The following is a 55,698-nucleotide window of genomic DNA, read 5'->3' on the forward strand; positions in this document are numbered from 1 at the left end:
CAGGTTCCGGCAAAGGCTTGAGCGGCGGCTCCGCCGCTTCCCGGGCGGGCTGCGCAGGTTCTGTTGGCGGTGCCGGCTTGGGCGGCGTTGCCGGCTGTGGTTTGGCCGCTTGCGGGTTCGGCACCAGCGCGACATTTATTGCCAAGGGGTCCTTATCCAGCGCGCTGCCGACCACATTGGTGCCGGACTGATCGCTGCCTTCCGCATGCATTGCGTCCTGGAAACTGGATGTCCCTGAGGGCGAGATCAGAAAAGCCGCTGCCACCGCGGCGTGGAGAGCGCAGGAGATGACAACCGCCGCCGTCCATTTGCGGTTCCAAACCGACAGGCGCGGTGGCGCAAGCGGCTCGGTTAGCGTTACCGCCAGCTCGGCGCTGGCTTCGGGGAGGGGACTGATATCCTGCATGTCTCCCCGCGAGACCTGCAGCGACAAGAGCGAAATTGTCAAATCAAGATCGCTTGGTCCAAAGGACAGCGCACGGAAGCCGGCCAGAGGCCACGCCACTGTGTTTCGCGTGAATGGGGGATGCAGTCCCACCTCACACGCCGAAAGCGATACCGGTCTTGGTGCCCGTCTTCAGCTTGCGCATGCAGGCATTCGGTTCGACGCCGGTACCGGTGCATTCGGTCGCGCTGTTGATCAGCACGCGGCTGACTTTCGAGCACTCGGTGCCGGCCAGATCGAAACGCGTCACCTTGGTCTTGCCCGCCGGCACTTCCTTGAAATCGAGCACGGTCAGCCGGTCGACGACGCCGGCCTCGTTGAACAAGGCGATCTCGAACGCCGCCTTGGACAGGTCGGCGCCGAGATTGTTGTTGACCACGAAAGTCAGGCGGCAACCCTTGTCGGAAGGTTGCGCACCGTTGAGTTCGAGGGTCAGCGCGGGGACCGGCGCGGACTCTTGTGCCCACGCCGGAACCATCGCAAGCGACATCGCCAGCGTCGAGGTCAGCAGACGAAGGGATGTCGTCAAGCTTGTCATTGTCGTCAGCCTCCAAACCGCATCGTTGCCGCCAGCTTCAACGTGATGCCGGGCTCATAGACCGCAACCGTCGTGCCGCCGTTGAGCGGGTTGGCGTATTTGACATCGAACAGATTGTCGGCGCGGAAATCGACCTTGAGATTGTCGGTCGCCTGATAGCTCGCGAAGGCATTGACCAGCGTGTAGTCCTTGGCCATCGCATTGCCCTTCGGCTTGCCATTGTACTGCACTTCGCCACCGACGGTCAGTTTGTCCTCCAGGAAGCGCAAGCCGAGCTGTGCCGTGACCTGGGAGGAGGGGATGGTGGCGAGATCTGCCCGGTCGCCCTCATATGAGATCGTGTGACCGTTGATGATGGAGGCCGAAAGTCCGGCATAGCCCCATGCCGCGTCGTAAACGCCTTCCATCTCGAAGCCGTTGATCTTGGCCTTGGCGAAATTCTGATACTGGAAGCAGATCGGGATGCCTGGGCCAAACGGGCAGCCGCTGGTCGGATCGAACGGCGACAGCGTCACGCCATCGATATAGTCATCGACATCGTTGTTGAAATACGCGGCCTTGAGACGAAACGCGTCGCCAGCGTCGATGATGTCGTTCTGCTTGTAGTTGATGCCGAATTCGGTCGTCTTGCCGGTCTCGGGCCGCAGATTGGGATTGGGCAGGAACGGGAAGCTGACGCCTGCCGGGTGATTGCCGCTGATCAGCGTCTCGGTGATCGACGGCGAGCGATAGCCTTCCGCATAGGTGCCATAGAACTGAAGGCCCGCGAGGCCTGCCGAATCGAACGGCGAAACACCGACGGTGATACGAGGCGACACCCTGTCACCGGATGTCTCGTGTGAAACGTCCTTCAGGCTGTAACTGTCGTAGCGCAGCCCGGCGATGACTTCGAGCCACTCCCAGGTGAGCTTGTCCTGGACATAGGCGCCTGACACGTTCCGCTTACCGGAGGGCGTGTAGAAACTGTCGCCGCCGGCCGCGCCGCCCGTCTTGACGTTGTCGCCGACCCAGTCGCCGCCATATGTCAGCTCATGCGCGATGCCGCCCGTTTCGAAGCGGGATGTGTTCCAGATGTCGATACCGGTCGTGCCGACGTCGAATGTCGACTTCGATCCTGCCGGCAAGACAACGGGTAGACCGGTGACCGGATCAAACCGGTTTTGCGGAACGAGGCTGGTCAGGTCGAGGTTGGTCTTGTTGTAGGAGGTGTTGACGTGGAGATCGAGCCAGCTCTTGTCCTCATCCGTGATGTTGTAGCGGGCCGTGAAGGTGTTCGACTTCAGGTCGACGTCATTGACCGGCACGCCGCCGCTGATCTCGTTCCAGCCGTCGCTTGAACCGACCCAGCCGAGCTTCACTTCGCTGTTGTCGGTCGGCCGGATGGTGGTCTTGAGCAGGCCGCTCAGCACATCGAAGCCGGTGCCCTTGACCGTGTCGCCACCGCCATCCTTGTAGTCATCGTAATTGCGGTAGACGATGTTGCCGAGCGCATCCCAGTTCTCGTTGAAGCGATAGGCGCCGGATGCGCTTGATGTCCAGCCCTTGCCGTTGCTCTCATAGCGTCCCGTGACGGAACCAGCCCATGTCTCGTCAGGCTTGAGGAAATCCTGGGCATCCTTGGTGTCGAAGAAGACGACGCCGCCAATGGCGCCCGAGCCATAGGTGTTGGCGACCGGACCGCGGATCACGTCGACGGATTTGACGAGCTCGGGGTCGATGTAGAAAGTCGACTGCGTGCCGTGGTCGGAGCGCTGGAAGTTCTGCCGTGCGCCGTCGACGATAACCGCGACGCGGCCGAAATCCTGCAAGCCGCGGATGTTGATGCTGGTGCTGACGCGCCTGGCGTCGGCCTGCGCCGCGACACCGGGCACCCCGAGCAGCATCTCGTTCGGCGTCGTCGCCATGCGGCGGTCGAGCTGTTCCTGATCGACGTGGCTGGCCGAAGCCAGCGATTCGATCGCCGTCTCGCCGGTGCGGCTGATGACGAGGATCTTGTCGAGCAGCGTTGCGCCCGCTGGTGCGGCTTCGTCAGCCTTCTTCATTTGATCTGTCTGCTGGTCCGCCGCCTGCTGGGCGTTGGCCAGTTGCGCCGACAAGGCGATCGCCGCCACGCTTGCCAGCAAAGCCGCCGCACCGTTCGCCGCCGACCGGCCGCGCCATTCCCAATTCACCAACCCCATGCCCCAACTCCAAAATCCAGGTTTCATGCTGGCTGGCCCGGGGCTGGCTGGCATTTTTGATCGTGTCCGGCGTCTTAAATCTTGACTCATTTAATCCGGTATTGCACTGACTAGTAAACATGATTATTCAAGTCAAGATATGAATCGGATTACGCAACGCCTAGCCAGACGCCCGGCACAGGAAAGGGATCCATCCAGATGAACACCCACAATCCCAACGATTTTCGCTATCGCGTCCGCCGTTCCGACGATGCCTCCGCCCGTTTCGACCGGGTTCCGCTGGCGGTGCGAACCCTGTCCAGCAACACCCTGTTCCAGGGCGAACACGAGATCGGGATCGAGCATCATGGCGCGCTCTACCGGCTGAAGATCACCCGGCAGGGCAAGCTCATTCTCAACAAGTAAGGCAAGGCAGTAGGGACGAGACATGGACCAGCGCGTAAAACCCGCCCCGCATGAAATCCGGCGGGCACGGACAGACAATCCGAAGGCGCGCGAGCGTGATCTGGCTGCCCAACTCGGCATTTCGGAGGCCGAGCTGGTCGCCGCGCATTGCGGCGACGGCGTCGTCCGCATCGAGCCGCGCGTCAACGACCTTTTAACCGGCCTCGAGGCCGTCGGCGAGGTGATGGCGCTGACCCGCAATGAAAGCGCGGTGCACGAAAAGATCGGCGTCTATGACAAAGTCGTCACCGGCAACCACAATGCCATGGTGCTTGGCGAAAACATCGACCTGCGCATCTTCCCGAAGGTGTGGGTGCATGGCTTTGCGGTGGAAAAGCGCGATGGCGACGAGATTCGCCGCAGCCTGCAGTTCTTCGACGCGGCAGGCGAGGCCGTGCACAAGGTGCATCTGCGGCCGGCCTCCAGCCTCTATGCGTATCAAAAATTGGTCGCCGCGCTCGAATCGTCCAATCAGGAGCCGACGGTCGATATTTCTGGGCCACTCCCCGATGACGAGATCCATGGCGACGAAACGACCGCCAATCTCGACGACCTGCGTGACCGCTGGAGCCGGCTGACCGACGTGCACCAGTTCTTCGGCATGCTGAAGACGTTGAAGCTCAGCCGCCGGCAGGCGGTGCGCATGGTCGGCCAGGACTATGCCTGGCTGCTCGACAATGACGCTGTCCGTGCCATGTTCCATCACGCCGCGGAAGGCGAGATACCGATCATGTGCTTTGTCGGAAACCGCGGCTGCATCCAGATCCATTCCGGCCCGGTCAAATCCATCAAGCCGATGGGACCATGGATCAACGTGCTGGACGAAACCTTCCATCTGCACCTGCGAACCGACCACATCCACGAGGTCTGGGCCGTGCGCAAGCCGACCAAGGACGGTCATGTCACCTCGCTCGAAGTCTATGACGCCGAGGGCAAGATGATCATCCAGTTCTTCGGCAAGCGTCATGAGGGCGAGAGCGAGCGTGACGATTGGCGGTTCCTGGCAGAAAACCTGCCGCGCATCCCAAGCCCGACCGCAGCCTGAGGATTACAGCCATGGTTTCCTTTTCCAGACTGGCGCCTGTCCTTGGCTTGGCGCCCGTTTTAAGATCGGCAATGGCACCGGCGATCGGTCTGTCCCTTGCTTTCGTCGCGCTGCAACCTGTCAGCGCCGCCGAAGGCACGGCCGTGTTTGCCGATCCCTCGAGGATAGCGGCCGTTGGCGGCTCGATCACCGAGATCGTCTATGCGCTCGGCGAGGAGAAGCATCTGGTGGCGCGCGATTCCACCAGCCGGTATCCGAAGGCGGCGCTCGCGCTGCCTGATGTCGGCTATATGCGCGCCCTTTCGCCGGAAGGCATCCTGTCGGTAAACCCGACCGGCATCCTGGCGCTGCACGGCAGCGGTCCCAAGGAAGCCGTCGATGTCTTGAAGAAGACGAGCATCCCGTTCATCGAAGTGCCCGAGCACTATAGCCACGAAGGCATCCTCGAGAAGGTCCGCATCGTCGGTGAGGCACTCGGCGTCGACGCCAAGGCCGAGGTGCTGGCCAAGGAGCTTGACGCCAAGCTCACGGCAGCCGAACAGCAGACGGCGTCGATCAAGGAGCGCAAGCGCATCCTTTTCGTGCTGTCGATACAGGGCGGCAAGATCCTGGCGGCCGGCAGCGAGACCGCCGCCGACGGCATGGTCAAACTGGCTGGCGGCGTCAACGCGGTCGAGGGCTTTTCCGGCTACAAGCAAATGTCCGACGAGGCTGTTGTCACCGCCAGGCCGGACGTGATCCTGATGATGAGCAATGCCGGGCCTCCGGTATCGGACGACGAATTGTTCGGCAATCCGTCGATCGCCTCGACGCCGGCCGGAACCGCGCGCAAGCTGATCCGCATCGATGGCGGCTATCTGCTCGGCTTCGGGCCACGCACGGCCGATGCCATCCACGACCTCGCTGTCTCGCTTTATGGCGGGCAGGTCACGGATTGAGCAGGCAGATCATGGTCGATCAATCGATCGCCGGTCCGGTGATGGCGAGCGAATCCGAAGGCGACCGGTCGGGCCGCGCCCGCATCGTCATTCTTCTGTTGTGCCTGGGGCTCGCGGCTGCCGTTTTTCTGTCGCTGACATCGGGGGCGTCGGACGCATCGGCCGTCAGCGTCATCGGCGGCTGGCTGTTCGGCACAGTGCCTGATAACGCCGCGCTGAGCGCCCGCGACAGCCTGATCGTCTACGACATCCGCCTGCCGCGTATTATCCTCGGCATGCTGGTTGGCGCGGCGCTCGCGGTCTCCGGCGCGGTCATGCAGGGGCTGTTCCGCAATCCGCTGGCCGACCCCGGCCTGATCGGCGTTTCGGCCGGCTCCAGCCTCGGCGCGGTTGCCGTCATCGTGCTCGGCGCTACGATATTGGCTCCGGTGACGGCCTTGCTCGGCACGCTTGCACTGCCGTTGGCGGCCTTCTGTGGCGGGCTCGCCACGACGCTGGTGCTCTATCAGGTTGCGACGCGACGGGGGCAAACCTCGGTCGCCACAATGCTGCTCGCCGGCATCGCGCTGGCAGCACTCGCCATGGCGCTGACCGGCATCCTCATCTTCATGGCAGACGATCGCCAGTTGCGCGACCTGACCTTCTGGCAGCTCGGATCGCTCGGCGGCGCGACCTGGGCAAAGATTGCTTCCGTCGGGCCGATCATAGTGCTGGCGCTGGCGGCGATGCCATTCCTGGCACGCGGCCTCAACGCGCTGGCGCTGGGCGAGGCGACCGCCGGCCATCTCGGCATTCCGGTGCAGCGGCTGAAATACACGGCCATCGTCGGCGTCTCGGCGGCGGTCGGCGCGTCCGTCGCCGTCAGCGGAGGCATCGGTTTCGTCGGCATCGTCGTGCCGCATCTGCTGCGCCTGCTGATCGGTCCGGACAATCGCTATCTGCTGCCGGCGTCGGCGCTGCTCGGCGCCTCATTGCTGCTTCTGGCAGATGCGGTCGCGCGTACCATCGTGGCGCCGGCCGAACTGCCGATCGGCATCGTCACCGCGATCGCCGGTGCGCCGTTCTTCCTTTGGATCCTGCTGCGCAAGCGCGGCGTGATTGATTTGTGAGAGTGGTTGATTTGCGAGAGTTGGGACCTGTGAGGCTTGGATGATCGAGGCAAGGGACGTTTCGGTTGATATCGCCGGCAAGCCTATCGTCAGCGGTGTCGATTTCCACGCGCGCGCCGGTGAGATCGCCGCCATTGTCGGTCCCAATGGCTCGGGAAAGACGACCTTCCTCAAGGCGCTTTCCGGCGAACTCGCCTACACCGGGCGCGTCGCCCTCAATGGCCGTGATCTCCGCGCGATGAAGCCGGTCGAGACCGCCGTCCAGCGCGCGGTGCTGCCGCAGGCGACGACGCTGTCGTTCCCGTTCACGGTGCGAGAAGTGGTCAAGCTTGGCCTTGTCGGCGGCCGCTCGGGCGTCCTGCCGGGCGAGGATGCGCGGCTGCCGGAGCGGGCGCTTACACGCGTCGATCTCGACGGCTTTGCCGGACGTTTCTACCAGGAGCTTTCCGGCGGCGAGCAGCAGCGCGTCCAGCTTGCGCGCGTGCTGTGCCAGGTCTGGGCGCCGGTGCTCGACGGCAAACCGCGCTATCTGTTCCTCGACGAGCCGGTTTCCAGTCTCGACATCAAGCACCAGCTGATCATCATGAACATTGCCCGCGACTTCGCCAGAAGGGGCGGCGGCGTGGTCGCCATCCTGCATGATCTCAATCTCACGGCCATGTATGCAGACCGGATCTTCGTCATGCATCGCGGCCGGCTGGCCGCCACCGGATCGCCTAAAGATGTGCTGAGCGATGACCTGATCGAAAAAGTGTTCGACTGCCGGCTCCGGGTCGGCGTGCTGCCGGCCGGGAACATGCCGTTCGTGCTGCCGCAATCGTCAGTCGGTTAGGCAGCCGGGGCTCGGCGCTCCATCAGCATGTCGATGCCGAGCAGGTTGCGCACATTCGGCCGCGCCGCCACGAGATCGGCGATCGTGTAGCGCTCCAGCACCGCGAAGAACGCGTTCAGTGCCTCGCGCAACGCCGAATTCAGCGCACAGCTGTCGACCAGCGGGCACTCTGCGGCGTCGTTCTCGAAGCATTCGGCCATGGCGAAGCTCTCTTCCGTCACGCGCACGACATCGAACAGGCTGATGGCTTCGGCCGCCCGGCCAAGCTTGACGCCTCCATTCCTGCCGCGCACGGTCTGGACAAGACCGTGCTCGACAAGTGGCTGCAGGATCTTGAACAGGAACAGTTCCGACACCGAATAAGCGGCGGCGATCTCGGGGATGCGGCTCAACCGGTCATCGTTTGCCGCGCAATACATCAGGATGCGCATGGCATAATTGGTCTGGCGCGTTAACCGCATTTTGTCCTCGCAAAGCAATAGGTTGAATCGAATATGGCCCATACCTTGGAATAATTCCAGACTAGCGCGCCATAATAGGTGAATATTCTCGTCAACTTATGTGCAAGACCGGAGAAAACCGTGACCGCGCGGGACAGGGCGGGCATTCGGGCAAACGAGATACTAGATTAGCCCGCAACCGACGAGGAGCAGCTCGACCATGGCACAATCGGCCCAGGCCATGACCCCTTCGCGAACCGGTAGCGACGCGAATGCCAAGCTTTCGGCCCTGCGGCGCACCAAATTCGCGGCAACAGCCGCACTGGCGCTGTGCGTTCTCGTCTTCGCCATAGCCAAGTCGTTCGAGCATGGCTATCCGTGGCTCGGGTTCGTCGCCGCCTTTGCCGAGGCCGCGACCATAGGCGGCCTGGCCGACTGGTATGCCGTGGTGGCGCTGTTCAGGCGACCGTTGGGGCTGCCGATCCCGCACACCGCCATCATCCCCGAGAACCAGAACCGCATCGCCGACAATCTCGGCCGCTTCATCGAGGTCAACTTCCTGGCGCCCGAGCCGGTGCGCGAAAAGCTTGCCGAGGTCGATTTTTCGGCGCTCGTCGCCGATTGGCTGGCCGATACCGAGCGCGCCGCCGACCTGTCGCGCTTCGTCGTGCGGCTGGTGCCGCAGACACTGGCCGCCGTCGAGCAATCCGGCCTGCGCGGCTTCGTCACCAGCCGCATGCTGGAGCAGATCGAGAAGGTGCCACTGGCGCCGCTGGCGGCCGAGCTGTTGTCGGCGCTCACCGACGATCGCCGCCACCAGAAACTGTTCGATGAATTCACCAAGGTGATCGGCCGTTTTCTCAACGACGAACAGGCGCTGGCGACGATGCGCGAGAAAATCCGCGAGGAATTGCCGTCGCTGTTCAACCTGTTTCGCGCCGACGCCTACCTCCTGAAGAAGATCGTCGCTTCGGCCGGTTCGCTGCTCGACGAGGTGAGGGCCGATCCCGACCACCCGATGCGCGCCGAATTCGACCGTTTCGCTCAAGGCTTCATCGAAAAGCTGAGGACATCGAAGCAATACGCCAAACGCGCCGAGAAGCTGAAGCGCGATTTCCTGGCACGGCCGGAGGTCAAGGGATTGGCCGGCGACATGTGGGCAAGACTCAGCCGGTTCATCGAGCAGGACGCCAAGGCGCCGAATTCGGTTATCCGCGCGCATCTTGCCAACATGTTCGTCGAGGTCGGGCGGCATCTGGCCAGCGATGCGCAGATCCGGGCCGACATGAACCAAGGATTCGTGGTGGCGCTCGCATCGTTCGTGGAGAGCCAGAAGAGCGGCGTGTCGACATTCATCGCCGACCAGGTCAAGCGCTGGGACCTTGCGCAGCTGACGCGGCTGATCGAGATGAACATCGGCAGGGATCTGCAATACATCCGCTTCAACGGCATGATCATCGGTGGGCTCGCGGGTGTCGTGCTCTACGTGGCCGAGCGGCTGTTCCTGGTGAATTGATGCGCGGTGAGGCTGGCGCTCATTCCACAGCGCCCGAATGGACTCGCGGCACGCGAGTGCTATTCTCTCCTTGAGGGCGCCCGCATCCGCGGCAAGGGCGAGCAAAGAGCATGGCAAAACAACCGGAATCCGATTCCTTCATGGACATGTTCGGCAGGTTCGGCCGCGACCTGAAGGTGTCCAATGTCGATGTCGAGGCGATCCTCGACCATCATCGCAAGAACCTCGACGCGCTGGAGAAATCGGCACGAGCCGGTGCCGCCGGCGCGTCCTCGCTGTTGTCCAGGCAACGCGAGATGTTGCAGGACACGCTGCGTGAGGTCACTGAGATGGCGCAAAGCTACAGGACGCCAGGCAATCCGCAGGAATTGATGGCCAAACAGACGGAGTTTGCCAGAAAGTCCTTTGAATCCGCGTTGAAGAGTGCCGGCGAAGTAGCTGAACTGGTCAGGAAATCCGGCACCGAATCGGTCGACATCCTGCGCACGCGGATCAAGGAGGCGATGGTGGAGATCCGCGCCGGCTACGAGAAGAAGTAGCAGATGTGGCCGGGGCCGGCTCGTTACTGCCGGATGCCCTGAAAACCGAGAAATCCCGATTTGACCTGCCGTTGCGCTGGGAGGATGCCACGATTGCTGCCGGATTCGGCGGAACGGATTCACGCAGGGCGAATTGACAGAGGCCGCCTGTTCGTGGTCGGAGGCTTTGGAAGCGATCGGGAAAGCAGGAATGACTGAAATACGGCCTAACACGCCGCCGACCTTCGACCAGTTGAGGACGATGGCCGGGCAAGAGCTCGGTGTGTCGGAATGGACGACGGTCGATCAGAACCGCATCAACCAGTTCGCCGAATGCACCGGCGACCATCAATGGATTCATGTCGATCCTGAGCGGGCACGGCGGCAAAGCCCGTTCCGCACGACGATCGCACATGGCTATCTGACGCTGTCGATCATCGGCGCGCTGGCGCTCGGCATGGGCATCGTGCCCGAGAATACGCAGGCCGCCTTCAATTATGGCTTCGACAAGGTGCGCTTCCTGGCACCGGTCAAGGTCGGCGCGCGCATCAGGCTGCGCACCACGCTGCTGTCGATGGAGGACAGGGGTCCCGGCCAGTATCTGATGAAGGCTGCCAACACGGTCGAGATCGAAGGCGAGGAAAAGCCCGCTCTGATGGCTGAAACCCTGGTCATGCTCTATGAGCGCCGCAAGCGGGCAGGCGCCTAGAGCGATCCGCTAGGAGCCGTCGGTTTGCGCAAAGTCAGAGGTTTCTGACCAGTCTCTGCCGCCTGAACTCGGCGCGGGCCGAGAGCAGTGCGAGGAACAGCGCGACCAGCACCAGCACCGTTGCCGTCTGAAATGTGACCTGCATTCCCCGGGTGGCGGCCTCGGAACTCAGAAGACCAATGCCTACGTGCCCTTCGGCCGATGCGATGGCGAATATGGCGCCCATCAACGATGCGCCGGTGATAAGACCGAGATTGCGCGAAAGGTTGAGCAGGCCGGAAACGACGCCGCGCTGGCCGGCACCGATACCAGTCATGACGGCTGCATTGTTGGATGTCTGGAACAGCGCGTAACCAATACAGGTGACGGTGATCGGGACGACATAGCCGGCAATGCCGAGTTTCGTCATGGCCAGCGACAGCAGGAGCGTTCCCGTGGCGAGGCTAAGCAGACCGGCGACCATCATCCTGTGGGCGCCGAAGCGATCAGTGAGGCGTCCGGCTACCAATGCCGACAGCGCCGAGACCAGCGGGCCGGTCGACAGCACGAGACCGACCATTGCCGCATCCAGGCCAAGCCCGCTGGACAGGTAGAACGGGGCCACCACCAGGGTCGCCATCATCACCGTGGCGACGACGAGGCTCATGGCGAGACTGGCGCTCAGTTGGAGGTCGCGGAAGCTGGCAAGCTGGATCAAGGGGTTTTTCACTTTCGCCTGGACGGCGGCGAAAAGAAAAAAGCCGATGCCGGCCGTGACCAGCAGGCTGATGTTGAGCGCGCCGAAATTGCCCCTGCCAAGCGTCATGGCCAGTGCATAGGCGGCCAATGTCAGGGCCAGCAGGGCCGTGCCAATGACATCGAACGTGCCTCCGTCGTCGCGCGCTGCCTTGCTACGCGCCGGCAAGGCACGCCAGGCGAGAGCGAAGGTGAGCACACCCATTGGGACATTGACGAGGAAGATCGCTCGCCAGCCGAAGCCGGCGATCAAAAGGCCGCCTAGCGAAGGGCCGAGTGTCGTCCCGATCGCGGACATGGCGCCGAGCAGGCCCATGGCGCTGCCGGTCCGTTCCTTGCTCACCGTTTCGGCGACAAAGGCCAGCGTTAGCGCCATCATCAGCGCCGCGCCAAGTCCCTGTACGGCCCGCGCGGCGATCAGCAGCCAGAGCGTCGGCGCCAGGCCGCAGAGCACCGATGCCGATGTGAACAGCGCGATGCCGCCAAGCAGCAACGGCCGGCGCCCGAACATGTCGGCCAGCCGTCCGGCGCTGACGATCAGGGTGGTAATGGCGAGCAGATAGGCCAGAACGACCCATTGCACGGACTGGAATGACGCGCCGAACGTTTGCATCAGCGACGGTAGGCCGACGCTGGCAATGCTGGTTCCCAGCGACGACAGCAGCGTTGCGAGCGACAGGCTTGCCAGCGCCCAGCGGGCGGATTGCATCTGTGGCAGCGCCGATGCGCGCCCGTCCCGATTTTGCTCAGCGATTGCCACGGCGAACTCCTTTCCATCAGCTCCAGTACCGGAGCTAGCGGAGATCTAGCCCCTTGGTTGATGTGGCGGAAGGCGCAGCGTTTGCATCTTATTCGTGCGTTTGGCGCCATATCATGCCATGATCCGCCGATGACATCACCCGATCTCAATCTGCTCTTTGCTCTCGACGTCCTGCTGGCGGAAGGCAGCGTGGCGCGTGCGGCCAGCCGTCTGCGGCTCAGCCCCTCGGCGATGAGCCGCACGCTGGCGCGGCTGCGCGAGGCAACGGGCGATCCGCTGCTGGTTCGCGCCGGTCGCGGCCTTGTGGCGACGCCGCGTGGGGAAGAACTGCGACGGCAGGTTGGTCGTGTCGTTCAGGACGCGGAAGCTTTGCTGCGTCCTGCCACCCTGCTTGATCTCTGGAGCCTGGACAGGATCTTCACGCTGCGCACCAATGAGAGTTTCGTCGAGGAATTCGCGCCTCGTCTCGTCGCCCGTATCCAGGCCGATGCGCCCGGCGTGCGGCTGCGCTTTGCACCGAAGTCCGACAAGGACGTGACGTCGCTGCGCGACGCGGCGATCGATCTGGACATAGGCGTCGCTGGCGAGACCGGACCGGAGGTGCGCATCCAGGCATTGCTTCGCGACCGCTTCATCGGCGCCGTGCGAGCGGGCCATCCCTTGTGTGAGGGCGCGGTGACGCCAGAGCGCTATGCGGCAGGCCGGCACATCAGCGTTTCACGGCGTGGCCGCGAGAAAGGGCCGATCGACGAGGCCCTGAACCTGCTCGGGCTGCGGCGGACAGTCGTGTGCATGGTTTCGGGCTTCTCGGCAGCCCTTGCCATGGCCCGCACATCAGACCTGATCGCCAGTGTGCCCGAGCGGCATACCGAGGGCGCACGCGCCGGCATGCATAGTTTTCCCCTGCCGGTTGCCATTGAGGAGGTCACCATCTCCATGCTGTGGCATCCGCGCCTCGATGCCGATCCGGTGCAACGCTGGCTGCGCGACTGCGTGCGGGAGGTCTGCGCGGCGCGGTGACCGGCAATCAACGCTCCATCGCCGCCTCGAGCGCCTTGAAAATCCGCTCGTCCGCGCATTGGGCAACGTTGAAGCGCAGGAAGCGGCTGGCCGTTCCGGACAGGCTGAACGCGTTGCCCGGCGCCAGCACGATGTTGTCGGCCAAAGCGCGGCGGGCCACTTCGGCCGCATCAACGCCATCCGGCAGGCGGCACCACAGGAACAGGCCAGCAGGCTGGTCGATCCAGGGCGTGATGCCGATCGCCTTCAGGCGGGCGCTCGTCTCGTCCATCGCGCGCGAAAGCCGTGCCCGCAGCAAATCCATGTGCTTGCGATAGCTGCCGTCCTTCAGCAGCGTCAGCACAAGTTCGGCCGCCAGCCGGCCGCCGCCGAAGGTGGTGGCGATCTTGAGGTCGGTCAGGGGCTCGATCCAGTCGCGGGGTGCCGCGATGAAGCCGCAGCGAACCGAGGCCGATAGTGTCTTGGAGAAGCTGCCGATATGGACGACGCGGCTCAGCCCATCGAACGCCGCCAGCCTGGGGGCAGGGGCATGTTCGAAATCGGCGAAGATATCATCCTCGACGATGGTCAGATCCGATTGGTCGGCGAGCTTGAGCAGGCGGTGCGCGGTGACCGGCGACAGGACCGCGCCGGTCGGATTGTGGATGGCGGAGTTGGTGATGTAGAGGCGCGGCCGATGCTCGGCCAACGCCTGCGCGAACAGGTCGATATCCGGCCCCGACGGCGTGTAGGGGATGCTGACGACCTTGGCCCTGTGGGCGCGCAGCAGAGCGTGGAAGTTGAAATAGCAGGGGTCGTCGACCAGCACCGTGTCGCCGGGTTCGATCAGGAAGCGGCACAGCAGGTCGATGGCCTGCGTGCCCGACTCCGTCAGCATGATCTGCTCGGGGGAGGCTTCGATGCCGTGCCCGGCAATGCGCCGCGCCAGCAATTGCCGCAGCGGCGGCAGGCCGAGCGGCGTGCCGTAGTCGGCCAGCGCGACATCGTCGGCACGCGCTACCGTGCGCAGTGCCCGGCGCAGTCCCGCCTGGGGCATCCACGAGGCCGGCAACCAGCCGCAGCCGGGCTTCAGCATGTGATCGCCTGCTTCCAGCGACTGGCGCGAAATCCAGAGCGGATCGACGGCGCGGTCGAGGCGAGGCCCAATCTCGGCCAGCGACAGCGGCGCCAGCGAGCCGGCGGCATAGAAGCCCGAGCCCGGCCGGGAGCGGATCGCGCCTTCGGCGGCGAGCCGCTCATAGGCTTCGACCACGGTGGATTTGGACACCTGCATCGATTTGGCGAAGGCGCGGATCGAGGGCAGTCGTGCTCCCGGCGTCAGGCTGCGCGCCGCGATCCGCTGGCGGATCGTCGCCATCACGCCTTCGACGAGCGTTCCGCTGCTCTCGCTTCCTGTGGTCTGTTTGTCCATCCGTACTGCTCGTCCGACCGTGACAGTTTTGCATAACTGTACCGCATTGTCTCTGGCAATGCCACGGGCTCCGCACGATACAGAGCCGACAAACGGAGCATAGGATGGACAAGACCGCGGGCGGCTGGATGAACGGATTCATCGGCGTGTTGATCTTCAGCGGTTCGCTGCCGGCGACGCGCGTGGCGGTGAAGGATTTCGATCCGACATTCCTGACGTCGGCCCGAGCGGCGATTGCCGGACTGCTTGGCCTCGCGCTGCTGCTCCTGTTCCGGCAGAAACGTCCAGAGCGCGGCGACCTGCCGTCGCTGGTGATCGTCGCGCTCGGCGTCGTCGTTGGTTTTCCCATGCTGACCGCCCTGGCGCTGAAGCACGTCACCACGGCCCATTCCATCATCTTCGTCGGCTTGCTGCCGCTGGCGACCGCGATCTTCGGCGTGCTGCGCGGTGGCGACCGTCCGCGCCCGGCATTCTGGCTGTTTTCATGCGTGGGCAGCGCTCTGGTCGCGGGTTTTGCCCTGACGCAGGGGGTGACCGCCTCGCCGGTCGGCGACGGTCTGATGATCGCCGCCATCGTCGCCTGCGGTCTGGGCTACGCCGAGGGTGCCGCGCTGTCCCGCAGGCTCGGCGGCTGGCAAGTGATCTGCTGGGCGCTCGTGCTGTCGCTGCCGATCATGCTGGTGCTGACTTTTGCGACGCAGCCGCCGTCCTTTGCCGGCGTCGGCTCCAGCGCCTGGATCGGTCTTGCCTATGTCTCGCTGTTCAGCATGCTGATCGGCTTCGTCTTCTGGTATCGCGGCCTGGCGCAAGGCGGCATCGCCGCCGTGGGGCAACTGCAGCTGCTGCAGCCCTTCTTCGGCCTCGCCCTGGCGGCGACGCTGCTGCACGAGCAGGTCAGCCCGCTGATGATTGTAGTCACGTTCGGCGTGGTGCTATGCGTGTTCGGCGCGAAGAAATTCGCGAGGTAGAGCGGACTCCGGCGACCGTACCGTTGCCGACTAAAACTTCGTCACAACCCCGATGCCGATGCCCTCGAAGCCGCCCATCGCCATCAAGGCCGCGGGCGCCTCGTCGAGGCTCATCTTCTTGCCGACCAGCAGCTCGGGCTTGAGCTTGCCGTTGCGGATCATGTCCATCATCGCCTGGTAGCGGTAGGCCTGCATGCCGTGGCTGCCGAGGATCTCGAGTTCGAAGGCGATCACCTTATCCATCGGTACCTGCGGCCGGGCATGCTCGCCCAGCATCAGGCCAACCTGCACATGGCGGCCGCGCCGGCGCAGATTGGAGATCGAGTTGAAGGAGGTGGTGGGGTGGCCGAGCGCATCCATCGACATGTGCGCGCCGCCATTGGTGATCTGCTTGACCACCTTGACCACATTCGGCGTCTTCGACGCATTGATGGTGGCGACGGCGCCGATCTTTTTGGCGAAATTGAGCTTCTCGTCGGTGAGATCGATGGCGATGACATTGGCGCCCATGGCGCTGGCGATCATAATCGCCGACAGGCCGACACCGCCGCAGCCATGCACCGCCACCCATTCGCCCGGTGTCACCCGGCCCTGATCGACAATGGCGCGAAACGAGGTGACGAACCGGCAGCCGAGGCTGGCGGCGGTGGCGAATTCCATCTCGTCGGGCAAGCGCACGAGATTGGTGTCGGCGTGCTCGATGGCGACATATTCGGCGAACGAGCCCCAGCCGGTGAAGCCAGGTTGCGTCTGGTGTTCGCAGACCTGATGGTTGCCCGAATTGCACTCGAAGCAGCGGCCGCAGCCGACGGCGAACGGCACGGTGACGCGCTCGCCGGCTTTCCAGCGGGTAACCTGCTTGCCGGCGGCGACCACGATTCCGGCCAGTTCGTGGCCCGGCACGTGCGGCAGCGTAATGCCGTCATCATGACCCATCCAGCCATGCCAGTCACTGCGGCACAGGCCTGTCGCCTCGACCTTGATGACGACGCCATCGGCTGCCGGCTTCGGATCGGGAACGGTCTGGATGGTCGGCGCTTCGCCGAATTTCTCGAAGACGACGGCTCTCATCGGTCACTCCACCCTGCTGCGTTGCAGGAAACGATAGCCGATTCCCTGTCCGGTCAAGCGGAAATCGATTCCGCCAGAGCTGCTGTTCCGGCGCCGACGCTATGCGTGGGCGGACGAAGTCTACTCGGCATCGATCTGGTTCTGCGGTGCGGCTTTCTGGAAGGCCGGCAGCGCCATGCAGGCGGCGTTGATGCGCGCGATCGTCGGGTAATTCGTCAGATCGACCCCGAACCGGGCGTTGCTGGTGACCTGCGCGGCCAGGCAGATGTCGGCCAGGCCCGGCGTATCGCCATGGCAGAATGTACCCGTCTCGGGTGACGACACCAGGATCTTCTCAAGCGGCTGAAAGCCCTCGTTCACCCAGTGGCGGAACCAGTTGGTGATGTCCTCGTCGCCGGCGCCGAACAGCGTGCGCAGCGAGGTCAGCACGCGCAGATTGTTCACCGGGTGGATGTCGCAGGCGATCATCTGCGCCAGCATCCTCACGCGTGCCCGGCCAGCCGCATCCCTTGGCAGCAGCGGTGGTTCGGGCCTGGTCTCGTCGAGGAATTCGATGATCGCCAGCGATTGCGTCAGCAGCCTGCCGTCGCCGAGGATCAGCGCCGGCACCAGACCTTGCGGATTGACCGCGAGATAGGCCGGTTCCAGATGCTCGCCATGGCGCAGATGATGCGGGACGTAGTCGTAGCTCAGCCCCTTCATCTCCAGCGCGATCCGCACCCGGTAGGAGGTGGAGGAGCGATAGTAATTGTGCAGGATGAGTTCGCTCATGCGCTCACTTCGGTTGGCCGATGGTTACTTCGATCGTGCCGATGCCGTCGACGCCGCCAGTGATCGTGTCGCCGGCACGAACCGCGCCGACGCCGGCCGGCGTGCCGGTGAAGATCAGGTCGCCGGGCTCCAGTTCCACCGCCTCGCTGCAGATCGACACGATATCCGATATCGGCCAGATCAGCTCGGCGAGGTCGGCATCCTGCCTGACCTGAGCGTTGACGGCGAGCCAGATGCGGCCCTTTTGCGGGTGTCCGGATTTTTGTGCGGGGACCAGCGGGCCGCAAGGGGCAGAGCGGTCGAAGGCCTTCGACCAGTCCCACGGACGGGCGGCCTTCTTGGCCTCGTCCTGCAGATCGCGGCGGGTGAGGTCGATGCCGACGCCATAGCCCCAGACATGATCCAGGGCTTGGCTACGAGCGATGCGGAAACCCGGCTTGCCGATCGCGGCGACCAGTTCGATCTCGTGGTGCAGATTGGCTGTCAGCGGCGGGTAGGGGATTGTGGCGCCGGAATCGACCACCGCGTCGGCCGGCTTGGTGAAGAAGAAGGGCGGATCGCGCTCGTCATTGCCGAGTTCGCGGGCATGCGCGGCGTAGTTGCGGCCGACGCAGAAGATGCGGCGCACCGCAAAGCGCTCAGGGGAGCCTGCAACGGCCACCGATGCGATCGCGGGCGAGGGAAGGACGAAGTCTGTCATGGAAGTCTCTGCTTGGCGGCTAACATTCGACCGATTTGGGCGCCCGGGCAAGGCGATTTGGTCGAGAAAGTGCCGGCGGCACTTTCCGCTGGAGATGGCGATATACTATTTGGCAATAATCTGGCCATGGTGGCGGGGTTATTCTAATCGCCCTTGAACTGAAACGAACCCCTATGACCGCAACCCACGATCGCGCCCGGTTCTTGATCATCGACGACCACCCGCTGTTTCGCGAGGCGCTGCACAGCGCGGTGCAGATGGCCTATCCGGAGGTCGACACGGTGGAGGCGCGTTCGATCACCGAGGCGCTCGATCTTCTGGCCGACGCCAAGCCGTTCGACCTTGCGCTGCTCGACCTCAGCATGCCGGACGTGCACGGCTTCGACGGGCTGCTGCAGCTCAGGACGCGCTATCCGCGCCTGCCGGTGGTGATCGTCTCGGGCCATGAGGAGCCGAAGATCATTTCCGAGGCGCTGTCCTATGGTGCCGCGGGTTTCATTCCGAAATCGGCGCGCAAGAGCGACCTGGCCGCCGCCATCCGCTCGGTGATGGAGGGCGCGGTCTATGTGCCCGAAAGCTATGAAGGCCGCACGCCCGACGCCGAAAGCGTCGACCGCGCCGACATGGTGCAGCGCCTGTCGACGCTGACGCCGCAACAGCTGCGCGTACTGCAGATGCTGCGCCAGGGCCTGCTCAACAAGCAGATCGCCTACGAGCTGCAGGTGGGAGAGACCACCGTGAAAGCGCATGTCTCGGAGATCCTGCGCAAGCTCAATGTCTATAGCCGCACGCAGGCGGTGATCGAGGTGTCGAAGCTGGACAATGCGGAGCTGTTTCGGGATCAGGCGGGGTTTTGAAGCTTACTCTCCTCCTTGTGAGGAGGGTATGGCCCTTAAGCCAGCAAATGCGCCAGCAGCGCCCTTAATTGTGCCGGTTTCAGCGGCTTGCGCATCAGTTCGATGCCGCCGGCGCGGGCGGCCTTGGCGACGGCCTCGGAACTGTCGGCGGTGACGATCAGCGCCGGCACGGCGCGGCCGAGATAGTGGCGGACTTCGGCGATGGTGGCGGTGCCGAGATCGCCGCCGTCGAGGTGCTGGTCGGCAATGACGATGTCTGGCACCCAGTCGGTGTCGCCGAGCATGTCAAGTGCATCGTCGGTCGAGGTCGCGGCCCGCACCAGGCATTGCCAGCGTTCGAGCAGGAAGGTCATGGCCTGCAGCACCTCGACATCGTTCTCGACCAGCAGCACCTTGGTGCCGAACAGGCCATAGCCGCGCGGCCGTTCCATGTCGGCAAGGCTGGCGATGGCGTCGGCCGGAGCGCCGATGCCGACGGGAACATCGATGTGGAAGATCGTGCCGCGGCCGACCTTCGATGAGAATGTCACGGGATGACCGAGCGCGCTGGCCATGCGGCGCACGATGGCAAGTCCGAGCCCGAGACCGCCGCCGTCCAGTTCGGCATTGGCCGGCGAGGTGCCGCGGTGGAATTCCTCGAACACCGCCTCGCGCTGGTCGTCGGGAATGCCGCAGCCGGTGTCGGCGACGTCGATGCGGATCGTGTCGCCGCGATGCCTGGTGCCGACCAGCACGCCGCCCGAGCGGGTGTAGCCCAGCGCGTTGGAAAGGATGTTCTGCAGGATGCGGCGCAGCAGCGTGCGGTCGGAACGGACCACGGCGTTGACCGGCCGGAATTTCAGCGACAGGCCCTTCAGCTCCGCCACCGGCTGGAAATCCGAGCGCAGTGACGAAAACAGCGCCTCCAGACTGACGTCGCTTATGTTGGGCTGAACCACGCCGGCGTCGAGCTTGGAGATGTCGAGCAGGGTGCGCAGCAGGTCTTCCATCGTCTCCAGCGAGCGCTCGACCTGCCGCACCAGCTTTTTGCCCTCGTCGCTGGTCTGTACTTCGGCGAGCGCCGAAACCGAGAGGTGGGCCGCGTTCAGCGGCTGCAGGACGTCGTGGCTGGCGGCGGCGAGGAAGCGGGTCTTGGACAGGTTCGCCAGTTCGGCGTTTTCCTTGGCGGCGCTGAGGTCGATGTTGGATTGTTCCAACCGGCGCAAGGTTGAGTGCAGTTCCTCGGTGCGCGTGCGCACTCGGTTTTCCAGCGAAATCGCGGTCTGGAACAGCGAGAAGGCGTTGCCTTGCTGGTCCATCGACCGCTCAACGCGGCTGACCAGGGCCGCGTTGATCTTCTTCAGCTTTTCAAGATCGTTTATGTCCCTGAGCGGCATCCTATTTCGCCGCCTTATTCCGCTGCCTGGCGCTCGCCAAAGGCGATGCCGGTAAAAGTCTGGTTCAGGTGCATCGACCGGTACTGTTCGCCATAGGTGCTGAAGCCGATGACATTGTTGGCCCGGTAGAGTTCCGAGATGTCGCGAAACACCTGCCGGTTGCGCGCATCCAGCCGGCGCAGCACGCAGTCGAAGCCGAGGATCATGTCGATGCCGCCAAGCCTCTCCTCGACACCGCGCAGTGCGGCGCGCGTCGCTTCGACCATATCCTTGGGTTGGGCGATCGACAGCACGACGCCATCGTCTATGGCGCAGAAGAACGACAACGAGCCGTCAGGATGCATCTTCTGGATCGACCGGCAGTAATATTCGCCGCCGACCTTCACCACCACCGGATGCGAAGCAAAGCTCAGCGGCGTCAGCGACCGCGCGACGATGCCGATGGAAGCGGCATATTCCTCCGCCGCATTGGTGGCGTTGAACTCGCGCACGATACGGTGATCTGGATCGGACGCCGTCACCACCAGCTTTTCGTCGGTGGGAACGAAATTGTCGGTCTTGAAGACATGGAACGGAATTTCGGTTGATATCAGCACGATGATGGCGCTGTCGGAGGTGACCTTGCCGTTGGAGATCAGGCGCGTCGTCTCGAACTTCAAATCATCGCCGGCCGAGCCGCCGAGCAGCGGTATGTCGTCGAGGCCCCAATGGATGGCCGAACTCACCGCTTCCTCGGCATAGGAAAGCCCGTCGATGAAGCAGAGCGCGAATGTGCCTTGAGTGCGGTCGCAACCCAGGCGCGCGCGCAGCGACCGCCGCAAGGTCTCGACCTCGCTGGTGATCCTGTCCATGCCAGACGACGACAGATTGTCGACCATCACGCTGACGGCGGTGAACACGGCGGATGGAAGCAGCATGGCGAGCACATGACCGTCCTCGAGGCCTTGCGGCGTGATCTCGCCGGCGGTCGAGCAGCCGGCGTGGTGGAGCGCCGGCGCGTGGGTCATGAGCGCCTGGGAAAGAGCGCCGGCCTCGACCAGGCTCTGGGAAAAGAACAGCAGGGCAAAGCCCGCGTCGATAGCGGCTGCTTCCAGCGCGATCGCCCTGGCGAACGCCTCCATGTCGGGCTCGTCCGTGGTGAGCGCCGACAGGCCGCATGCATAGCGCGTCCGTGAATTGGCCAGCGATGTCCTCCGCGTTTCCTCCGACGCGTTTTTGTGCGCGGCTGTTTTACATGCTTCTGGCGCGCGGGCGTCGACCAACATTGTTGCCTTCAATCGGTATTTTGGCAATGGGGCAGCCGGGACTGCACGTCTGGGCGCGGCCATGACCGAAAGTACAATGTGCGGCGTTTGCGACCTGCTGTTTTTTGTGCGTTGTGCGGTGTACGAATAACGCGTGGCCGACGTGCCAACACCGCGTCGGCAACGTGATGACCAAGGTTGATACCCAGGGAGGGACCATGTCGGACATTTCGTTGATGGTGAACGGAAAGCGGGTCAGCGGTGCTGCCGAGGACCGAACGCTTCTGGTTCACTTCCTGCGGGAAAATCTCGGCCTTACCGGCACGCATGTCGGTTGCGATACCTCGCAATGCGGCGCCTGCGTCGTCCATGTCGACGGCAAGGCGGTCAAATCCTGTACGATGCTCGCCGTGCAGGCCTCCGGCTCGACCGTGGTGACGATCGAAGGCCTGGCCAATGGCGCCGACCTGCATCCGGTGCAAGCCGCCTTCAAGGAACATCACGGGCTGCAGTGCGGTTTCTGCACGCCGGGCATGATCATGACGGCGACCGACATGATCAGCCGCCACCCCGAAGGCCTCGACGAGGCGACGGTGCGCGCCGAGCTCGAAGGCAACATCTGCCGCTGCACAGGCTACCACAACATCGTCAAGGCGATCCTCGCCGCATCGAAGACGATGTCCAAGGCGTCGAAAGGCAAGGCGAAACAGGCTGCCTAAGGGGTGAATAGTGGATGGTGAATAGTGAGTAGAGTGGCCGCGGGCTCCTCCTCCATTTCGACCATTCACCAATTCACCATTCACTATTCACCGGGAGGAATTTCTGATGGGCATTGAAGGTGTAGGCGCTCGGGTCGCGCGCAAGGAAGACAAACGATTCATCACCGGCGCCGGCCGTTATGTCGACGATATGGTGGTTCCCGGCATGAAGCACGCCGCCTTCGTGCGCAGCCCTCACGCGCATGCGCAGATCAAGAAGATCGACGTCAAGAAGGCTCAAGGCATGCCCGGCGTTATCGGCGTGCTGACCGGCAAGGAACTCAAGGCCGACGGCATCGGCAACCTCATCTGCGGCTGGATGATCCATTCCAAGGATGGCTCGCCGATGAAGATGGGGGCGTGGTCGCCACTGGCTTTCGACAGGGTCCGTTATGTCGGCGATGCCGTCGTTATCGTCGTCGCCGAGACCAAGGGGCAGGCGCGTGACGCCGCCGAGGCGGTCGAGATCACCTACAAGGAGCTGAAGGCCGTCGTCGATGCCTCCAGGGCGATGGACAAGGGCGCGCCGCAGATCCACCCCGAGGCCGACAACAATCTGATCTTCGACTGGGACATCGGCAATGCCGACGACACGGCGGCGGCCTTCGAGAAGGCAGCCCATGTGGTGAAGATGGACATCATCAACAACCGGCTGGTGCCCAACGCCATGGAGCCGCGCGCGGCCCTTGGCCATTACGACAAGGCCGAGGACCACTACACCTGCTGGACGACCTCGCAGAACCCGCATGTGGCGCGGCTGGTGATGAGCGCCTTCTACAACGTCGCGCCGGAAAACAAGCTGCGCGTGATTGCACCCGATGTCGGCGGCGGTTTCGGTTCGAAAATCTATATCTATCCCGAAGAGATCGTCTGCCTGTGGGCCTCGAAGAAGACCGGCGTGCCGGTCAAATGGGTGGCCGACCGGACCGAGAGTTTTCTGACCGACGCGCATGGCCGCGACCATCACACCCATGCCGAAATGGCTTTCGACAGGGACCACAGGATCCTCGGCCTCAAGGTCGAAACCCAAGCCAATCTTGGCGCCTACATGTCGCTGTTTTCGTCGGCGACGCCGACCTATCTCTACGCGACGCTGCTGTCGGGCCAGTACAACATCCCGGCCATCCACGCCAATGTGAAGGCGATCTACACCAACACCGCGCCCGTCGATGCCTATCGCGGGGCAGGGCGGCCGGAAGCGACCTTCGTCATGGAACGCATGATGGAGACTGCCGCGCGCCAGTTCGGCGTCTCGCCGGCCGAGTTGCGGCGCAAGAACTTCGTCACCTCGTTCCCGCACCAGACGCCGGTCATCATGTGCTATGACGCCGGCGACTACGCGGCTTCGCTCGACGCGGCGATGAAGGCGTCGGACTATGCCGGCTTTGCCAAGCGCAAGGCCGCCGCCGCCAAGAAAGGCCTGCTGCGCGGCATCGGCATGAGCTGCTACATCGAGGCCTGCGGCATCGCGCCGTCGGCGGCGGTCGGTTCGCTGGGCGCCGGTGTCGGCCTTTGGGAAAGTGCCGAGGTGCGCGTCAATGCCGTCGGCACAATCGAGGTGCTGACCGGCTCGCACAGTCACGGCCAGGGTCATGAGACGACCTTCGCGCAATTGGTCAACGAGCGCTTCGGCGTGCCGCTCGATTCCGTCTCGATCGTGCATGGCGACACCGACAAGGTGCAGATGGGCATGGGCACCTATGGCTCGCGCTCAGGCGCGGTCGGCATGTCGGCGATCGTCAAGGCGCTCGACAAGGTCGAGGCCAAGGCCAAGAAGATCGCGGCGCATCTGCTCGAGGCCGACGAGGGCGATATCGTCATCGAGAACGGCGCGCTGAAAGTCGCCGGCACCGACAAGAACGTGCCGTGGTTCCAGATGGCGCTCGCCGCCTACACAGCCCACAATCTGCCGGGCGGCATGGAGCCCGGGCTGAAGGAGACGGCTTTTTACGATCCGTCGAATTTCACCTTCCCGGCCGGCTGCTACATCTGCGAGGTCGAGGTCGACCCGGAGACCGGCATGACCGAGATCGTCCAGTTCGTCGCCGCCGACGATTTCGGCAATATCATCAATCCGATGATCGTCGAGGGCCAGGTGCATGGCGGACTGGCGCAAGGCATCGGCCAGGCGCTGCTGGAAGGCGCCCACTATGACAATAGCGGCCAGCTGCTGACCGCGAGTTACATGGACTACACCATGCCGCGCGCCGGCGACCTGCCGTCATTCAAGGTCTCGACCTCGAACACGCCGTGCCCGGGCAATCCGCTCGGCATCAAAGGCTGCGGCGAGGCCGGCGCCATCGGCTCGCCGCCGGCGGTGATCAATGCCATCACCGACGCCATCGGCAGCAACGAACTCGCCATGCCGGCAACGCCGTCCACCGTGTGGGCAGCGATCCGCGCGACGAAACATTGAAAAGCGAATAGCGAATAGGGAGTAGCGAATAGGGCAGAGACGGCGGTGCGACGGAACAGATCCTATTCGCTATTCGCTACTCCCTATTCGCTCTTTCACCCAAGGGAGAAAGACAAATGTACTCAGTCAACTATCACCGTGCCGCCTCGGTCACCGATGCCGCCAAGCTGATCAAGACGGGCGACGCCAAGCTGCTTTCGGGCGGTATGACGCTGATCCCGGCGATGAAGACGCGGCTCGCCGCGCCTTCAGACCTAGTCGACCTGTCGCGGATCAAGGAGCTGCAGGGTGTCAAGGTGTCGGGCAAGACAGTGACCATCGGCGCTGCCACCACGCATCACGCCGTTGCCAGTGACGAGAAGTTGAAAAAGGCCTGTCCGGCGCTTGCCCATCTGGCTTCGCTGATCGGCGATCCGGCGGTGCGCCACAAGGGAACGATCGGCGGCTCGATCGCCAACAACGATCCGGCGGCCGATTATCCGGCGGCGCTGCTGGCGTTGGGTGCCACCATCGTCACCAACAAGCGCCAGATCGCGGCGGACAAGTTCTTCAAGGGTCTGTTCGAGACGTCGTTGAAGGATGGCGAAATCGTCACCGCCGTTACCTTCACCGCGCCGGCCAAGGCGGCCTATGAAAAATTCCGCAATCCGGCATCGCGCTACGCCATCGTTGGCGTGTTCGTTGCCAAGGGCAAGGATGGCGTCAGCGTTGCCGTCACCGGCGCCGGCGACGACGGCGTCTTCCGCTCGAAGGAGATCGAGGCCGCGCTGGCCAAGAATTTCGCGGCCTCGGCGCTCGATGGCGTGAAAGTGCCGGCGAAGAATCTGATGACCGACATTCACGCCTCGGCCGACTATCGCGCCAATCTGATCGCGGTGATGGCCAAGCGCGCGGTGGTTGCCGCCAACGCCTGACGCTAGCACTCAGGCGTAATGAAAGGGGCCAATGCGGCCAATGCGGTCCCTTTTCTGTGTGTGGCGACCCGCATCCGCCGACTGCTGGTGGACGACCGGCGCATCCAGACCCCGTTTAAAAGGTCCAGACTTACCGGACATATCGTGTGCTGCCTAAACTGGACATATCGTGTGCTACCGACAGGCGGCAATCTCGCACTTGCACAAATTTATCTCGCGCTGCAATATGGACTGGGCGGGAATGCGAGCCGGGTTCGGGGTGTACTGCCGTGCCCTTTCGCATGCCAATGCGAAAGGATCGGTATGACCGACACCTCCGCGACGTATGTCGTTCCGTACCGGTCCGCCGCCGACAGACCGGCCAGAACTAGATTGGCCTATCTCGACGGCTGGCGCGGCCTGTCGATCGCCTTGGTCCTGATCGGCCATTTTTTCCCCGTCCCCGGCATCAATCTCGGGGTGCTGGGCGTCGAATTCTTCTTCGTGCTCAGTGGCCGGTTGATGGGCGAGATACTGTTCATCGAACGCTATCCACTGAAGAAATTCTTCAAACGCCGGTTCTCCCGCATCTATCCGGCGCTTCTGGTTTTCGTGATCATCGCGATGATTGCGCTCTCCAGCACCTTCGTTGCCTTCAAATGGAAGGCGGCGCTGACGGCGCTGACATTCACGTATAATTATGCCGGCACTCTGGTTACGCGGGCTGGCGCGCTCGACCATATCTGGTCGCTTTGCATCGAAGAGCACGCCTATATCATGCTGGCGCTGATCAGCGTCATCGTCTCGCGTCGCTCTCGCGTCGTCGTACTGCTCCTGGCGCTGGCCTTGCTTGCCATGGCCAACGGCGCGGTTTCGTACTGGGTCTTCGGGATGGATTACGAAACCACGTACTGGCGCACCGATGTGCACATCGCATCGATCCTGCTGTCGGCTTCGATCTGCCTGCTCAAGGCCGATGGCAGGCTGCCGGCGGTCTTGAGGGGCAAGCATGTGGCGCTGGCGGCATCGATCTGCGCCATTCTGCTGTTCCTCGATCCGGTGCCGACGCCGATCCATTATCTCTTCGCAGTGCCGCTGCTGGCCCTGGCCGTCAATGTGCTCGATTTCAGCCCCCGATATTTTTCCGGATTGCTGTCGTCCTGGCCGATGGCAACGCTAGGGCTGTGGGCGTACTCGCTCTATCTGTGGCAGCAGCCGTTCTACAGATTCGTCCATGAACAAGGCAATGCGCCGATTCCGATGCTGGCCGGCGTCTTCGCCTGCGCGCTCTGCAGCTACTACGTCATCGAGCGCCCGGCGCGCGAATGGCTCAACCGCAACTGGTGAGGCAATAGGGCCGTTCAGGCCGTCTTGCGGCGCGCTCGCCCTCTATGCGTGCAACGATCTGACGTAATAGCGCACCGCTTTCTTGCCGCCGTGGATGACGGCGTCGCCGACCTCGACGAAGCCGAGCGCGGCGTGGAAGGCATCCGAGGCGGGATTGGGCGGGTCGGTGTTGACCTCGCAGGTGACCAGCGCGTGGCCGGCGCGCTCAACATGGCCGAACAGGTCCTGATAGAGCCGGCGGGCATGGCCGCGGCCGCGCGCCTTCGCCGCCACGACCACACGGTCGACATAGACGAAGCGCTCGTAGCGCTCGCGAAACCACAAGAAATTCGGGCTGTCGTAACCAGCGGCCTGGTCGAAGGTCATGATGAAGGCTTCGAGGTCCCCAATGCGGCGCGCGTAAAATGCTTCGCCGAGAAGGAAGGATAGCCGTTCTGGCTCCAGCCATGACAATTCGGCGGCGTGCTCGTTGTTGAGCGCCAGGATCACCGCTTCGTCTTCGGCCGAGACGCGGCTGATCGGGGCGGGGGTCGCGCTCATGCCTTTGCTGCCGCGATGGTCGCCGCCGCCAGCGGTATATCGGTCAGCGTGTTGCGGTATTCGCGGTCAAGATCGGAGCCGCCCATGCCGACATGGGGATTGCGATAGGCCATGGCGCTCGGCACATCCTTGAGGGCGGCGAAATGCATTTCGGACAGGCCGGTTTTGCCGCGCACGTCGGCGATGTTACCGAGATCGAGCCCGCCGCAGCCGAGGATGACGATGCGATCGCCTGCCTGCCGCACCAGATCCGCCAGGAGTGAAGCGCCTTCGACTGCCGTGTCGCGCTGGCCGCTGGTCAGCACGCGGCCGACCTTGCTGCGGATCAGCGCTTCCAGCGCTTCTGCCGGATCGCGCGTCATATCGAAGGCGCGGTGGCAGGTGACGTTCAAGGAGCCGGCGGCCTGCGTCAGTTCGCTCATGCGCGCCTCGTCAATGGTGCCGTCGGCGTTCAGGCAGCCTAACACCACGCCGGGCACGCCGAGTTCGCGCAGTGCCGAGACATCGGCCAGCATCGAGGCGTATTCGGTGTCGCTGTAGAGAAAATCGCCGCCGCGCGGCCGCACCATGACGTGAAACGGCACGCTTGCCTGGTCGAGGGCGGCGCGCACCGTGCCAAGGCTCGGCGTGATGCCGCCTTCAATGAGGCTGGCGCACAGTTCGACCCGGTCGGCGCCGGCAGCCTGCGCTGCCAGCAGGCCGTCAATGCCTTCAACACAGATTTCGATCAGCGGCAGGCGATTTTCTCTGGTCAAGGGGCGATCCTATCCATGATGTCGCTGTCAGCCCTAGCATCGGGCCGGTTGGTGCGAAAGCGCGAACAGCGCGCCGCCATTTGGGCCAGGCGGCATTTCCCCGCTTGACAGTCTCATAACCATTGAGTTATTGGTTAATCCATAGCCGAATGGTTATTGATTGGCGTGAGCAGCGCGGCGCGGCGGACAATCGTTTCAAACTCGCAAACCCGGACGCATGGCATCCGGGGCGGCAAAAGACGCCCTGACGAAACGCTTCAAAGGAGAAAGACCATGCAAGCAAGGATCAAGAACCCGGTGGTGCTCATTCCCGGCTCCGTGCAGGCGCTGCTGGCGCTGGACAAGTCGACGGAGGTGGCCGAATTGCCCTACGTGACGCGCAAGCTCATCCATCTGCGCGCCAGCCAGATCAACAATTGCGCCGTCTGCGTCGACATGCACGCGCGTGAATTGAAGAAGGCCGGCGAAAAGGATGAGCGCATCTTTGCCCTGGCGGCATGGCGGGAAACGCCTTACTTCACCGACGCCGAACGCGCTGCCCTGGCGCTGACCGAGGCCGGCACACGGCTCGCCGACCGGCCGGACGCGGTGCCGGACGATGTCTGGGACGAGGCCGCCCGGCACTATGATGAAAAGGCGCTTGCCGCGCTGGTCATCCAGATCGCGCTCATCAACGCCTTCAACCGGCTCAACGCCACGACCCGGCAGATGGTCGGCGCCTGGGGTTAAGCGCCGGGGAGGGGCGCACGACGGTGCGGCAATGCGCGGCGCATGGCTCCCCGCCTCCCGGCCGCTGGGCGCGGACCTGGCCGCTACCGGCGCAATTCCGTATTCTTGGCGCCTTCCTCGACCTGATCGATCACCAGCAGCTTGACCTCGATATCACCGATATTGGTGGCCTGATGCCACTGGCCGATCATTTCGATGATGAAATCGCCCGTCTTGTATGTGTTGCTGTTGCCGGTCTCGACATTGGTCACCTTCAGCGTGCCGGCCTGGACATAGGCGTAGCGCGGGAAGGGGTGTCGGTGGACTGGCAAGTTCGCGCCCGGCGCGATGTCATAGGTCGACACCAACACCTGCACGTTTTTCCGCGGCAGCGTGATCGGCTGGCCGGACGCGGTCGTCGTGGGTGACGCCAGGGGCGTCACGACGACGGGCGTACCGCTGCTGTCCAGCGCCCAAGCCGGGTTTACGGAAAAGGCCGCTGAGAGCAGCAGCATCGGCACCAGAATTTTTCGCATGACTCGCTCCAGCCTCGGCGACAGCATCGCGCGGTGGTCGGCCGTACGCAAGGCGTGGCCTCGGGCGAAGAACTGGCGGCTCGCGTCCCGCGGGCTTTGCAAGATCGATCCACCCTGCAACGGCCGGCTATTGTTGCCCGGCGATCATTAAGGTCGTCGTGATGAGTTTCCTCGCCTCAATCCGCTCAAGGCAATGATCGGGAATATTGGGATCGGGAATATTTGGCCACGTCGCCTTGGCGCATTCTCCCCCCGGTGACCGAGACAGGGTCGCCCGGCCGCGCGTCGGCAGCTTGGTTGGCCGTGGACGCGAAAAGGACCGTTTGGGTTGTGAGAGCCGAAAAGATGGCAACCTGGACCAGCACGGCGGCGAGGGCGATTTTCTTCAGCATGCGACAGAACGCTCTTCAACGCCCCCGGTTCCTCTGGCTTCCAGTTTTTTGGCTCCCTAACGGAACAAGAGACCGGCGATCCGATTAACTGGATCATGTCCAACACGATCAAGGAACCGCCACCGAGGCACGAACCGAAGAAGGTACCTGTCTATCGTCGCGACAAAGAAGCACCGTCAGAACTTGAACATGTCGATCCGCCACCGCGAGACGTGCGAGAGGCACCGGTACCCAATCCAAACGGAGACAAGAAATCCTAACGAGATCGCCGAAGCCGAGGCAAGGCCATATGCCTGCTCCGGCGAAAACGCGGCCGCCCGGCGTCGCGACATCATTGACGATGCGCTGGATCAGCCCGAGGCCTCTTCTACCGGCCGGCCAGATTCTGTGGTAGATAGGTGTCGCAATCCATATGGGAGAAGCGGACAATCCGTCCTGCCGTGAAAGGCGCATTTCTGTCGGCACCGGCATGCGCGGATCATCTCAGGCACATTTGACGATAAGGGAGGAAAAAGTCATGCGCTTGGTCGCGTTTTTCGCCGTCATGTCTGTTGCAACCTTCGTCGCCAATCCATCGCAGGCTCAGGACGCTGCGGCTGGCGAGAAGGTCTTCACCAAATGCAAGGTCTGCCACATCGCGGACGAGGATAAGAACAAGATCGGTCCATCGCTGCACGGCGTCATCGGCCGGACCGCCGGTACGCATCCGGATTTCAAATATTCCGATGCCATGATTGCGGCCGGCAAATCCGGCGTCAAATGGGACGAGCCAACACTGACGACCTATCTTCACGACCCCAAGGCCATGGTCAAAGGGACCAAGATGGCGTTTCCCGGCCTCAAGAACGATGCGGACGTGGCCAACGTCATTGCCTATCTGAAAACGTTCTCCCAGTGACCTGGCTCCTCCGCAATGCGTCTAAAAACCGGGCCACTTTTGAGCGACTTGCATTAGGTTGCCTGCTTCCATCGGTCTGAAATGTCGACTAGGGAAAGCCGCCTCAAGGAGACCGGCATCCGCCTCTCGGAAGCGACGGCGGGTGATTTCTTCGCGCTTTTGAAGCCGCGGGTCATGGCGCTTGCCGTATTTACGGCTTTCGTTGGCCTGATGGCGGCGCCTGGCGTGATGAATCCGGTCATTGCCTTGATTGCGATCGGTGCGATCGCGATCGGAGCAGGAGCGGCCGGGGCCCTCAACATGTGGTACGACGCGGACATTGACGCGCTGATGTCGCGCACATCAAAGCGGCCGGTTCCGTCGGGCCGCGTCACGCCGGGTGAAGCTCTCGGCTTCGGCCTGGTGCTTTCGGCGCTTTCGGTCATCACGCTCGGCGTGCTGGTGGGCTGGCTTGCCGCATCGCTGCTGGCCTTCACCATCTTCTTCTACGTCGTCATCTATACGATGTGGCTGAAGCGATCGACGCCGCAGAATATCGTCATCGGCGGCGCGGCGGGTGCCCTTCCTCCTGTCATTGGCTGGGCGGCCGCCACTGGCGGGATCGGCATCGAAAGCGTCATCCTGTTCCTGATCATCTTTCTGTGGACGCCGCCGCATTTCTGGGCGCTCGCGCTGTTCAAGGTCGGCGACTACGCAACTGCCGGCATCCCGATGATGCCGAACGTGGCCGGCCAGGCGTCGACCAGAAAACAGATACTCGCCTATTCGCTGCTCTTGGCGCCAATCGGCATGCTGCCGTGGGCGTTCGGATTCACGAGCGTGTTTTATGGACTTGTTTCCGCGGCATTGGGCGCAGGTTTCATCTGGCACGCCTGGAAGGTCCTGATCGCTCCAGGCGCGGAGATGAAGACTGCCAAGGCGCTGTTCGCCTTCTCGATTTTCTATCTTTTCGCGATCTTTGCCATGCTGCTTGCCGACACCATCGCAATGCGGGCGTTCATGCCAGTCGGAGGTTGACGGCGTGACCGCTGTTCTTGGATTACCTGACGAGCCGAGAGGGACTGGTCGATAATTGTGTATTGAAGACATTGCACGCCAGGAGCGGCTCCGCGATCACGATGGTATTGCACAGAATCCCAGGATCAGCAGGGCGACTATGCCAAGGCCGAGTATGAGAAGCGTCCTTCCGTCCATGGCTTCACCTTTGACCGGTCAGCGCGGGCACAGCGTCCTTTGCGCGCCCAAAAAGGACGCGTGGCGCCGCGTGAGAATATCGAAAAAGGACCACCAGAGCTAGCCGGCGGAGATCTCCCGACAAAGGGCGACAAGTCCCTGGCAAAAGAGTATGTTGATTGCGGTGCAGGTCGCGGTTTTGCGTGGCCATTCATGCAGAACGGCAGCACCGTGAAACCGCGACCTTACCGGACCCGCTCTGGAGGAACGGTCATGGCAAGCTTTCATGTGATAGCAGGCGCCAGCGAGACGCTGGAGCATACCAAAATTCGAAAAATCGGTATTTCCGACCTTTTCGACGCGCTCAAGCGTGGCGTCGACGATTTCATGGTCAAACCGTCGCACATCGTCTTTCTCTGCCTCATCTATCCGCTCGTGGGAGTCGTGCTCGCCGTCTGGACGTCGGGCGCCAATGCATTGCCGCTGTTGTTTCCGCTGGTCTCCGGTTTTGCGCTGATTGGCCCTTTCGCGGCGATAGGTCTCTATGAAATCAGCCGCAGACGGGAAGCCAGACTCGACACCTCCTGGAGGCACGCTTTCGAGGTCAGGAATTCTCCGGCGCTGCCGGCCATCGCGGCGGTCGGGATCATGCTGTTTGCAATCTTCATCACATGGCTTTTGACCGCCCAACTATTTTACCAGTATCTCTTCGGCCCGGCGCCGCCGGCATCGATATCCGGCTTCATCAACGAAATATTCGCCACCGAACGCGGCTGGACGCTGATCATCCTAGGGCACGCCATCGGCTTCGTCTTCGCTGCGGTCGTCTTGTGCACAACGGTCGTCGCTTTCCCATTGTTGCTCGACCGCGACGTCGGCGCCTACGAAGCCATCCACACCTCGGTGCGCGCGGTGCTGGCGAACCCAATCACCATGGCTGTCTGGGGGCTGATTGTCGCCGTCGCCCTGATCATCGGCTCGCTGCCGGTGTTCGCCGGGCTGGCCGTCGTGTTGCCGATCCTCGGTCACGCCACCTGGCATGTCTACCGCAAGGTGGTGGAGCCGCCCGCCGGATCGGCGAGTTGAGGAAGTTCCGCCTCACCGCACCGGCGAGGGCGCCGTTGCGGGTTTGATCGAAGCCGTCAGTAAGCCGGATGGCTGAAGCGGGCCTGGTATGCGCCCATGGTCAGGTTGCGGAAATCTTTGCCGCTGACATGCACCAGCGTTTTATGGTCCCCGCCTTCGAAGTAGACGTCGGTGGCGTCGCCAAGGCTTTCATCGACGATCACCGGCACATTGTAGGCCGCGCCGATCGGCGGGATGGCGCCAGTGTCGCAATCGCCGAAGAGCGAAACCATCTCGTCTTCGGAGGCGAGTCCGAGACGTTTGTCCATGACGTCTTGCAATGTGCCGAGCTCGATCCTGTGGGTGCTCGGAACCACGGCCACTGCATAGCCAAGTTCGTGGTGAACGACCACGGATTTCGCCATGATGCTGCCGGGCACATGCGCGGCTATTGCCGCCTGCCGGCTTGTCGAAGTGCGATGATGAGCGACGGTGTCGTAGGAAATTCCCTTGCTGTCGATGAAGTCCTTCAGTCTGTTTGCGATCGTCATCTTGGCCTCCCTTGCCGGAGTTCGCCGGATCATGCTCTGATAAAAATGGACCAGCTGCCGATTGTTTCAAGGCGTCGGCACCGAACTGGACGCACGCCGCATGCGTGGGTCCAGACCGGAAATGCCCCGGGCAAATCCGGTTTGCGTGTCAGGGCCCGGACCCGAAAAACGTCAGCCGGGTGAAAAGCGTATAATCCGCTTCGAGGACCATCATCGTCACGAACACCAGCACCAGTATCGGCGGCAGGATGATCGCATAGGTCAGCGCCAGCCGTTCCCAGGCCATGTGCATGAAGACGGCGACGATCAGCCCTGCCTTGAGGATCATGAAGATCAGGATCAGCGACCATCTGAGATAGCCATGGAGGCCGAAATAATCGACCAGGTAGGAGCACGTGCTGAGGATGAACAGCCATGCCCAGACCACCAGATAGAGCTTGATCGGATGTTCCTGATGCGCGTCGGCATGGGCGACGGCCGCCGGCGCTTCATGCGCAGCGTGAAGTGCGTGTTGCCCGAGGCCGTTTGCGGTTGCTTCAGCCATGTCTGCCTCTCACCAAAGATAGAAGAATGCGAAGATGAACACCCAGACCAGATCGACGAAGTGCCAGTACAGCCCCATGATCTCGACGTTCTCGTAGCGGCCAGTGCGGCTGGTGAAGAATCCGCGTCGCCCGGTGTCGAAATCTCCGCGCCAAACCTTGCGCGCCACGATGATCAGGAAGATCACCCCGATCGTCACATGGGTGCCGTGGAAACCGGTGATCATGAAGAAAGACGAACCGAATTGTGCTGCGCCCCAGGGGTTGCCCCAGGGTCGCACCCCTTCCGTGATCAGCTTGGTCCATTCGAAGGCTTGCATGCCGACAAAGGTCGCGCCGAGCGCCGCGGTCAGAAGCATGAGGACTGCCGTCTTGCGGCGGTCGCGGCGATAGCCGAAATTGACCGCCATGGCCATCGTTCCGCTGCTTGAGATCAGCACGAAGGTCATGATGGCAATAAGGATCAGCGGGATATCCGAGCCGCCGATGCGAAGCGCGAAGACCTCGCTCGGATTGGGCCATGGCACGCGTGTCGAAATGCGCGCGGTCATGTAGGAGAGCAGGAAGCAGCCGAAGATGAAGGTGTCGCTGAGCAGGAATATCCACATCATGGCCTTGCCCCAGGACACGTTCTTGAACGCCCGCTGATCCGAGGACCAGTCGGCGGCGATGCCTTGCCAGCCCGCGGGCCTTGGCTCCGTCTGGCTGATATGCGTGACTGTCTCTGCCATCCGCTTGATCCCCTTAGGTCAGCAATTGTCGGCAAATATCGATGAACGTCGCGGCCCAACCCGCCAGCAGGGCGAAGATGGCGAGCCAGACGAAGAGCAGGAAATGCCAGTACATGGCGCACAGTTCGACGCCGAGGCGAAGCCGCTCCGGCCGCGCTCCATTCCAGGCGCTGGCGGTCGTTCTGCCGAGGCCCACCAGCCCGCCCAATATGTGCAGGCCATGCATGCCGGTGATCAGATAGAAGAAGCTGTTGGCCGGATTGGAGGTCAGAAAATAGCCGTCGTCGGTCAGCTGCCGCCATGCCATGAGCTGTCCGATCAGGAAGGCAAGCGCCGTGAGCGCGGCCGTGGCGAGGCCGAGCCTGACCATGTCGATCTGGCCCCTGCGCGCGGCGACGACGGCGCATTGCAGGGCTATGCTGCTCAGGACCAGCACGCCGGTATTGAGCCAGAGCAGCCGCGGCAGCGGCAGCGGCTGCCAGTCCGACACCGCCATCCGCATGAAATAAGCGCTGGTGAAGAGCGCGAACAGGCAGCCGACGACGGCGAGGAAGACACCGAGGCCGATCTTGGCGGTGGGCAGCGCCGACCGGTCGAGGCCGATAAAATCACTGGCCAGACCTTGTTCGAGCCACGGCTTGGTCATCAGCTTCTGGTGCGAAAGCCACCATCCGGCAAAGCCGGCGATGACGAGCAGGAAGACGAGGATGACGCTCATGCCGGCTCCCTCGAGGGGCCGAAGGAGCCCGGTATGTTCTGCGGGATGAAATCCTCCTTGGCGCCCGGTACGCTGTAATCATAGGCCCAGCGATAGACGATCGGCAGGTCCTTGCCGAAATTGCCGTGGGCCGGCGGTGTTTGCGGCGTCTGCCATTCGAGGGTCGTGGCCCGCCACGGATTGCCGCCGGCTTCGCGGCCATGGCGGATGCTCCAGATCAGATTGAACAGGAACACCAACTGGGCAAAGCCGACGATAAACGCCATGACGCTGATGAACGAGTTCAGGTGGTGGGCTGACTCCGTCATGACCGTCATGTCGGTCAGTTCAGCATAGCGCCGCGGCACGCCCATCAGGCCGAGGTAGTGCATGGGGAAGAAAATCAGGTAGGCGCCGAGGAAGGTGACCCAGAAATGGAACCGGCCCAGCATTTCGTTGAGCATCCGGCCGGTGACCTTCGGGTACCAATGATAGATCGCGCCAAAAACCACGAGGATCGGGGCGACGCCCATGACCATATGGAAGTGGGCGACGACGAACATCGTGTCGGACAGCGGAACATCGACGACCACATTGCCCAGAAACAACCCGGTCAGCCCACCGTTGACAAAGGTGACGATGAAGGCCAGGGCAAAGAGCATGGGTATGGTGAGATGGATGTCGCCACGCCACAGGGTCAGCACCCAATTGTAGACCTTGATGGCGGTCGGAATGGCGATGATCAGCGTCGTGGTGGCGAAGAAGAAGCCGAAATAGGGGTGCATGCCGCTGACATACATGTGGTGCGCCCAGACCACGAAGCTCAGCGCGCCAATGCCGACGATGGCCCAAACCATCATCCGATAACCGAAGATGTTCTTGCGTGCATGGGTGCTGATCAGGTCGGAGACGATGCCGAAGGCCGGCAAGGCCACAATGTAGACCTCGGGATGGCCGAAGAACCAGAACAGGTGCTGGAACAGGATCGGGCTGCCGCCATTGTGCTGCAGTTGCTCGCCCAGTTCGGAGATCGCCGGCATGAAGAAGCTGGTGCCGAGGACGCGGTCAAGCAGCATCATCACGCAGGCGACGAACAGCGCCGGAAAGGCGAGCAACGCCATGACGGTCGCCGTGAAGATGCCCCAGACGGTCAGCGGCAGGCGCATCATAGTCATGCCGCGCGTGCGACCCTGCAGCACAGTCACCACATAGTTCAGGCCGCCCATCGTGAACCCGATGATGAACAGGATCAGCGAGGAGAGCATCAGGATGATGCCCCAGTCCTGGCCGCCTGGCGTGCCGCTCATGATGGCTTGTGGCGGGTAGAGCGTCCAGCCGGCACCTGTCGGTCCGCCGGGTGCAAAGAAGCTCGACACCAGGACCAGCACGGCGAGCAGGTAGATCCAGTAGCTCAGCATATTGACATAGGGAAAGACCATGTCGCGCGCGCCGACCATCAATGGGATCAGATAGTTGCCGAAGCCGCCGAGGAAGAGCGCGGTGAGCAGGTAGATCACCATGATCATGCCGTGCATGGTGATGAACTGGTAGTAGGCTTCAGGGGTGATGAAGTCGAACGTGCCGGGGAAGCCGAGTTGCAGCCGCATCAGCCAGGATAGCACCAGGGCGACCAGGCCGATTCCGGTTGCCGTCGCCGAATACTGGATGGCGATGACCTTGGCATCCTGCGAGAAGACGTATTTCGTCCACCAGCTGTGCGGATGGTAAAGCTCCATTTCCGCGACTTCGGCCGGGGGGATGCCATCCGCGGGCGTGATGTCGACCATAGGAAGACCTCCGTGTCCTTTTCAGCGAGACTCGACCGTTTCGAGCTTTGCCGCAATTTTCAAACCTGGCGCTATCGTCTTGTCCGGCGCCATCGTTTTCCCCGGCGCCACCGTCTTCCCCGGCGCGTTGTCTGCCGCGCCCGTTTGCTGGGGTACCGACAATTGCGCGAAAGTCTGCTGCTGGCCGAGCCAGGCCACATAGTCTTGCTGCGTGTCGACCATGACCACACCATGCATCAAAGGATGCCCTTGGCCGCAAAGTTCGGCGCACAGGACCTGAAAGGTTCCGGTCTTGGTCGGGGTGAACCAGAAATAGGTGACCGAGCCCGGGATCATGTCCATCTTGGCGCGGAATTCCGGCACATAGAAATCATGCAGCACATCGATCGAGCGGAGCAGCATCTTGACCGGTTTGCCGACCGGCAGATGCAGATCAGCCGCTTCGACCACGATATCGTCCTGACCATTGGGATCGCTGGCGATCACGCCCAACGGATTGTCGGCGGTGACCTCGCGGGTGTCGGATGTGCCAAGCTTGCCGTCCTTGCCGGGCAGACGGAAACTCCATTGCCACTGCTGGCCGACGACTTCGACCTCTGTTGCGTCGCTCGGGACGTTGACGAAGCGGCTCCAGACGAACAGGCCGGGAACCAGCAACGCCGTGACCCCGACCGCGGTGACGATCGTCAGCCACGATTCGAGCCGCTTGTTCTCCGGCTCGTAGGCAGCCCGGTTCCCTTCCCGATGACGGAAGCGGAAGACGCAATAGGCCATGAATAAAACCACGGCGGCGAAGACGACGCCGGTAATCCAGAAGGTGATGATGATGGTGTTGTCGATATAGCCCCAGTTCGAGGCAATCGGCGTCCACCACCACGGACTCAGCAGGTGAAACATCACCGAGCCCACAACGACCAAAACGAGTACAAGCGCTACGGCCATGTCCCGTCCCTCCCGGCATTCTGGAGGACGCGAAGCTGGTCCCGGCGAATGCCAAGGTCATCATAGCTCTTTTTTCGGTTGAAATTCCAGAGCCGACTATCTTGACGGGAAAAATGTCGCCAACATCAACTCCTGAAGATGCTCGCTGTCGAGGAAGGAGTATCTGGAGTGCAACCGCGCGCAGGCGGGCGTTCGCAGTTTGGATGAATTGGCTCCCCGGGCCGGATTCGAACCAGCGACCAACCGGTTAACAGCCGGTTGCTCTACCACTGAGCTACCGGGGAACGGGCTCTTATGCGAGTTGCGCAGCGTATAGCTGCCCTTTTCGGCTTTGCAAAGAAGCAATTCGAATTTTTTCGAGGCTTTTTCGCACAGGCGTTTCTCGCAATCGTCGAGGGATGCCCTCATATTAGCCGTCTTGGCAGGGGTATGGAACCGAAAGCGCGGCCGCGGCTTTGGTTCAAGGGTGCTCCAGGACGATCAGACCGGGTCAATTTTTCGAGACGATGACAGCACAAGACAACCAGATGCCGGCACGCAAAATCTCAGTTTTCGGGCGTGAGTTCAAAATGCCGCGCTCGCGCGGGCTCAGAATCACCATCGGTCTCCTGCTGACCATTGGCGGCATCCTCGGGTTCCTGCCGATTCTCGGCTTCTGGATGGTTCCGCTCGGATTGCTGGTGCTTTCTTATGAATTCGCCATGGTGCGCCGCCACCGGCGCCGCTTTGTCGTCTGGTGGGAACGGCGACGCCGGCCGGATTGACGGCCAGGCACGCCTCAGCGGGCGGCGTGCTCTTCCAGTGCCTCGCGGATCTGCTTGAGAATCGCCGCGGCCGAGACAAGCCTTGCCCTGTCGTGCGGTGACAGGTTGCCCGCGCCTTCGATGGACAGGCGGTCGATGGCGTAGCGCAAAAGCTCTCCGCACCGCGGCAGGGACAGGCTGGGCGGCGCGTTCTTGTCGTTTTCCACCATTGCCTGGCGCATTCGCCTCTTGCCGTGATCAACACATGGACCGTCGAAGGGTTTCTTCCCGCCGTGGGTCATGCTTAAGAATCCGCTAGTGTGGCGGCGAGGCTTGGGCCTGACGATTTGACAGGGGCTGCCCGGATTGGCGCGGAGGAAACCGTTCGGAATGCACGGTGGCCGCTTGACGGCATTTTCGCCGCAACCTATTGGAACCGGGTGGAACGCCGGGAGCAACGAGGCCTCGTGGCGGAGTGGTTACGCAGAGGACTGCAAATCCTTGCACCCCGGTTCGATTCCGGGCGAGGCCTCCAATGCCCGGGCCCCCGCGCAGCAGCGCAGGGGCCTGAAGTTCCTGACATAATGAACCGCGGTTCTGGCGCGGCAAGCGGATTGGTTGGGACATGAGCGCTGATTTCTCCGAGCTTCGCGTCAAGATGGTCGATGGCCAGGTTCGCACCACCGATGTGACCAGCGCGCCGCTGCTCGACGCCATGCTTGCCGTGCCGAGAGAGGTCTTTGTCGGCGCCGGCCAGCGCGATCTCGCCTATATCGACGAGGACATCCGCATTGCGGCCGGCGCCGACGGCGCGCGCTACCTGATGGAAGCCTCGCCGCTGGCCAAGCTCATCCAGCTGGCCGAGATCAATCCGACCGACTCGGCGCTCGATGTCGGCTGCGGCACGGGCTACGCTTCGGCCATCCTGTCGCGGCTGGCCAGGTCCGTGGTGGCGCTCGAAAGCGATTCGGCGCTGGTGGAAACCGCCAGATCGACGCTTTCATCGCTTGGCTGCGGCAATGTGACCGTTGTGGAGGGGGAGTTGCCGCAGGGGTATCCAGCCCAGGCGCCCTATGACGTCATCTTCGTCGGCGGCAGCGTCGCGGAAGTCCCAGTGCCGCTGCTCGACCAGCTTGCCGAAGGCGGCCGGCTTGTCGCCGTCGAAGGGCAGGGCAATTCCGGCGTGGCGCGACTTTTTTTTAAAGCCGGGGGGGTTGTAACCGGAAGACGCGCGTTTAATGCGGCAATTAAGCCACTACCGGGGTTTGAACGTATTCATGCCTTCGAGTTCTGAATGATTTGGCCTTGCAGCAGAGGCTTTGTCATGGTCGCTTGCATTTGAACAATCGTTGCTGATCCGCAAACTGGGGGCACTTTGGGGCTGAGCAGCAGGGAACATCGAACACGCGGCGCCGGCTGATCAGAATGAGAAGCGGCGCGGCGCAGTTCCCATGGAAAAACGAATGAGGGTTTAACCGTGCCGTCTGTACGCAAGTCACTTTTCACCGCCGTCCTCGTTTCGGCGACCATGCTGTCCCCACTGGCCGCTTCGGCCGAAACCATCTCCGGCGCGCTTGCAAAGGCCTATCAGTACAATTCTTCGCTGAATTCGGCTCGCGCCGGCGTCCGTGTCACCGATGAGGGCGTCGCCATCGCCAAGTCGGGCTGGCGTCCGACCATCAACGGCTCCGCGGAAATCGACTATTCCAGCAGCCATCTCAACGGTACGGATCGGAGTATACGGCTAACCACCGGAAATTTTGGCGTCCAGATCAATCAGACGCTGTTCGACGGCTTTCAGACCAGGAACAATGTCGCTGCCGCCGAATCACAGGTTCGCGCATCGGTCGAAAGCCTGCGCAACACCGAAGAGAACACCCTGTTCAGCGCGGCGCAGGCGTATATGAACGTGATTCGCGACCGGCAGGTCGCAGTGCTGACCGAACAGAACCTGCAATTCCTGACCGAAACGGCGCGCGCGGCGCGGTCGCGCTTCGAGGTTGGCGAAGGAACGCGTACCGACGTCGCCCAGGCCGACGCTTCGCGGGCCGCCGCCGTGGCTTCGCTGAGCGCCGCCCGGGCGCAGGCACTGGCGAGTGCCGCTAGCTATCGCCAGATCGTCGGCGACGAGCCGGGCAAGCTCAAAGGCGCTTCGCCGGTGGCAAAGCTGTTGCCGTCGAGCCTAGCCGCCGCCGTCGGGGTAGCCTCGAACGAACACCCGGCCATCCTTGCCACCCAGCATCTGGTCGACGCAGCCGCGTTTTCGGTTAAGTCGGCCGAAGGCGCGCTGCTGCCGCAGCTTTCGGCTTCCGCCGGCGTTTCGAGCGCCTATCGCAACACTGTGCCGGGTGCCTTCTCGACGCAGGACGGAACGACCAATTCGGCGAGTGTCGGGGCAACGCTGACCATCCCGATCTATTCTGGTGGCCGCACCTCGGCCATCGTGCGCCAGGACAAGGAATCGCTCAGCCAGGCTCGCATCGAGGTCGACGTCAGCCGCGACCAGGTGCGACAGGCCGTCACCGCCGCCTGGACCGAGTACACCGCCGCGCAGCAGCAGCTGACGGCCAATAGGCAAGTCATCGAGGCCGCGAAGCTGGCGTTGAATGGCGTCATCGAAGAACGCAATGTCGGCCAGCGCACCACGCTCGATGTCCTCAACGCACAGGCGACGGTCATCACCGCCGAGATCAACCAGGCGAGTTATGAGCATGACGTGGTGGTGGCGAGCTACGCCATCCTGCAGGCGACCGGCCGCCTGTCCGTCGACCGCCTTGGCCTGCAGGTGACGAAATACAAGCCTGAAGAGCACTACAATGCAGTCAAGGACAAATGGATCGGCCTGCGCACGCCGGACGGGCGCTGAGGGCGTTCGGTCCGGACTTTGCCGTCTCGCCGTTTGAGCTGGATTTTTTGCTCCGCTGCTCTTTGCTTTCAAGATCGCGCTAATCTGTTGAAATCCCACAAGTCCCCAGATTGGGGATTCTCGTGCGGCGATCCGTCGGCTACGCTGTCGCCATGATTCGATCCGGCTTTGCCGGAGCGGAAATCCACAGGGTCACAAAAGGCGGCGGATGTGACGATGGCAACGGCAAGCAGCGCACAGCGCGAACCTTCCATGGAAGAGATACTGGCTTCCATCAGGCGAATAATCGAGGACAGCGACGGCGGCCGCAAGCAGCCGGGCGACGCCGATGAGTTGCGCCAGGATCTGGAGCCGGCGTCGAGCGCCGATGCTGCCCCCGACGTCGAGGCATTCCGTGCCGACCTCCATGCCGCTCCCGAGGTCAGGAAGCCGGTGACGCTGGCGGAAGTCCAGGCGCAGCTGCCGGCGGCCGAGCCGGTGATCGCGCGTTCGGAAACGCCGGTGCGCGCCGATCCAGCCCCGACCAAACCATCGATGACACTTGCCGAGGTCAGCGCCCGGGTTGCCGCCGAGCCGGCCGCGGTCGACGCGCCGGCACCGCGTCCCGTCACCGCCCCGGACACCCCCGTTGCCGATTGGCGGCGCGAGATCGCCGCGGTTGGTGAGCAGGCCAAAATGGTGTCGGACAAGGCCGAGGCACGCAAGCCGGTTACCCAGCCGCCGGTTGACGATTCAAGGCACGAACCGAGCGCGAAAGCAGCCTCCGAGCCGCCTCGTCCGGACGCGGTACGGCCGGTGCCAGTTAGTGACGCGCCGCGTCCGGCGATCGTTTCCGAGCATACGGGCCGGCAGGTTGCCGCCGCCTTTGGCGAGCTTTCCGATGCGTTCGCCAGCCGCGGCAAGAAGACATTCGACGAGATGGCCGAAGAGATGCTGCGCCCGATGCTGCAGGATTGGCTCGACAACAATCTGCCGACGCTGGTCGAAAGGCTGGTGCGCGAGGAGATCGAGCGCGTGGCGCGCGGCGCGCAATAGTATCCGTATCGATTGCCAAAAAGAGACGGCGCCTCCGTGGTGCCGTCTCTTTGGGCGAAGGTCAGTTTGTATTCGTGGCGAGGCAGACAGGTTTTCGCCGGAATCCCTGACGACAATGGGCCGTGTACGACATCTTCTACGTTCGCCGCTCGGACTACGGCAATGACTGTCCGGCATGCGGAAAGCCTTATTGGGCGCCAAGGGCGAAGTCCTGCGCCGAATGGGGGCATGGCTTCCGTTGAAATGACCATGGCCACGCCTATCTGCCTGTGATGGCCCGCGACAGCCCTTGCGGTTGACTTGGCCAAAACCTTCCGATTTACACCGGACCAGCAAAACTCCCGACAGCGCGGACCATTTTCCTATGCTTGAAAAGACCTACGACGCAAAAACCGTCGAGCCGAAGATCGCCAAAGTCTGGGAAGAGGCCGATGCGTTTCGCGCCGGTGCCGGGGCCGAGGAGGGGGCCGAGGCCTTCACCATCGTCATCCCGCCGCCGAACGTGACCGGCTCGCTGCATATGGGGCACGCGCTCAACAACACTCTGCAGGACATATTGGTGCGCTTCGAGCGGATGCGCGGCAAGAACGTCTTGTGGCAGCCGGGCATGGACCATGCCGGCATCGCCACGCAGATGGTGGTCGAGCGGCAACTGATGGAGAAGCAGATCCACCGCCGCGACCTGACGCGCGAACAGTTCATCGAGAAAGTGTGGGAGTGGAAAGCTGAATCCGGCGGCGCGATCTTCAACCAGCTGAAGCGGCTCGGCGCCTCCGCCGACTGGTCACGCGAACGCTTCACCATGGACGAAGGCCTGTCCAAGGCCGTGCTCGAAGTGTTCGTCACGCTCTACAAGGAAGGGCTGATCTACAAGGACAAGCGCCTTGTGAACTGGGACCCCAAGCTGCTGACCGCGATCTCCGATCTCGAGGTCGAGCAGCAGGAGGTCAACGGCAATCTCTGGCACTTCCGCTATCCGATCGAGGGCCAGGTCTTCGACCCGGAGAATCCGAAAACCTTCATCACCGTGGCAACGACGCGCCCCGAGACGATGCTGGGCGACACGGCCGTTGCCGTGCATCCCGACGACGAGCGTTTCCGCCACCTGGTCGGCGGGAACATCGTTCTGCCGATCGTCGGCCGCAAAATTCCCGTGGTGGCGGATGAGTATTCCGATCCTGAGAAGGGCTCCGGCGCGGTCAAGATCACGCCGGCGCACGACTTCAACGACTTCGAGGTCGGCAAGCGCCACAAGCTGCCGGCGATCAACATCCTGACCACGGCGGCGGCGGTAAGCCTCAAGGACAATGAGGATTTTGTTGCCGGTCTCGAGGTGACGCCGGAGCGCCAGGCGGTCTGGGATGAACTCGACGGCCTCGACCGCTTCGTCGCGCGCAAGAAGATCGTCGAGCTGATGGAAGAAGGCGGCTTCCTCGAAAAGGTCGAGCCGCATCGCCACGCCGTGCCGCATGGCGACCGCGGCGGCGTGCCGATCGAGCCGTTCCTGACCGAGCAGTGGTATGCCAACGCGGCGGAGTTGGCCAAACCGGCGATCGCATCGGTGCGCGAGGGCCGCACCAACTTCGTGCCGAAGAACTGGGAGAAGACCTATTTCGACTGGATGGAGAACATCCAGCCCTGGTGCATCTCGCGCCAGCTCTGGTGGGGTCACCAGATCCCGGCCTGGTACGGGCCGGACGGACGGGTCTTCGTCGAGAAGACCGAGGAAGAGGCGCTGGGCGCGGCGATCGAATATTATCTGGCGCTGGAAGGGCCGTGGAAGGCGTGGGTCGAGGACAAGCTTGAGAATTTCCAGCCGGGCGAGATCCTGACCCGCGACGAGGATGTGCTCGACACTTGGTTCTCGTCGGCGCTGTGGCCGTTCTCGACCTTGGGATGGCCGGACGAGACGTCCGAGCTGAAGACCTACTACCAGACCGACGTGCTGGTGACCGGCTTCGACATCATCTTCTTCTGGGTCGCCCGCATGATGATGATGGGCCTGCACTTCATGGACGAGGAGCCGTTCCACACGGTCTATGTCCATGCGCTGGTGCGCGACAAGAACGGGCAGAAGATGTCGAAGTCGAAAGGCAACGTCATCGACCCGCTCGACCTCATCGACGAATACGGCGCCGATGCGCTGCGTTTCACCCTGACGGTGATGGCGGCGCAAGGCCGCGACGTGAAGCTCGACCCGGCGCGCATCGCCGGCTATCGAAATTTCGGCACCAAGCTTTGGAACGCGACGCGTTTTGCCGAGATGAACGAGGTCGCGCGCAACGACGATTTCTGGCTGAACGACGCCAAGCTGGCGGTCAACCGCTGGATACTCACCGAACTGACGCGGGCGGCGCGAGACATTACGGACGGCATCACCTCATACCGCTTCAACGAAGCGGCCGGTGCTGCCTACCGCTTCGTCTGGAACCTGTTCTGCGACTGGTACCTGGAACTGCTGAAGCCGGTTTTCATGGGCACCGACGAGGCGGCCAAGGCCGAAAGCCGCGCCTGCGTCGCCTTCGTGCTGGATGAAATCTACAAGCTGCTGCATCCGATGATGCCGTTCATGACCGAGGAACTGTGGGCGCAGACCGCTGGCGAAGGCAAGGAACGGCCTTCGCTGCTGTGCCATGCCGCATGGCCATCGCCGGACTTCGAGGACGCGGATGCCGCCGCCGACATCAACTGGCTGGTCGATCTCGTCTCCGGCATCCGCTCCGTGCGCTCGGAGATGAACGTGCCGCCGGCAGCCATTGCACCGCTGGTCGTGGTCGGCGCCAACGATGCGACGCGCGAGCGGCTGGTTCGCGAGGATTCGGCGATCAAGCGGCTGGCGCGGGTTGGCGACATCTCGCTTGCCGATGTCGCGCCAAAGGGTTCAGCGCAGATCGTCCTCAACGAAGCGACTATCTGCCTGCCGCTCGGCAGCCTGATCGATCTCGCCGCCGAGGCGGCACGGCTGCGGAAGGAACTGGCCAAGGTGACCGAGGAAATCGCGCGCCTGCACAAGAAGCTCTCGAACGAAAGATTCGTCGCGAGCGCGCCAGCCGAGATCGTCGACGCCGAGCGTGAAAAGCTCGCCGAATATCGCGACGCGCAGGAGAAGCTTTCGGTCGCGTTGACCAGGGTTCGCGACGCCGGTTGAGGGTAGAGTCGCGAGGCTTTAGCGCCCTCTAAAATGGCAGAATTTTGCCTCGAAAACAGGCATTCCGTTGCGTTAATGTTGACGTAAACGGAAGATTTAGCCCCATTGTTGCCATAATGTAACAATGGAGCCGGATACCCTGCAAAATACCCCCTTTTTGGACGGTTTTGGAGACGTTTCCCCGGTTTTGTTTGTTCGTTTGCACTCAAATGCCGTGTTTTCGGTCTTGCGGGAGCGTCGGAACTTTGCCGAAAACGCACTCTGATCAACTGTACGTGTACGCTTCTTGAATTCGTTGTTGCACCGTTAACCTGAATTGGTTCTAGCTTGATGCACTGGCTATTCGGGGAGGACATCCATGAGCAATTCGCGTCTGAGAGCACTGCTGGGGGCAGGGTGCTTTTCGCTGGCTTTGATCGGGACAGCGATGAATTCGGCGCACGCTGGCGGCCTGGAGCGCGGCGGTTACGACATCGATCTTTTGTTTGACCCCGCGCCGTTCGCTACGGAAGCGGAAGCGCCCTACGTGATGCCGGATCGCAAGCTCAAGAATGCACGCGGTCCTGGGGAGACCGACCTCGGTTTCGGGACCACGGCCGATGGGGCCGAGAACTATTGGGTCCCGCGCATCGGCGCGAAGGCCCAAATCGTCCAGGGCGTCGACTGTATGGTTGATTACTCGCAGCCTTGGGGCGCTCATGTTGCGCACGGCATCTGGAACGGTGCGTTTTCCAACATGGAAACGGACATCAAGAGCGACAACTACGCGGGCACCTGCTCGTACAAGATGGATGCGGGCAAGGGTCAACTTCGCTTCATCGGCGGCGTCTTTTACCAGAAGGTCTACGGCTTCAAGGAAAGCCTGGTCTCGCCCTTTGTGCCCGACTTCGGGGGCACGGGTCGCGTCGACTTGACGAGCAACGGCTGGGGCTGGCGTGCCGGCCTTGCTTACGAAATCCCGGACATCGCATTGCGGGCGAGCCTCGTCTACAATTCGAAGGTCAAGCTCGACAACATCTCGGGCACGCTCGATCTGACGAATGTCGGCGGCACCGTCATCCCGATCTACGGCTCGACGCAGTACATGCCGGATGTGGTGGAGCTGAAATTGCAGTCGGGCATCGCACCCGGATGGCTCGCCTTTGGCTCGATCAAGTGGGTCAATTGGAGCGTTTTGCAAAGCGTTCCGATTTGTGCGGTGGGTACTCCTGCTGCGCTATGCGTCACGGGCGACAAAGCTCATTCAGCCCAGTTGACCTCTCTCGACCTGATGTATCGTGACGGCTGGACGGTTACAGGCGGCATTGGCCACAAGTTCAACGATCAATGGGCGGCCGCCGGCCAGCTTTCCTGGGATCGTGGCACTTCGCACGGCTATGGCTCTCAGACAGATACGTGGACGTTGGGTGGTGGCGTGGCCTACACCCCGAAGCCCAATATCGAAGTTCGTCTGGCAGGTGCGATCGGAGTGCTGACCAGCGGCCATTCCGGTACGTTGGCCGGAGACAATGGTTATGTTGCTGGCGATGACGCTAGCTATGACTTCGGCAACGATCTGGTCACGGCAATTTCTGGCGGCATCAAGGTCAAGTTCTAACCTGCTGGAACTCAACAGAAAAGGCCGGGCATTGCCCGGCCTTTTCTGTTTGCGCCGGCCATCGTCGGCGCTGCCGTATCCAAGCTGCGTTGCATATTAGCCGCACCTCTTCCACCTCATACGATTGTGACGTTTCGGCAACACTTTCTGAACAACCCCTGCGCTAGAAGTCAGCCAGAGGAAATTGCCCATTTCCCGCCATAAACCCGGCGCACCTCGATCCTGTCTCGGGATACGCGCCAAAAGGCTCGGCGATGGGGCAGGCCGCACCGCCCCGTTTCAAGGAAGATGTGGGGCAAGGAAGAGTATGGACGCCAAAGTCATTTCCAAGGCTAAGCTCCCCAGCCGCTATGTGACCGTCGGTCCGGCGCGTGCGCCGCACCGTTCCTATCTCTATGCGATGGGCTTGTCGGCGGCCGAGATCGCGCAGCCGCTGGTCGGGGTCGCATCCTGCTGGAACGAGGCGGCGCCCTGCAACATATCGCTGATGCGCCAGGCGCAGGTGGTCAAGAAGGGCGTCGCGGCCGCCAGCGGCACGCCGCGCGAATTCTGCACCATCACCGTCACCGACGGCATCGCCATGGGCCACCAGGGCATGAAGTCGTCGCTGGTGTCGCGCGAGGTCATCGCCGATTCAGTCGAACTCACCATGCGCGGCCATTGCTACGACGCGCTGGTCGGGCTGGCCGGCTGCGACAAGTCGCTGCCCGGCATGATGATGGCCATGGTGCGGCTCAACGTGCCGTCGATCTTCATTTATGGCGGTTCGATCCTGCCCGGCAGCTATCGCGGCCGCCAGATCACCGTGCAGGATGTGTTCGAGGCGGTCGGCCAGCACTCCGTCGGCACGATCGATGATGCCGAACTTCTCGAAATCGAGCAGGCGGCCTGTCCGTCGGCCGGCTCCTGCGGCGCCCAGTTCACCGCCAACACAATGGCCACCGTCGCCGAGGCGATCGGTCTGGCGCTGCCCTATTCCTGTGGCGCGCCGGCGCCCTACGAGATGCGCGACCGTTTCAATTTCGCCTCGGGCGAAAAGATCATGGAGCTGATCGCAAAAAACATCCGGCCGCGCGACATCGTCACGCTGAAGGCGCTGGAGAACGCGGCGACCGTGGTCTCGGCCACCGGTGGCTCGACCAACGCGGCACTCCACCTGCCGGCGATCGCGCACGAGGCTGGCATCAAGTTCGACCTGTTCGACGTGGCGAAGATCTTCGAGAAGACGCCTTACATCGCCGACCTCAAGCCGGGCGGCAAATATGTCGCCAAGGACATGTTCGAGGCAGGCGGCATCCCGCTGCTGATGAAGACACTGCTCGATCACGGTTATCTGCATGGCGACTGCCTTACCGTGACTGGCCGCACTTTGGCCGAAAATATGGAGCACGTTGCCTGGAATGAGCATCAGGATGTGGTCCGCCCGGCCAACAAACCTATTACCCAAACCGGCGGTGTCGTGGGCTTGAAGGGAAACCTTGCCCCCGAAGGCGCGATCGTGAAGGTCGCCGGCATGTCGGAGTTGAAGTTCTCCGGCCCGGCGCGCTGCTTCGATTCGGAAGAGGAATGTTTCGAGGCGGTGACGCATCGCAACTACAGGGAAGGCGAGGTTCTCGTCATTCGTTACGAAGGGCCGCGCGGCGGCCCCGGCATGCGCGAAATGCTGTCGACGACGGCAGCGCTCTACGGCCAGGGCATGGGCGGCAAGGTGGCGCTGATCACCGACGGGCGGTTCTCGGGCGCGACGCGCGGTTTCTGCATCGGCCATGTCGGGCCGGAGGCAGCGGTGGGTGGTCCGATCGGGCTGCTCCGGGATGGCGATTTGATCTCGATCGACGCGGTGAACGGCACGATCGAGGTGGCATTGTCCGATAGCGAACTGGCGGCGAGGGCAAAGACCTGGAAGGCGCGCACGACCGACTATCAGTCGGGCGCGATATGGAAATATGCACAGACGGTAGGGCCGGCGCGCGATGGCGCGGTGACCCATCCGGGCGGTGCGAAAGAAACACACTGCTATGCGGACATCTGAGTTGTTGAGGTCGTCTGTCTTTTCGGCACTGGTCGTGGCCGCTACTTTTGGCGCGACCTTTGGCGCCGTGGGCCAGGCCATGGCCTTCGACGACAAGGTGTTCGACGACAAGACCGGCGTGAAGCCGCAGTCCAGTCCTTGGGCCGTGTTCCAATTCGGCTTCTCCGCCTACAAGAACGGCCACAAGGAACAGGCCGCCGAGGCCTACAAATATGCCGCCGAAAACGGCCAGATCGGCGCCACCTGGAAGCTTGCCCGCATGTATGCCGAAGGCGACGGCGTGGCGCGCGACGACTATGAGGCGTTCAAGTTCTTCTCGGAGATCGTCGACCAGGATGTCGAGCCCGGCTCGCCCGAGGAAAGCTATGTCTCCGACGCGCTGGTGGCGCTTGGCGATTATCTGCGCAAGGGCATTCCCGGCAGCCCGGTGACCGAGAACGAGGTGGCGGCCCAGGAATATTACATGCGCGCCGCCGCCAATTACCGCAACCCGAACGCGCAGTTCGAGATGGGGCAGATGTTCCTGAAGGGCGAGGGCGGGGTGAAGGCCAGCGTCAAGCAGGCCGGGCGCTGGTTCCAGCTTGCCGCCGAGAAGGGCCATGCCGGTGCCCAGGCGACGCTGGGCCACCTGTTGTTCCAGAGCGGCAAGATCGTCCGCGGCCTGGCGATGATGACGGCGGCGCTCGAACGCGCTTCGCCGGCCGACCAGCCCTGGATACGCGGCATGCAGGAAGAGGCATTTGCCACCGCGGGCGAAGCCGACCGCCGCACCGCGATCTCGCTGGCCGATGACATCATCACCAAGGGCGGCAACGCGGACCAGTAGTTTCGCGCCAGCCTCACCAACAAAATCTTGATCAGTTCTCTGTCGGTTCCGTCGGCACCATGCTGGGCGCCGGCGTCGAGATCGGCGTGGGGTGTAGGTGCGGCGCCATCGTGTTTGCGGGGCAGCTGTCGCCGACCTTTGTCCACGAGGTGTTGTTGAGCACCATGTCGCAGCGGGCAAGATGGCTCTGGTCGCCAACCGTCAGGCAGGCGACCTGGCCGAGCTGATAGGATTTTCCATTGGCCAGGCATTCCTGATCGGCAAGTGCCGAGGCAGGAGCAGCCATGGCAAATGCCAGGCCGATCGGACAAAGATGAAATCGTATGGTCATGGAACCCCAGCCGCCATGCTGCCCCGCGATGAACTGCTCGAAATGTGGCGATATGAGGGTTTAGCCGTTGTCAGCTGGCCGCAGCGCAAGGTCGATCGCCACCGGTACGTGATCCGACGGCTTTTCCCAGGCGCGGACATGCTTTTCGATTGAGGCCGATGAGAACCGGTTGGCGGCTTCCGGCGACAGCAGCAGATGGTCGATGCGGATGCCGTTGTTCTTCTGCCAGGCGCCTGCCTGATAGTCCCAGAACGTATAGGTGTCGGGCGCGTCGGTGACCGCGCGCACCGCCTCGGTGAAGCCAAGGTTGAGCAGCCGGCGGAAGGCCTGCCGCGTCTGCGGCTGGAACAGCGCATCGCCCAGCCAGTTCTCCGGAAACCGCGCGTCGATCGGCTCGGGGATGACGTTGTAGTCGCCGGCCAGCACCAGCGCCTCTTCGAGCTTCAGGCGCTCTTCAGCCCAGCGCTCCAGCCGTGCCATCCAGGACAGTTTGTAAGGGAACTTCTTCTCGTCATCGATCGGGTTGCCGTTCGGCAGATAGAGCGAGGCGACGCGCAAGGCGCCCTTGTCGGTCGAGAAAACGCCTTCGATGAAACGCGCCTGTTCGTCGGCATCGTCGCCAGGCAGGCCTCTGACAACTTCGTCGAAGCGCAATTTCGACAGGATGGCGACACCATTGAAACCCTTCTGGCCATGGGTTTCGACATTGTAGCCGAGCGCCTCGATCTCGGCGCGCGGGAACTGCTCATCGACCGTCTTGATCTCCTGCAGGCAGGCGATATCGGGCGCGCTTTCGGTCAGCCAATGGGTCAGGTTGCCGATGCGGGCGCGCACGCCGTTGATGTTCCAGGTGACGATTTTCATGACGGTCCCGATGCTGCTCAGTTGGGCTCTTGCGGCGGATGGCGTTCGACGAGCCCGATCGTATTGCCAGCCGGGTCCTTTAGGAAGGCCATCCATTCGGTTTCCCCCGCCGGGCCGAACTGGCCCTCGCTGTCACGATGGACAAGCGTCGGCGTCGCGGTGAAGGGGACGCCGGCCGCCGCCGCCGAGGCGTGGAAATCGTCGAGGCCCGATATGTCGAGATAAACGGTTCCGGCCGGGATGCCGTCGGTGAACAACAGCCTGATATTGCCAGCCATGATGAATGCGATGCCCGGCGGATCGAAGCGCGCATGCAGGCTCATGCCCAGCACGTCGCGCCAAAAGGCCAGAGTTGCATCGAGGTCGCGGCCGGCCGACAGCGCGATCTGGCGGACCGCGCCGATGGCGGGCATTCTATATGGAAAAGCTCGTGCCGCAGCCGCAGGAGGCGACGGCATTCGGGTTCCTGATCTGGAACGACTGGCCCATCAAATCGTCGACGAAATCGATCACCGAGCCGCCCATATAAACCAGCGACAGGTCGTCGATCAGCACGGTGGCGCCATCCTTCTCGATGGCGACGTCATCGTCGTTGCGCGTATCGACCAGATCGAACTTGTAAGAAAAGCCCGAGCAACCGCCGCCTTCGACCGAAACGCGCAACGCCGTCTTGCCGGCCTCGCCCGAGACAATCTTCGCGATCCGCCTGGCGGCGGCCTCGGTCATGTCGACTTTCATGGCAGTCTTGGCATCCGCGCCCATGGGCGTCACCTTGCTTTCGGTTTCACATGATAGGTATGAAGCGCGAGGGGCCAAGTCAACCAGGCCAAATCATCTGGACCAAGTCAACCGCGGCGGCATCAGCCATGACCAATGAGTTCGGCGACATCGGATTCGGCTATCGGCCACGCGCCGCCTATGCCTGCGATCCGGCAAAGTCGCGCGGACGGCTATTCGACGAGGTGGAAAGCCCAACCCGTACGCCGTTCCAGCGTGATCGCGACCGCATCATCCATTCGACGGCCTTCCGCCGGCTCAAGCACAAGACGCAGGTCTTCATCGCACACGAAGGCGACCATTACCGCACCCGGCTGACCCATTCGATCGAAGTGGCGCAGATCGCGCGCGCCCTGGCACGGGCGCTGCGCGGCGACGAGGATCTCGCCGAGGCGGTGGCGCTGGTGCATGATTTCGGCCACACGCCCTTCGGCCACACCGGCGAGGATGCGCTGAACGAGAAGATGGCCGCCTGGGGCGGCTTCGACCACAACGCGCAATCGCTGCGCATCGTGACAAGGCTGGAGGCGCGCTACGCCGAATTCGACGGGCTCAACCTGACCTGGGAAACGCTGGAAGGTCTGGTCAAGCACAATGGACCGCTGACGGACGCCAGCGGTCAAGGTCTGAAAGGGCCGGTGCCGCAGGCGATCCGTGATTATTCGCAGCTGCACGACCTCGAACTGGACCGGTTTGCCGGCATCGAGGCGCAATGCGCGGCGATCGCCGACGACATCGCCTACAACAACCATGACATCGACGACGGGTTGAGGGCAGGGTTGCTGACGCTGGACATGCTGGAAATGGTTTCGCTGCCCGGAACCATTCTGAAAGGCGTGCGCGGACGCTATCCCTCCCTCGACGACGTGCGCACCGGCCATGAACTGATGCGGCGGCAGATCACCGCCATGGTCGAGGATGTCATCGTCTCCACCACTGCCAATCTGGAGCGCATCAGGCCGCAGAACGCCGATGCGGTGAGAGCGGCCGGCGAGACGATGGTGACTTTCTCGGCCGAAATGGCCGCCTTCGAGAAAGAACTGAAGGCCTTTCTTTACAAGCATCTCTATCGGCACGCGGAAGTCATGCGGGTGCGCGCGGACGCCGAGCAAATCGTCAAGGATCTGTTCGACGCCTATTTCGCTGATCCGCGCGCCATGCCGGACGGCTGGCGCGAGGGGCTGGATCGGGCCGACGATCGCATCAAGGCGCGCAGCGTCACCGACTTCCTGGCGGGTATGACCGATACCTATGCGCTCAAGGAACACCGGCGTTTGTTTGACCATACGCCTGAATTGAGCTAGGGCGGGCTCGATTTTGCCGGCCAACGAGCCGGATTCCCTGTAAAGCCACCAGAGCCAGTCCCATGAACATCTTCGCCGATTTCACCGCGCGAATCATAAAAGCTGTCGAAGCGCTTGATTTGAAAGACAGTAACGGCGTTTCGCCAGATCTGTCGCGCATTGCCGTCGAGCCGCCGCGCGACGCCAGCCATGGCGACCTGGCGACCAACGCGGCGATGGTGCTGGCCAAGCCGACCAGCCAGAATCCGCGCGCGCTGGCCGAAAGACTGGCGCAGGCGCTGCGTGAGGACAAGGATGTCGCCGCCACCGAAGTGGCCGGTCCTGGTTTCGTCAATCTCAGGCTAAAGGACGGTTTCTGGCAGACACATCTGACCGCACTGCTTGGCGAGGGCCGCAACTATGGGCGCTCGACGGTTGGTGGTGGCCGGAAAACCAATGTCGAATACGTCTCGGCCAATCCGACGGGGCCGATGCATGTCGGCCATTGCAGGGGTGCCGTGGTCGGCGACGCGCTGGCCAACCTGATGGCCTTCGCCGGCTACGACGTGACCAAGGAATATGTCATCAACGATGCCGGCTCGCAGATCGACGTGCTCGGCCGCTCGGTCATGCTGCGCTACCGGGAGGCGCTTGGCGATGACATCGGCGAGATTCCGGCCGGGCTTTACCCCGGCGATTATCTCGTCCCTGTCGGTCAGGCGCTGGCCAAGGAGTTCGGCCGCTCGCTCCTGCAGATGCAGGACGACGAGGCGCTCGCCATCGTCAAGGACCGCACCATCGATGCGATGATGGCCATGATCCGCGAGGATCTGGCGATGCTCAACGTGCATCACGACGTGTTCTTCTCCGAGCGCACACTGCATGCCGACAATGCCAGGAAGATCCGCTCGGCGATCAACGATCTGACGCTGAAAGGCCATATCTACAAGGGCAAGCTGCCGCCGCCCAAGGGCGAAAAGCCCGAAGACTGGGAGGACCGCGAGCAGACGCTGTTCCGTTCGACCGCGGTCGGCGACGACATGGACCGGGCGCTGGTCAAGTCCGATGGCTCATTCACCTATTTCGCCGCCGACGTCGCCTATCTCAAGGACAAGGTCGATCGGGGCTTCGTCGACCTGATCTATGTGCTCGGCGCCGACCATGGCGGTTATGTCAAGCGGCTGGAAGCGCTGGCGCGGGCCATCGCAGGGGACGAGGTGAAGCTCACCGTGCTGCTTTGCCAATTGGTGAAACTGTTTCGCGACGGCGAGCCGGTGCGCATGTCGAAGCGGTCCGGCGATTTCGTGACGTTGCGCGAAGTGGTGGAAGAGGTCGGCCGCGACGCGATCCGCTTCATGATGCTCTACCGCAAGAACGATGCGCCGTTGGATTTCGATTTCGCCAAGGTGACCGAGCAGTCCAAGGACAACCCGGTGTTCTATGTGCAGTATGCCTCGGCGCGCTGCCATTCGGTGTTCCGGCAGGCGAGCGAGCAATTGGGTGAAGCCAATTTCGACCGCCACAGCCTGGCGTCCGCCGTGGCTTTGCTGACCGACGAGGGCGAGATTGGCCTGATCCGCAAGCTTGCTGAATATCCCCGCCTGATCGAGTCCGCGGCACTTGCGCTCGAGCCGCACCGGCTGGCATTTTACCTCTATGATCTGGCTTCCAGCTTCCATGGACACTGGAACCGTGGCACGGATAATCCGGACTTACGTTTTGTTAAGGTTAACGACCGACAATTGACGCATGCCAGACTAGGGCTGGTGCAGGCTGTTTCGGACGTCTTGACGTCCGGCCTGACGTTGATCGGAGCCGCCGCGCCCACCGAAATGCGT

The 55,698-nt window shown here is 62.7% G+C and carries 55 protein-coding genes and 2 tRNA genes (2 of these 57 cut by a window edge); 30 read left to right on the forward strand and 27 right to left on the reverse strand.

The features are described 5' to 3' along the window. The 3 genes from NKH03_RS03040 to NKH03_RS03050 all read right to left on the reverse strand — a co-directional run. Positions 1–211: the start of an energy transducer TonB family protein gene (locus NKH03_RS03040; protein WP_352967056.1), read on the reverse strand. 575 nt of this gene lie to the left of the window's left edge; the window shows 211 of its 786 coding nt (coding positions 1–211); the start codon lies at positions 209–211; its stop codon lies off the left edge, out of view. 328 nt (positions 212–539) lie between these two features. Further along, a complete protein-coding gene (locus NKH03_RS03045; RefSeq protein ID WP_352967057.1) occupies positions 540–983 on the reverse strand; it encodes a hypothetical protein in 444 nt (147 codons plus the stop codon). A gap of 5 nt (positions 984–988) precedes the next feature. Then, the gene (locus NKH03_RS03050) at positions 989–3,163 is read right to left on the reverse strand and encodes a TonB-dependent hemoglobin/transferrin/lactoferrin family receptor (protein ID WP_352967058.1); all 2,175 of its coding nucleotides are present in this window, start codon (positions 3,161–3,163) and stop codon (positions 989–991) included. A gap of 198 nt (positions 3,164–3,361) precedes the next feature. Between NKH03_RS03050 and hemP the strand changes: the two genes are divergently transcribed. Genes hemP through NKH03_RS03075 form a run of 5 tightly spaced genes read left to right on the forward strand, consistent with a single transcriptional unit; the run spans position 3,362 to position 7,531 of the window. Further along, on the forward strand, positions 3,362–3,568 hold the full coding sequence (gene hemP, locus NKH03_RS03055; protein ID WP_023757683.1) for a hemin uptake protein HemP: 207 nt from the start codon (positions 3,362–3,364) through the stop codon (positions 3,566–3,568). A 22-nt stretch (positions 3,569–3,590) separates the two neighbouring features. Continuing rightward, positions 3,591–4,652: a hemin-degrading factor gene (locus tag NKH03_RS03060; protein ID WP_352967060.1), complete on the forward strand. Its 1,062-nt coding sequence runs from the start codon at positions 3,591–3,593 to the stop codon at positions 4,650–4,652. 11 nt (positions 4,653–4,663) lie between these two features. Next, complete coding sequence (locus NKH03_RS03065) at positions 4,664–5,590, forward strand: heme/hemin ABC transporter substrate-binding protein (protein WP_352967061.1); 927 nt, start codon at positions 4,664–4,666, stop codon at positions 5,588–5,590. Between the two features lie 11 nt (positions 5,591–5,601). Continuing rightward, on the forward strand, positions 5,602–6,699 hold the full coding sequence (locus tag NKH03_RS03070; protein ID WP_352967062.1) for a FecCD family ABC transporter permease: 1,098 nt from the start codon (positions 5,602–5,604) through the stop codon (positions 6,697–6,699). A 40-nt stretch (positions 6,700–6,739) separates the two neighbouring features. Further along, on the forward strand, positions 6,740–7,531 hold the full coding sequence (locus NKH03_RS03075; RefSeq protein ID WP_352967063.1) for a heme ABC transporter ATP-binding protein: 792 nt from the start codon (positions 6,740–6,742) through the stop codon (positions 7,529–7,531). Here the strand turns inward: NKH03_RS03075 and rirA are convergent. Then, the gene (rirA, locus tag NKH03_RS03080; protein WP_352627958.1) at positions 7,528–7,992 is read right to left on the reverse strand and encodes an iron-responsive transcriptional regulator RirA; all 465 of its coding nucleotides are present in this window, start codon (positions 7,990–7,992) and stop codon (positions 7,528–7,530) included. The two genes, NKH03_RS03075 and rirA, sit on opposite strands and share 4 nt — an antisense overlap. Before the next feature lie 199 nt (positions 7,993–8,191). Here rirA and NKH03_RS03085 point away from each other — a divergent pair, with 199 nt between their 5' ends. The 3 genes from NKH03_RS03085 to NKH03_RS03095 all read left to right on the forward strand — a co-directional run bounded on the left by NKH03_RS03085 (position 8,192) and on the right by NKH03_RS03095 (position 10,714). Beyond that, entirely contained in the window at positions 8,192–9,487 is a 1,296-nt protein-coding gene (locus NKH03_RS03085) for a DUF445 domain-containing protein (protein WP_352967065.1), read from the forward strand. Positions 9,488–9,597: 110 nt separating this feature from the next. Continuing rightward, positions 9,598–10,026, forward strand: coding sequence for a phasin family protein (locus NKH03_RS03090; RefSeq protein WP_352867615.1), 429 nt, complete (start codon positions 9,598–9,600; stop codon positions 10,024–10,026). Positions 10,027–10,216: 190 nt separating this feature from the next. Beyond that, positions 10,217–10,714, forward strand: coding sequence for a MaoC family dehydratase (locus NKH03_RS03095; RefSeq protein ID WP_352967067.1), 498 nt, complete (start codon positions 10,217–10,219; stop codon positions 10,712–10,714). Positions 10,715–10,748: 34 nt separating this feature from the next. On the opposite strand, the gene NKH03_RS03100 is transcribed toward NKH03_RS03095, so the two are convergent. After that, positions 10,749–12,209 (reverse strand): MFS transporter, encoded by a 1,461-nt coding sequence (locus NKH03_RS03100; RefSeq protein WP_352967069.1) that lies wholly within the window; start codon positions 12,207–12,209, stop codon positions 10,749–10,751. A 129-nt stretch (positions 12,210–12,338) separates the two neighbouring features. Here NKH03_RS03100 and NKH03_RS03105 point away from each other — a divergent pair, with 129 nt between their 5' ends. Further along, positions 12,339–13,229 carry a LysR family transcriptional regulator gene (locus NKH03_RS03105; RefSeq protein ID WP_352876897.1) on the forward strand — a complete coding sequence of 297 codons (891 nt, stop codon included), beginning with the start codon at positions 12,339–12,341 and terminating at the stop codon, positions 13,227–13,229. A 7-nt stretch (positions 13,230–13,236) separates the two neighbouring features. On the opposite strand, the gene NKH03_RS03110 is transcribed toward NKH03_RS03105, so the two are convergent. After that, complete coding sequence (locus NKH03_RS03110) at positions 13,237–14,640, reverse strand: aminotransferase-like domain-containing protein (protein ID WP_352967070.1); 1,404 nt, start codon at positions 14,638–14,640, stop codon at positions 13,237–13,239. Positions 14,641–14,744: 104 nt separating this feature from the next. On the opposite strand from NKH03_RS03110, the gene NKH03_RS03115 reads away from it, so the two are divergent. Further along, positions 14,745–15,608 (forward strand): DMT family transporter, encoded by an 864-nt coding sequence (locus tag NKH03_RS03115; RefSeq protein ID WP_352967071.1) that lies wholly within the window; start codon positions 14,745–14,747, stop codon positions 15,606–15,608. A gap of 30 nt (positions 15,609–15,638) precedes the next feature. Here the strand turns inward: NKH03_RS03115 and NKH03_RS03120 are convergent, their stop codons facing one another. From NKH03_RS03120 to NKH03_RS03130, 3 genes are all read right to left on the reverse strand, one after another. Continuing rightward, positions 15,639–16,679 carry a zinc-dependent alcohol dehydrogenase family protein gene (locus NKH03_RS03120; protein ID WP_352967072.1) on the reverse strand — a complete coding sequence of 347 codons (1,041 nt, stop codon included), beginning with the start codon at positions 16,677–16,679 and terminating at the stop codon, positions 15,639–15,641. 120 nt (positions 16,680–16,799) lie between these two features. After that, complete coding sequence (gene maiA, locus NKH03_RS03125) at positions 16,800–17,450, reverse strand: maleylacetoacetate isomerase (protein ID WP_352867631.1); 651 nt, start codon at positions 17,448–17,450, stop codon at positions 16,800–16,802. 4 nt (positions 17,451–17,454) lie between these two features. Further along, positions 17,455–18,150 (reverse strand): fumarylacetoacetate hydrolase family protein, encoded by a 696-nt coding sequence (locus tag NKH03_RS03130; RefSeq protein WP_352967073.1) that lies wholly within the window; start codon positions 18,148–18,150, stop codon positions 17,455–17,457. A gap of 173 nt (positions 18,151–18,323) precedes the next feature. On the opposite strand from NKH03_RS03130, the gene NKH03_RS03135 reads away from it, so the two are divergent. Further along, positions 18,324–19,007 carry a response regulator gene (locus tag NKH03_RS03135; RefSeq protein WP_352867636.1) on the forward strand — a complete coding sequence of 228 codons (684 nt, stop codon included), beginning with the start codon at positions 18,324–18,326 and terminating at the stop codon, positions 19,005–19,007. Between the two features lie 35 nt (positions 19,008–19,042). On the opposite strand, the gene NKH03_RS03140 is transcribed toward NKH03_RS03135, so the two are convergent. Both NKH03_RS03140 and NKH03_RS03145 read right to left on the reverse strand, forming a co-directional pair. After that, positions 19,043–20,383: a hybrid sensor histidine kinase/response regulator gene (locus NKH03_RS03140; protein WP_352867638.1), complete on the reverse strand. Its 1,341-nt coding sequence runs from the start codon at positions 20,381–20,383 to the stop codon at positions 19,043–19,045. A 14-nt stretch (positions 20,384–20,397) separates the two neighbouring features. Then, positions 20,398–21,648 carry an FIST N-terminal domain-containing protein gene (locus NKH03_RS03145; protein WP_352967074.1) on the reverse strand — a complete coding sequence of 417 codons (1,251 nt, stop codon included), beginning with the start codon at positions 21,646–21,648 and terminating at the stop codon, positions 20,398–20,400. A 197-nt stretch (positions 21,649–21,845) separates the two neighbouring features. Between NKH03_RS03145 and NKH03_RS03150 the strand changes: the two genes are divergently transcribed. The 4 genes from NKH03_RS03150 to NKH03_RS03165 all read left to right on the forward strand — a co-directional run bounded on the left by NKH03_RS03150 (position 21,846) and on the right by NKH03_RS03165 (position 27,041). Then, a complete protein-coding gene (locus tag NKH03_RS03150; RefSeq protein ID WP_352867644.1) occupies positions 21,846–22,346 on the forward strand; it encodes a (2Fe-2S)-binding protein in 501 nt (166 codons plus the stop codon). Between the two features lie 106 nt (positions 22,347–22,452). Next, a complete protein-coding gene (locus tag NKH03_RS03155; RefSeq protein WP_352876875.1) occupies positions 22,453–24,801 on the forward strand; it encodes a xanthine dehydrogenase family protein molybdopterin-binding subunit in 2,349 nt (782 codons plus the stop codon). 116 nt (positions 24,802–24,917) lie between these two features. After that, positions 24,918–25,715, forward strand: coding sequence for an FAD binding domain-containing protein (locus NKH03_RS03160; protein WP_352967075.1), 798 nt, complete (start codon positions 24,918–24,920; stop codon positions 25,713–25,715). Positions 25,716–26,018: 303 nt separating this feature from the next. Continuing rightward, positions 26,019–27,041 (forward strand): acyltransferase family protein, encoded by a 1,023-nt coding sequence (locus NKH03_RS03165; RefSeq protein ID WP_352967076.1) that lies wholly within the window; start codon positions 26,019–26,021, stop codon positions 27,039–27,041. A gap of 42 nt (positions 27,042–27,083) precedes the next feature. Here NKH03_RS03165 and NKH03_RS03170 read toward each other — a convergent pair whose 3' ends face one another. Continuing rightward, complete coding sequence (locus NKH03_RS03170) at positions 27,084–27,581, reverse strand: GNAT family N-acetyltransferase (protein WP_352967077.1); 498 nt, start codon at positions 27,579–27,581, stop codon at positions 27,084–27,086. After that, the gene (locus NKH03_RS03175; RefSeq protein ID WP_352967078.1) at positions 27,578–28,336 is read right to left on the reverse strand and encodes a copper homeostasis protein CutC; all 759 of its coding nucleotides are present in this window, start codon (positions 28,334–28,336) and stop codon (positions 27,578–27,580) included. The genes NKH03_RS03170 and NKH03_RS03175 overlap by 4 nt, the downstream gene beginning before the upstream one ends. Positions 28,337–28,609: 273 nt before the next feature. Here NKH03_RS03175 and NKH03_RS03180 point away from each other — a divergent pair, with 273 nt between their 5' ends. Further along, positions 28,610–29,065: a carboxymuconolactone decarboxylase family protein gene (locus NKH03_RS03180; protein WP_352967079.1), complete on the forward strand. Its 456-nt coding sequence runs from the start codon at positions 28,610–28,612 to the stop codon at positions 29,063–29,065. An 83-nt stretch (positions 29,066–29,148) separates the two neighbouring features. Here NKH03_RS03180 and NKH03_RS03185 read toward each other — a convergent pair whose 3' ends face one another. After that, positions 29,149–29,580 (reverse strand): cupin domain-containing protein, encoded by a 432-nt coding sequence (locus tag NKH03_RS03185; RefSeq protein WP_352967206.1) that lies wholly within the window; start codon positions 29,578–29,580, stop codon positions 29,149–29,151. A gap of 185 nt (positions 29,581–29,765) precedes the next feature. Beyond that, positions 29,766–29,972: a hypothetical protein gene (locus NKH03_RS03190; RefSeq protein WP_352967081.1), complete on the reverse strand. Its 207-nt coding sequence runs from the start codon at positions 29,970–29,972 to the stop codon at positions 29,766–29,768. Positions 29,973–30,489: 517 nt separating this feature from the next. Between NKH03_RS03190 and NKH03_RS03195 the strand changes: the two genes are divergently transcribed. From NKH03_RS03195 to NKH03_RS03205, 3 genes are all read left to right on the forward strand, one after another. Beyond that, positions 30,490–30,870 (forward strand): c-type cytochrome, encoded by a 381-nt coding sequence (locus tag NKH03_RS03195; RefSeq protein WP_352867668.1) that lies wholly within the window; start codon positions 30,490–30,492, stop codon positions 30,868–30,870. Positions 30,871–30,951: 81 nt separating this feature from the next. Further along, the gene (locus NKH03_RS03200) at positions 30,952–31,887 is read left to right on the forward strand and encodes a heme o synthase (RefSeq protein WP_352967082.1); all 936 of its coding nucleotides are present in this window, start codon (positions 30,952–30,954) and stop codon (positions 31,885–31,887) included. 429 nt (positions 31,888–32,316) lie between these two features. After that, positions 32,317–33,129 (forward strand): DUF2189 domain-containing protein, encoded by an 813-nt coding sequence (locus NKH03_RS03205; protein WP_352967084.1) that lies wholly within the window; start codon positions 32,317–32,319, stop codon positions 33,127–33,129. Between the two features lie 56 nt (positions 33,130–33,185). Here the strand turns inward: NKH03_RS03205 and NKH03_RS03210 are convergent, their stop codons facing one another. The 7 genes from NKH03_RS03210 to NKH03_RS03240 all read right to left on the reverse strand — a co-directional run bounded on the left by NKH03_RS03210 (position 33,186) and on the right by NKH03_RS03240 (position 38,642). Next, positions 33,186–33,659 (reverse strand): aminoacyl-tRNA deacylase, encoded by a 474-nt coding sequence (locus tag NKH03_RS03210; protein WP_352967085.1) that lies wholly within the window; start codon positions 33,657–33,659, stop codon positions 33,186–33,188. A gap of 148 nt (positions 33,660–33,807) precedes the next feature. Beyond that, positions 33,808–34,203: a cytochrome C oxidase subunit IV family protein gene (locus NKH03_RS03215; protein WP_352871316.1), complete on the reverse strand. Its 396-nt coding sequence runs from the start codon at positions 34,201–34,203 to the stop codon at positions 33,808–33,810. Positions 34,204–34,212: 9 nt separating this feature from the next. Further along, positions 34,213–34,932 (reverse strand): heme-copper oxidase subunit III family protein, encoded by a 720-nt coding sequence (locus tag NKH03_RS03220; protein ID WP_352967087.1) that lies wholly within the window; start codon positions 34,930–34,932, stop codon positions 34,213–34,215. Between the two features lie 13 nt (positions 34,933–34,945). Then, positions 34,946–35,650, reverse strand: coding sequence for a cytochrome c oxidase subunit 3 (locus tag NKH03_RS03225; RefSeq protein WP_352967089.1), 705 nt, complete (start codon positions 35,648–35,650; stop codon positions 34,946–34,948). After that, entirely contained in the window at positions 35,647–37,416 is a 1,770-nt protein-coding gene (ctaD, locus tag NKH03_RS03230; protein ID WP_352883817.1) for a cytochrome c oxidase subunit I, read from the reverse strand. Before ctaD ends, NKH03_RS03225 begins: the two co-directional genes overlap by 4 nt. 21 nt (positions 37,417–37,437) lie before the next feature. Continuing rightward, positions 37,438–38,358: a cytochrome c oxidase subunit II gene (locus tag NKH03_RS03235; RefSeq protein ID WP_352967090.1), complete on the reverse strand. Its 921-nt coding sequence runs from the start codon at positions 38,356–38,358 to the stop codon at positions 37,438–37,440. Positions 38,359–38,567: 209 nt separating this feature from the next. Then, positions 38,568–38,642: transfer RNA gene (locus tag NKH03_RS03240), tRNA-Asn, on the reverse strand. A gap of 222 nt (positions 38,643–38,864) precedes the next feature. On the opposite strand from NKH03_RS03240, the gene NKH03_RS03245 reads away from it, so the two are divergent. After that, positions 38,865–39,122 (forward strand): hypothetical protein, encoded by a 258-nt coding sequence (locus tag NKH03_RS03245; RefSeq protein WP_352967092.1) that lies wholly within the window; start codon positions 38,865–38,867, stop codon positions 39,120–39,122. 14 nt (positions 39,123–39,136) lie between these two features. Here the strand turns inward: NKH03_RS03245 and NKH03_RS03250 are convergent, their stop codons facing one another. Next, positions 39,137–39,343, reverse strand: a complete 207-nt coding sequence (locus NKH03_RS03250) for a hypothetical protein (protein WP_352967093.1) — start codon at positions 39,341–39,343, stop codon at positions 39,137–39,139. A gap of 219 nt (positions 39,344–39,562) precedes the next feature. Between NKH03_RS03250 and NKH03_RS03255 the strand changes: the two genes are divergently transcribed. The 8 genes from NKH03_RS03255 to NKH03_RS03290 all read left to right on the forward strand — a co-directional run bounded on the left by NKH03_RS03255 (position 39,563) and on the right by NKH03_RS03290 (position 50,605). Next, a tRNA-Cys gene (locus tag NKH03_RS03255) sits at positions 39,563–39,636 on the forward strand. Positions 39,637–39,726: 90 nt separating this feature from the next. Further along, positions 39,727–40,395, forward strand: a complete 669-nt coding sequence (locus NKH03_RS03260; protein WP_352967094.1) for a protein-L-isoaspartate O-methyltransferase family protein — start codon at positions 39,727–39,729, stop codon at positions 40,393–40,395. 183 nt (positions 40,396–40,578) lie between these two features. Next, a complete protein-coding gene (locus NKH03_RS03265) occupies positions 40,579–41,967 on the forward strand; it encodes a TolC family outer membrane protein (protein WP_352967095.1) in 1,389 nt (462 codons plus the stop codon). A gap of 216 nt (positions 41,968–42,183) precedes the next feature. Then, a complete protein-coding gene (locus NKH03_RS03270) occupies positions 42,184–43,002 on the forward strand; it encodes a DUF2497 domain-containing protein (protein WP_352967097.1) in 819 nt (272 codons plus the stop codon). Between the two features lie 364 nt (positions 43,003–43,366). Continuing rightward, positions 43,367–46,150, forward strand: a complete 2,784-nt coding sequence (locus NKH03_RS03275; protein ID WP_352967098.1) for a valine--tRNA ligase — start codon at positions 43,367–43,369, stop codon at positions 46,148–46,150. Positions 46,151–46,508: 358 nt separating this feature from the next. After that, complete coding sequence (locus NKH03_RS03280; RefSeq protein ID WP_352967099.1) at positions 46,509–47,747, forward strand: outer membrane protein transport protein; 1,239 nt, start codon at positions 46,509–46,511, stop codon at positions 47,745–47,747. A 307-nt stretch (positions 47,748–48,054) separates the two neighbouring features. Further along, positions 48,055–49,779, forward strand: a complete 1,725-nt coding sequence (ilvD, locus tag NKH03_RS03285) for a dihydroxy-acid dehydratase (protein WP_352882973.1) — start codon at positions 48,055–48,057, stop codon at positions 49,777–49,779. Next, on the forward strand, positions 49,766–50,605 hold the full coding sequence (locus NKH03_RS03290; RefSeq protein WP_352882971.1) for a tetratricopeptide repeat protein: 840 nt from the start codon (positions 49,766–49,768) through the stop codon (positions 50,603–50,605). Before ilvD ends, NKH03_RS03290 begins: the two co-directional genes overlap by 14 nt. 31 nt (positions 50,606–50,636) lie before the next feature. On the opposite strand, the gene NKH03_RS03295 is transcribed toward NKH03_RS03290, so the two are convergent. From NKH03_RS03295 to erpA, 4 genes are read right to left on the reverse strand one after another with little or no spacing between them, the layout of a single operon-like run. After that, complete coding sequence (locus NKH03_RS03295) at positions 50,637–50,936, reverse strand: hypothetical protein (RefSeq protein WP_352871276.1); 300 nt, start codon at positions 50,934–50,936, stop codon at positions 50,637–50,639. Positions 50,937–50,996: 60 nt separating this feature from the next. Continuing rightward, complete coding sequence (xth, locus tag NKH03_RS03300) at positions 50,997–51,800, reverse strand: exodeoxyribonuclease III (RefSeq protein WP_352871275.1); 804 nt, start codon at positions 51,798–51,800, stop codon at positions 50,997–50,999. Positions 51,801–51,817: 17 nt separating this feature from the next. Then, a complete protein-coding gene (locus NKH03_RS03305) occupies positions 51,818–52,213 on the reverse strand; it encodes a VOC family protein (protein WP_352967100.1) in 396 nt (131 codons plus the stop codon). Between the two features lies 1 nt (position 52,214). Next, on the reverse strand, positions 52,215–52,562 hold the full coding sequence (gene erpA / locus NKH03_RS03310; RefSeq protein ID WP_027024881.1) for an iron-sulfur cluster insertion protein ErpA: 348 nt from the start codon (positions 52,560–52,562) through the stop codon (positions 52,215–52,217). Between the two features lie 104 nt (positions 52,563–52,666). On the opposite strand from erpA, the gene NKH03_RS03315 reads away from it, so the two are divergent. Further along, positions 52,667–53,881, forward strand: coding sequence for a deoxyguanosinetriphosphate triphosphohydrolase (locus NKH03_RS03315; protein ID WP_352967101.1), 1,215 nt, complete (start codon positions 52,667–52,669; stop codon positions 53,879–53,881). A gap of 62 nt (positions 53,882–53,943) precedes the next feature. After that, positions 53,944–55,698, forward strand: partial view of an arginine--tRNA ligase gene (argS, locus tag NKH03_RS03320; RefSeq protein ID WP_352967102.1) — the 5' portion only. The gene runs 3 nt beyond the window's last position; the window shows 1,755 of its 1,758 coding nt (coding positions 1–1,755); its start codon is at positions 53,944–53,946; its stop codon lies beyond the right edge, outside the window.

The organism is Mesorhizobium sp. M1406, from assembly GCF_040317555.1.
GTDB lineage: Bacteria > Pseudomonadota > Alphaproteobacteria > Rhizobiales > Rhizobiaceae > Mesorhizobium.

Coding starts and splice junctions, on each gene's coding strand:
- NKH03_RS03225 (WP_352967089.1), bottom strand. CDS start 35,650: ATGAGCGTCATCCTCGTCTTCCTGCTCGTCATCGCCGGCTTTGCCGGA.
- NKH03_RS03130 (WP_352967073.1), bottom strand. CDS start 18,150: ATGACAGACTTCGTCCTTCCCTCGCCCGCGATCGCATCGGTGGCCGTT.
- NKH03_RS03110 (WP_352967070.1), bottom strand. CDS start 14,640: ATGGACAAACAGACCACAGGAAGCGAGAGCAGCGGAACGCTCGTCGAA.
- hemP (WP_023757683.1), top strand. CDS start 3,362: ATGAACACCCACAATCCCAACGATTTTCGCTATCGCGTCCGCCGTTCC.
- NKH03_RS03290 (WP_352882971.1), top strand. CDS start 49,766: ATGCGGACATCTGAGTTGTTGAGGTCGTCTGTCTTTTCGGCACTGGTC.
- NKH03_RS03190 (WP_352967081.1), bottom strand. CDS start 29,972: ATGCTGAAGAAAATCGCCCTCGCCGCCGTGCTGGTCCAGGTTGCCATC.
- xth (WP_352871275.1), bottom strand. CDS start 51,800: ATGAAAATCGTCACCTGGAACATCAACGGCGTGCGCGCCCGCATCGGC.
- NKH03_RS03260 (WP_352967094.1), top strand. CDS start 39,727: ATGAGCGCTGATTTCTCCGAGCTTCGCGTCAAGATGGTCGATGGCCAG.
- NKH03_RS03205 (WP_352967084.1), top strand. CDS start 32,317: ATGGCAAGCTTTCATGTGATAGCAGGCGCCAGCGAGACGCTGGAGCAT.
- erpA (WP_027024881.1), bottom strand. CDS start 52,562: ATGGGCGCGGATGCCAAGACTGCCATGAAAGTCGACATGACCGAGGCC.
- NKH03_RS03215 (WP_352871316.1), bottom strand. CDS start 34,203: ATGGCTGAAGCAACCGCAAACGGCCTCGGGCAACACGCACTTCACGCT.
- NKH03_RS03155 (WP_352876875.1), top strand. CDS start 22,453: ATGGGCATTGAAGGTGTAGGCGCTCGGGTCGCGCGCAAGGAAGACAAA.
- NKH03_RS03160 (WP_352967075.1), top strand. CDS start 24,918: ATGTACTCAGTCAACTATCACCGTGCCGCCTCGGTCACCGATGCCGCC.
- NKH03_RS03145 (WP_352967074.1), bottom strand. CDS start 21,648: ATGTTGGTCGACGCCCGCGCGCCAGAAGCATGTAAAACAGCCGCGCAC.
- NKH03_RS03170 (WP_352967077.1), bottom strand. CDS start 27,581: ATGAGCGCGACCCCCGCCCCGATCAGCCGCGTCTCGGCCGAAGACGAA.
- maiA (WP_352867631.1), bottom strand. CDS start 17,450: ATGAGCGAACTCATCCTGCACAATTACTATCGCTCCTCCACCTCCTAC.
- NKH03_RS03045 (WP_352967057.1), bottom strand. CDS start 983: ATGACAAGCTTGACGACATCCCTTCGTCTGCTGACCTCGACGCTGGCG.
- ilvD (WP_352882973.1), top strand. CDS start 48,055: ATGGACGCCAAAGTCATTTCCAAGGCTAAGCTCCCCAGCCGCTATGTG.
- ctaD (WP_352883817.1), bottom strand. CDS start 37,416: ATGGTCGACATCACGCCCGCGGATGGCATCCCCCCGGCCGAAGTCGCG.
- NKH03_RS03200 (WP_352967082.1), top strand. CDS start 30,952: ATGTCGACTAGGGAAAGCCGCCTCAAGGAGACCGGCATCCGCCTCTCG.
- NKH03_RS03085 (WP_352967065.1), top strand. CDS start 8,192: ATGGCACAATCGGCCCAGGCCATGACCCCTTCGCGAACCGGTAGCGAC.
- NKH03_RS03280 (WP_352967099.1), top strand. CDS start 46,509: ATGAGCAATTCGCGTCTGAGAGCACTGCTGGGGGCAGGGTGCTTTTCG.
- NKH03_RS03060 (WP_352967060.1), top strand. CDS start 3,591: ATGGACCAGCGCGTAAAACCCGCCCCGCATGAAATCCGGCGGGCACGG.
- NKH03_RS03120 (WP_352967072.1), bottom strand. CDS start 16,679: ATGAGAGCCGTCGTCTTCGAGAAATTCGGCGAAGCGCCGACCATCCAG.
- NKH03_RS03210 (WP_352967085.1), bottom strand. CDS start 33,659: ATGACGATCGCAAACAGACTGAAGGACTTCATCGACAGCAAGGGAATT.
- NKH03_RS03185 (WP_352967206.1), bottom strand. CDS start 29,580: ATGCGAAAAATTCTGGTGCCGATGCTGCTGCTCTCAGCGGCCTTTTCC.
- NKH03_RS03065 (WP_352967061.1), top strand. CDS start 4,664: ATGGTTTCCTTTTCCAGACTGGCGCCTGTCCTTGGCTTGGCGCCCGTT.
- NKH03_RS03245 (WP_352967092.1), top strand. CDS start 38,865: ATGACAGCACAAGACAACCAGATGCCGGCACGCAAAATCTCAGTTTTC.
- NKH03_RS03075 (WP_352967063.1), top strand. CDS start 6,740: ATGATCGAGGCAAGGGACGTTTCGGTTGATATCGCCGGCAAGCCTATC.
- NKH03_RS03315 (WP_352967101.1), top strand. CDS start 52,667: ATGACCAATGAGTTCGGCGACATCGGATTCGGCTATCGGCCACGCGCC.
- NKH03_RS03150 (WP_352867644.1), top strand. CDS start 21,846: ATGTCGGACATTTCGTTGATGGTGAACGGAAAGCGGGTCAGCGGTGCT.
- NKH03_RS03090 (WP_352867615.1), top strand. CDS start 9,598: ATGGCAAAACAACCGGAATCCGATTCCTTCATGGACATGTTCGGCAGG.
- NKH03_RS03135 (WP_352867636.1), top strand. CDS start 18,324: ATGACCGCAACCCACGATCGCGCCCGGTTCTTGATCATCGACGACCAC.
- NKH03_RS03305 (WP_352967100.1), bottom strand. CDS start 52,213: ATGCCCGCCATCGGCGCGGTCCGCCAGATCGCGCTGTCGGCCGGCCGC.
- NKH03_RS03250 (WP_352967093.1), bottom strand. CDS start 39,343: ATGCGCCAGGCAATGGTGGAAAACGACAAGAACGCGCCGCCCAGCCTG.
- NKH03_RS03235 (WP_352967090.1), bottom strand. CDS start 38,358: ATGGCCGTAGCGCTTGTACTCGTTTTGGTCGTTGTGGGCTCGGTGATG.
- NKH03_RS03050 (WP_352967058.1), bottom strand. CDS start 3,163: ATGGGGTTGGTGAATTGGGAATGGCGCGGCCGGTCGGCGGCGAACGGT.
- NKH03_RS03220 (WP_352967087.1), bottom strand. CDS start 34,932: ATGGCAGAGACAGTCACGCATATCAGCCAGACGGAGCCAAGGCCCGCG.
- rirA (WP_352627958.1), bottom strand. CDS start 7,992: ATGCGGTTAACGCGCCAGACCAATTATGCCATGCGCATCCTGATGTAT.
- NKH03_RS03105 (WP_352876897.1), top strand. CDS start 12,339: ATGACATCACCCGATCTCAATCTGCTCTTTGCTCTCGACGTCCTGCTG.
- NKH03_RS03295 (WP_352871276.1), bottom strand. CDS start 50,936: ATGACCATACGATTTCATCTTTGTCCGATCGGCCTGGCATTTGCCATG.
- NKH03_RS03165 (WP_352967076.1), top strand. CDS start 26,019: ATGACCGACACCTCCGCGACGTATGTCGTTCCGTACCGGTCCGCCGCC.
- NKH03_RS03180 (WP_352967079.1), top strand. CDS start 28,610: ATGCAAGCAAGGATCAAGAACCCGGTGGTGCTCATTCCCGGCTCCGTG.
- NKH03_RS03275 (WP_352967098.1), top strand. CDS start 43,367: ATGCTTGAAAAGACCTACGACGCAAAAACCGTCGAGCCGAAGATCGCC.
- NKH03_RS03140 (WP_352867638.1), bottom strand. CDS start 20,383: ATGCCGCTCAGGGACATAAACGATCTTGAAAAGCTGAAGAAGATCAAC.
- NKH03_RS03095 (WP_352967067.1), top strand. CDS start 10,217: ATGACTGAAATACGGCCTAACACGCCGCCGACCTTCGACCAGTTGAGG.
- NKH03_RS03270 (WP_352967097.1), top strand. CDS start 42,184: ATGGCAACGGCAAGCAGCGCACAGCGCGAACCTTCCATGGAAGAGATA.
- NKH03_RS03115 (WP_352967071.1), top strand. CDS start 14,745: ATGGACAAGACCGCGGGCGGCTGGATGAACGGATTCATCGGCGTGTTG.
- NKH03_RS03195 (WP_352867668.1), top strand. CDS start 30,490: ATGCGCTTGGTCGCGTTTTTCGCCGTCATGTCTGTTGCAACCTTCGTC.
- NKH03_RS03070 (WP_352967062.1), top strand. CDS start 5,602: ATGGTCGATCAATCGATCGCCGGTCCGGTGATGGCGAGCGAATCCGAA.